Source organism: Pantoea sp. SGAir0183, assembly GCF_043545505.1.
Window position 1 is genome coordinate 115343 of the sequence record NZ_CP028053.1, and the last position, 56659, is coordinate 172001.

58 protein-coding genes (2 of these 58 cut by a window edge) are annotated in these 56659 nt (G+C 50.9%); 26 read left to right on the forward strand and 32 right to left on the reverse strand.

The genetic code is table 11. The annotated features are described in order from the left end of the window. The 7 genes from C1N59_RS00520 to gmk form a co-directional block, all read right to left on the reverse strand. Positions 1–267, reverse strand: the beginning of a protein-coding gene (locus tag C1N59_RS00520; RefSeq protein ID WP_394550160.1) for an AsmA family protein. The gene continues 1413 nt to the left of window position 1, outside the view; the window shows 267 of its 1680 coding nt (coding positions 1–267); it begins with the start codon at positions 265–267; its stop codon lies off the left edge, out of view. Between the two features lie 118 nt (positions 268–385). After that, positions 386–1759, reverse strand: a complete 1374-nt coding sequence (locus tag C1N59_RS00525) for a nucleobase:cation symporter-2 family protein (protein ID WP_394515237.1) — start codon at positions 1757–1759, stop codon at positions 386–388. Positions 1760–1842: 83 nt separating this feature from the next. Continuing rightward, positions 1843–3921, reverse strand: a complete 2079-nt coding sequence (recG, locus tag C1N59_RS00530) for an ATP-dependent DNA helicase RecG (RefSeq protein ID WP_033738042.1) — start codon at positions 3919–3921, stop codon at positions 1843–1845. Next, entirely contained in the window at positions 3918–4619 is a 702-nt protein-coding gene (trmH, locus tag C1N59_RS00535; RefSeq protein ID WP_394550161.1) for a tRNA (guanosine(18)-2'-O)-methyltransferase TrmH, read from the reverse strand. The genes recG and trmH overlap by 4 nt, the downstream gene beginning before the upstream one ends. A 3-nt stretch (positions 4620–4622) precedes the next feature. Continuing rightward, positions 4623–6731: a bifunctional GTP diphosphokinase/guanosine-3',5'-bis pyrophosphate 3'-pyrophosphohydrolase gene (spoT, locus tag C1N59_RS00540; RefSeq protein WP_054632862.1), complete on the reverse strand. Its 2109-nt coding sequence runs from the start codon at positions 6729–6731 to the stop codon at positions 4623–4625. Between the two features lie 20 nt (positions 6732–6751). Further along, positions 6752–7027 (reverse strand): DNA-directed RNA polymerase subunit omega, encoded by a 276-nt coding sequence (gene rpoZ, locus C1N59_RS00545; protein ID WP_003851346.1) that lies wholly within the window; start codon positions 7025–7027, stop codon positions 6752–6754. A gap of 54 nt (positions 7028–7081) precedes the next feature. Continuing rightward, a complete protein-coding gene (gene gmk / locus C1N59_RS00550; protein ID WP_006121348.1) occupies positions 7082–7705 on the reverse strand; it encodes a guanylate kinase in 624 nt (207 codons plus the stop codon). Between the two features lie 241 nt (positions 7706–7946). On the opposite strand from gmk, the gene ligB reads away from it, so the two are divergent. Then, positions 7947–9716, forward strand: coding sequence for an NAD-dependent DNA ligase LigB (gene ligB, locus C1N59_RS00555; protein WP_394550162.1), 1770 nt, complete (start codon positions 7947–7949; stop codon positions 9714–9716). On the opposite strand, the gene C1N59_RS00560 is transcribed toward ligB, so the two are convergent. From C1N59_RS00560 to C1N59_RS00580, 5 genes are all read right to left on the reverse strand, one after another. After that, positions 9630–10247, reverse strand: a complete 618-nt coding sequence (locus C1N59_RS00560; RefSeq protein WP_394550163.1) for a trimeric intracellular cation channel family protein — start codon at positions 10245–10247, stop codon at positions 9630–9632. The genes ligB and C1N59_RS00560 overlap by 87 nt on opposite strands. A 467-nt stretch (positions 10248–10714) precedes the next feature. Beyond that, entirely contained in the window at positions 10715–11356 is a 642-nt protein-coding gene (locus C1N59_RS00565) for an oligosaccharide flippase family protein (protein WP_033738045.1), read from the reverse strand. Positions 11357–12141: 785 nt separating this feature from the next. After that, entirely contained in the window at positions 12142–13065 is a 924-nt protein-coding gene (lpxP, locus tag C1N59_RS00570; RefSeq protein ID WP_033738046.1) for a kdo(2)-lipid IV(A) palmitoleoyltransferase, read from the reverse strand. Positions 13066–13575: 510 nt separating this feature from the next. Continuing rightward, positions 13576–13851 (reverse strand): hypothetical protein, encoded by a 276-nt coding sequence (locus C1N59_RS00575; RefSeq protein WP_394550164.1) that lies wholly within the window; start codon positions 13849–13851, stop codon positions 13576–13578. A 683-nt stretch (positions 13852–14534) separates the two neighbouring features. Continuing rightward, positions 14535–15398, reverse strand: coding sequence for a YicC/YloC family endoribonuclease (locus C1N59_RS00580; RefSeq protein WP_033738048.1), 864 nt, complete (start codon positions 15396–15398; stop codon positions 14535–14537). A 160-nt stretch (positions 15399–15558) separates the two neighbouring features. Here C1N59_RS00580 and C1N59_RS00585 point away from each other — a divergent pair, with 160 nt between their 5' ends. After that, positions 15559–16002: a DUF3574 domain-containing protein gene (locus C1N59_RS00585; protein WP_054632866.1), complete on the forward strand. Its 444-nt coding sequence runs from the start codon at positions 15559–15561 to the stop codon at positions 16000–16002. A gap of 34 nt (positions 16003–16036) precedes the next feature. Here C1N59_RS00585 and C1N59_RS00590 read toward each other — a convergent pair whose 3' ends face one another. Beyond that, positions 16037–17221: a NupC/NupG family nucleoside CNT transporter gene (locus C1N59_RS00590; RefSeq protein WP_394550165.1), complete on the reverse strand. Its 1185-nt coding sequence runs from the start codon at positions 17219–17221 to the stop codon at positions 16037–16039. Positions 17222–17375: 154 nt separating this feature from the next. Between C1N59_RS00590 and rph the strand changes: the two genes are divergently transcribed. After that, positions 17376–18092 (forward strand): ribonuclease PH, encoded by a 717-nt coding sequence (gene rph / locus C1N59_RS00595; protein WP_394550166.1) that lies wholly within the window; start codon positions 17376–17378, stop codon positions 18090–18092. A gap of 49 nt (positions 18093–18141) precedes the next feature. Then, positions 18142–18783 (forward strand): orotate phosphoribosyltransferase, encoded by a 642-nt coding sequence (pyrE, locus tag C1N59_RS00600; protein ID WP_394550167.1) that lies wholly within the window; start codon positions 18142–18144, stop codon positions 18781–18783. 30 nt (positions 18784–18813) lie between these two features. On the opposite strand, the gene slmA is transcribed toward pyrE, so the two are convergent. The 3 genes from slmA to coaBC form a co-directional block, all read right to left on the reverse strand. Then, entirely contained in the window at positions 18814–19410 is a 597-nt protein-coding gene (gene slmA / locus C1N59_RS00605) for a nucleoid occlusion factor SlmA (RefSeq protein ID WP_006121245.1), read from the reverse strand. Between the two features lie 120 nt (positions 19411–19530). Beyond that, on the reverse strand, positions 19531–19989 hold the full coding sequence (gene dut / locus C1N59_RS00610) for a dUTP diphosphatase (RefSeq protein WP_033738053.1): 459 nt from the start codon (positions 19987–19989) through the stop codon (positions 19531–19533). After that, positions 19967–21187 (reverse strand): bifunctional phosphopantothenoylcysteine decarboxylase/phosphopantothenate--cysteine ligase CoaBC, encoded by a 1221-nt coding sequence (gene coaBC / locus C1N59_RS00615; RefSeq protein ID WP_394550757.1) that lies wholly within the window; start codon positions 21185–21187, stop codon positions 19967–19969. The genes dut and coaBC overlap by 23 nt, the downstream gene beginning before the upstream one ends. A 181-nt stretch (positions 21188–21368) precedes the next feature. On the opposite strand from coaBC, the gene radC reads away from it, so the two are divergent. The 4 genes from radC (at position 21369) to mutM (ending at position 23567) form a co-directional block, all read left to right on the forward strand. After that, positions 21369–22025, forward strand: coding sequence for a RadC family protein (gene radC / locus C1N59_RS00620; protein ID WP_394550168.1), 657 nt, complete (start codon positions 21369–21371; stop codon positions 22023–22025). Positions 22026–22263: 238 nt separating this feature from the next. After that, positions 22264–22500 carry a 50S ribosomal protein L28 gene (gene rpmB, locus C1N59_RS00625; RefSeq protein ID WP_006121249.1) on the forward strand — a complete coding sequence of 79 codons (237 nt, stop codon included), beginning with the start codon at positions 22264–22266 and terminating at the stop codon, positions 22498–22500. A 20-nt stretch (positions 22501–22520) separates the two neighbouring features. Then, positions 22521–22688, forward strand: a complete 168-nt coding sequence (rpmG, locus tag C1N59_RS00630; RefSeq protein WP_001051798.1) for a 50S ribosomal protein L33 — start codon at positions 22521–22523, stop codon at positions 22686–22688. Positions 22689–22757: 69 nt separating this feature from the next. Next, positions 22758–23567: a bifunctional DNA-formamidopyrimidine glycosylase/DNA-(apurinic or apyrimidinic site) lyase gene (gene mutM, locus C1N59_RS00635; RefSeq protein ID WP_006121251.1), complete on the forward strand. Its 810-nt coding sequence runs from the start codon at positions 22758–22760 to the stop codon at positions 23565–23567. Here mutM and coaD read toward each other — a convergent pair. The 6 genes from coaD to C1N59_RS00665 form a co-directional block, all read right to left on the reverse strand. After that, a complete protein-coding gene (gene coaD, locus C1N59_RS00640; protein WP_006121252.1) occupies positions 23564–24043 on the reverse strand; it encodes a pantetheine-phosphate adenylyltransferase in 480 nt (159 codons plus the stop codon). The two genes, mutM and coaD, sit on opposite strands and share 4 nt — an antisense overlap. Next, complete coding sequence (locus C1N59_RS00645; RefSeq protein WP_394550170.1) at positions 24040–24819, reverse strand: glycosyltransferase family 2 protein; 780 nt, start codon at positions 24817–24819, stop codon at positions 24040–24042. The genes coaD and C1N59_RS00645 overlap by 4 nt, the downstream gene beginning before the upstream one ends. After that, positions 24819–26093, reverse strand: a complete 1275-nt coding sequence (waaA, locus tag C1N59_RS00650) for a lipid IV(A) 3-deoxy-D-manno-octulosonic acid transferase (RefSeq protein ID WP_039342468.1) — start codon at positions 26091–26093, stop codon at positions 24819–24821. The genes C1N59_RS00645 and waaA overlap by 1 nt, the downstream gene beginning before the upstream one ends. Before the next feature lie 90 nt (positions 26094–26183). Beyond that, positions 26184–27320: a glycosyltransferase family 4 protein gene (locus C1N59_RS00655; RefSeq protein ID WP_394550171.1), complete on the reverse strand. Its 1137-nt coding sequence runs from the start codon at positions 27318–27320 to the stop codon at positions 26184–26186. Beyond that, entirely contained in the window at positions 27313–28389 is a 1077-nt protein-coding gene (rfaQ, locus tag C1N59_RS00660) for a putative lipopolysaccharide heptosyltransferase III (RefSeq protein WP_394550172.1), read from the reverse strand. The genes C1N59_RS00655 and rfaQ overlap by 8 nt, the downstream gene beginning before the upstream one ends. Before the next feature lie 73 nt (positions 28390–28462). Next, complete coding sequence (locus tag C1N59_RS00665; protein WP_394550759.1) at positions 28463–29413, reverse strand: glycosyltransferase; 951 nt, start codon at positions 29411–29413, stop codon at positions 28463–28465. Between the two features lie 209 nt (positions 29414–29622). Here C1N59_RS00665 and C1N59_RS00670 point away from each other — a divergent pair, with 209 nt between their 5' ends. After that, positions 29623–30636, forward strand: coding sequence for a glycosyltransferase family 9 protein (locus tag C1N59_RS00670; RefSeq protein ID WP_394550174.1), 1014 nt, complete (start codon positions 29623–29625; stop codon positions 30634–30636). Positions 30637–30668: 32 nt separating this feature from the next. Here the strand turns inward: C1N59_RS00670 and galE are convergent, their stop codons facing one another. Continuing rightward, entirely contained in the window at positions 30669–31685 is a 1017-nt protein-coding gene (gene galE, locus C1N59_RS00675; RefSeq protein WP_039342475.1) for a UDP-glucose 4-epimerase GalE, read from the reverse strand. Positions 31686–31696: 11 nt separating this feature from the next. Continuing rightward, positions 31697–32818 (reverse strand): glycosyltransferase, encoded by a 1122-nt coding sequence (locus tag C1N59_RS00680; protein ID WP_394550175.1) that lies wholly within the window; start codon positions 32816–32818, stop codon positions 31697–31699. A gap of 163 nt (positions 32819–32981) precedes the next feature. Between C1N59_RS00680 and C1N59_RS00685 the strand changes: the two genes are divergently transcribed. From C1N59_RS00685 to C1N59_RS00700, 4 genes are read left to right on the forward strand one after another with little or no spacing between them, the layout of a single operon-like run. Next, positions 32982–33941 carry a polysaccharide deacetylase family protein gene (locus C1N59_RS00685; RefSeq protein WP_394550761.1) on the forward strand — a complete coding sequence of 320 codons (960 nt, stop codon included), beginning with the start codon at positions 32982–32984 and terminating at the stop codon, positions 33939–33941. After that, positions 33941–35053 carry a glycosyltransferase family 9 protein gene (locus tag C1N59_RS00690; protein ID WP_394550176.1) on the forward strand — a complete coding sequence of 371 codons (1113 nt, stop codon included), beginning with the start codon at positions 33941–33943 and terminating at the stop codon, positions 35051–35053. The genes C1N59_RS00685 and C1N59_RS00690 overlap by 1 nt, the downstream gene beginning before the upstream one ends. Before the next feature lie 38 nt (positions 35054–35091). After that, positions 35092–36261: a glycosyltransferase gene (locus C1N59_RS00695; protein ID WP_394550177.1), complete on the forward strand. Its 1170-nt coding sequence runs from the start codon at positions 35092–35094 to the stop codon at positions 36259–36261. After that, positions 36258–37466 carry an O-antigen ligase family protein gene (locus tag C1N59_RS00700; protein WP_394550178.1) on the forward strand — a complete coding sequence of 403 codons (1209 nt, stop codon included), beginning with the start codon at positions 36258–36260 and terminating at the stop codon, positions 37464–37466. The genes C1N59_RS00695 and C1N59_RS00700 overlap by 4 nt, the downstream gene beginning before the upstream one ends. A 32-nt stretch (positions 37467–37498) precedes the next feature. On the opposite strand, the gene rfaC is transcribed toward C1N59_RS00700, so the two are convergent. The 3 genes from rfaC to rfaD are packed head-to-tail and all read right to left on the reverse strand — an operon-like array spanning position 37499 to position 40462. Next, positions 37499–38467 carry a lipopolysaccharide heptosyltransferase RfaC gene (gene rfaC / locus C1N59_RS00705; RefSeq protein WP_394550179.1) on the reverse strand — a complete coding sequence of 323 codons (969 nt, stop codon included), beginning with the start codon at positions 38465–38467 and terminating at the stop codon, positions 37499–37501. Then, positions 38455–39513, reverse strand: coding sequence for an ADP-heptose--LPS heptosyltransferase RfaF (gene rfaF, locus C1N59_RS00710; RefSeq protein WP_394550180.1), 1059 nt, complete (start codon positions 39511–39513; stop codon positions 38455–38457). Before rfaF ends, rfaC begins: the two co-directional genes overlap by 13 nt. Before the next feature lie 16 nt (positions 39514–39529). Continuing rightward, positions 39530–40462 carry an ADP-glyceromanno-heptose 6-epimerase gene (gene rfaD / locus C1N59_RS00715; protein ID WP_033738074.1) on the reverse strand — a complete coding sequence of 311 codons (933 nt, stop codon included), beginning with the start codon at positions 40460–40462 and terminating at the stop codon, positions 39530–39532. A gap of 227 nt (positions 40463–40689) precedes the next feature. Here rfaD and C1N59_RS00720 point away from each other — a divergent pair, with 227 nt between their 5' ends. Next, entirely contained in the window at positions 40690–41886 is a 1197-nt protein-coding gene (locus C1N59_RS00720; RefSeq protein ID WP_394550181.1) for a glycine C-acetyltransferase, read from the forward strand. A gap of 9 nt (positions 41887–41895) precedes the next feature. Continuing rightward, positions 41896–42924, forward strand: coding sequence for an L-threonine 3-dehydrogenase (tdh, locus tag C1N59_RS00725; RefSeq protein WP_054686814.1), 1029 nt, complete (start codon positions 41896–41898; stop codon positions 42922–42924). A gap of 62 nt (positions 42925–42986) precedes the next feature. On the opposite strand, the gene C1N59_RS00730 is transcribed toward tdh, so the two are convergent. Beyond that, on the reverse strand, positions 42987–43898 hold the full coding sequence (locus C1N59_RS00730) for a divergent polysaccharide deacetylase family protein (RefSeq protein WP_054686816.1): 912 nt from the start codon (positions 43896–43898) through the stop codon (positions 42987–42989). Then, positions 43899–45200, reverse strand: a complete 1302-nt coding sequence (envC, locus tag C1N59_RS00735; protein WP_039342507.1) for a murein hydrolase activator EnvC — start codon at positions 45198–45200, stop codon at positions 43899–43901. Positions 45201–45452: 252 nt separating this feature from the next. Between envC and C1N59_RS00740 the strand changes: the two genes are divergently transcribed. The 5 genes from C1N59_RS00740 to cysE all read left to right on the forward strand — a co-directional run bounded on the left by C1N59_RS00740 (position 45453) and on the right by cysE (position 48563). Then, complete coding sequence (locus C1N59_RS00740; protein ID WP_006121275.1) at positions 45453–45884, forward strand: rhodanese-like domain-containing protein; 432 nt, start codon at positions 45453–45455, stop codon at positions 45882–45884. A 16-nt stretch (positions 45885–45900) separates the two neighbouring features. Continuing rightward, positions 45901–46155, forward strand: a complete 255-nt coding sequence (gene grxC / locus C1N59_RS00745) for a glutaredoxin 3 (RefSeq protein ID WP_033738087.1) — start codon at positions 45901–45903, stop codon at positions 46153–46155. Between the two features lie 38 nt (positions 46156–46193). Then, complete coding sequence (gene secB / locus C1N59_RS00750) at positions 46194–46658, forward strand: protein-export chaperone SecB (protein WP_006121277.1); 465 nt, start codon at positions 46194–46196, stop codon at positions 46656–46658. Continuing rightward, positions 46658–47674: an NAD(P)H-dependent glycerol-3-phosphate dehydrogenase gene (gpsA, locus tag C1N59_RS00755; RefSeq protein WP_199227875.1), complete on the forward strand. Its 1017-nt coding sequence runs from the start codon at positions 46658–46660 to the stop codon at positions 47672–47674. The genes secB and gpsA overlap by 1 nt, the downstream gene beginning before the upstream one ends. A gap of 67 nt (positions 47675–47741) precedes the next feature. Continuing rightward, positions 47742–48563 carry a serine O-acetyltransferase gene (gene cysE / locus C1N59_RS00760; protein ID WP_006121280.1) on the forward strand — a complete coding sequence of 274 codons (822 nt, stop codon included), beginning with the start codon at positions 47742–47744 and terminating at the stop codon, positions 48561–48563. On the opposite strand, the gene trmL is transcribed toward cysE, so the two are convergent. From trmL to cpxR, 3 genes are read right to left on the reverse strand one after another with little or no spacing between them, the layout of a single operon-like run. Continuing rightward, on the reverse strand, positions 48560–49033 hold the full coding sequence (trmL, locus tag C1N59_RS00765) for a tRNA (uridine(34)/cytosine(34)/5-carboxymethylaminomethyluridine(34)-2'-O)-methyltransferase TrmL (protein ID WP_054632878.1): 474 nt from the start codon (positions 49031–49033) through the stop codon (positions 48560–48562). The two genes, cysE and trmL, sit on opposite strands and share 4 nt — an antisense overlap. 35 nt (positions 49034–49068) lie before the next feature. Next, positions 49069–50448, reverse strand: coding sequence for an envelope stress sensor histidine kinase CpxA (cpxA, locus tag C1N59_RS00770; RefSeq protein WP_006121282.1), 1380 nt, complete (start codon positions 50446–50448; stop codon positions 49069–49071). Further along, entirely contained in the window at positions 50445–51143 is a 699-nt protein-coding gene (cpxR, locus tag C1N59_RS00775) for an envelope stress response regulator transcription factor CpxR (protein ID WP_006121283.1), read from the reverse strand. Before cpxR ends, cpxA begins: the two co-directional genes overlap by 4 nt. Positions 51144–51291: 148 nt before the next feature. Here cpxR and cpxP point away from each other — a divergent pair, with 148 nt between their 5' ends. From cpxP to C1N59_RS00805, 6 genes are all read left to right on the forward strand, one after another. Continuing rightward, positions 51292–51801 carry a cell-envelope stress modulator CpxP gene (gene cpxP / locus C1N59_RS00780; RefSeq protein ID WP_054632879.1) on the forward strand — a complete coding sequence of 170 codons (510 nt, stop codon included), beginning with the start codon at positions 51292–51294 and terminating at the stop codon, positions 51799–51801. A 435-nt stretch (positions 51802–52236) separates the two neighbouring features. Continuing rightward, positions 52237–52401 (forward strand): KGG domain-containing protein, encoded by a 165-nt coding sequence (locus C1N59_RS00785; RefSeq protein WP_028723167.1) that lies wholly within the window; start codon positions 52237–52239, stop codon positions 52399–52401. 231 nt (positions 52402–52632) lie between these two features. Further along, positions 52633–53535, forward strand: coding sequence for a CDF family cation-efflux transporter FieF (gene fieF, locus C1N59_RS00790; RefSeq protein ID WP_006121287.1), 903 nt, complete (start codon positions 52633–52635; stop codon positions 53533–53535). Between the two features lie 205 nt (positions 53536–53740). Further along, positions 53741–54703 (forward strand): 6-phosphofructokinase, encoded by a 963-nt coding sequence (gene pfkA, locus C1N59_RS00795; RefSeq protein ID WP_006121288.1) that lies wholly within the window; start codon positions 53741–53743, stop codon positions 54701–54703. Between the two features lie 138 nt (positions 54704–54841). Beyond that, the gene (locus tag C1N59_RS00800) at positions 54842–55831 is read left to right on the forward strand and encodes a sulfate ABC transporter substrate-binding protein (RefSeq protein ID WP_394550182.1); all 990 of its coding nucleotides are present in this window, start codon (positions 54842–54844) and stop codon (positions 55829–55831) included. Positions 55832–55939: 108 nt separating this feature from the next. Next, positions 55940–56659 carry the 5' portion of a CDP-diacylglycerol diphosphatase gene (locus C1N59_RS00805; protein WP_164483240.1) on the forward strand. 54 nt of this gene lie beyond the right edge of the window, so 720 of the gene's 774 nt are visible here — the first part of the coding sequence; its start codon is at positions 55940–55942; the stop codon falls past the right edge of the window.

The following is a 56659-nucleotide window of genomic DNA, read 5'->3' on the forward strand; positions in this document are numbered from 1 at the left end:
CAGGGCGATGCCAAGGTCGACGCGTTTGGCCACCAGTACGGCAGGCTGGCCGTCATGACCAAAGCTGAAGTCATCCAGAATAATGTGCGTAGGTGAAGAAAAATTGTGCTCAATTTTGCTCAGCGACAGATGCCATTCTGTTTTATCACTCACCCAACGGCTAAACCAGCCCGCGCCCCACTGAGTTTGCAGCAGAACATAGACGACGATCAGCGCAAACAGCAGCAGTAACAATAAGGTGAGGAAAAACTTTCCTATAAATTTCATCGTATCCTTCCCGGGTTCAGTCCGCTGAAAGGTTGTTATGCCTGAATTATCGTTATAGCTCAACCGCCTGGATGTAAATCAGCCGAAATAGCAGGCGGGTTGCCGCCTGCCTTGAACGTTACTTTTCGGGTGGGAAGATAAGATTCAGCACAATCGCGGTAATCCCACCCGCAGCGATACCGGAAGAGAGTAACGTTTTCAGCCAGTCGGGTGCAAATTGCAGAATCAGGGGCTGCTGGGAAACACCGAGTCCTGCCGCCAGCGACAGCGCGATAATCATGATAGCCCGGCGATTCAGCGGCTCCCGGGAAACGATACGGACACCGGATGCGGCGATTGTGCCAAACATCACAATCGTAGCGCCGCCCAGCACGGGCTCAGGAATGTGCTGTACCAGTCCGCTCACTGCCGGGAACAGTCCCAGCAGGATCAGCATCAGCGCGACAACAAATCCCACGTAGCGGCTGGCAACGCCTGTCAGCTGAATCACGCCATTATTCTGGCCAAAGCAGGAGTTAGGAAAGGTATTAAACAGGGCAGATACAAAAGAGTTCAGGCCGTTTGCCAGCACACCGCCTTTCAGGCGCTTCATGTATAACGGGCCGCTGACCGGCTGTTCAGAGACATCCGAAGTGGCGGTGATGTCCCCAATGGTTTCCAGCGAGGTCACCATAAAGACCAGCATCAGCGGGATCAACAGATTCCAGTCAAATCCCAGGCCGTAATAGAGCGGAGTGGGGAACGCCACGATCGGCTGTCCGGCAGGCGTGCTGATGGTGGGTAGCATGCCCATTGCCCAGGCCAGCAGGTAGCCCACCGCCATCGCAATCACCAGCGACGCAACGCGCAGATAGGGGTTTTTCTGGCGATTCAGCAGGATAATCACCACCAGCACGGCACCGGCTAACAGCAGATTTTTCGGCGCGCCGAAGCTGTGATCGTTCATCGCAGCAAACCCGCCGCCGATGGAGGTAAGGCCGACCTGAATCAGGGATAAGCCGATAATCATCACTACAATACCTGAGACTAACGGCGTGATGATGCGGCGTGCCAGATGCAGCACGCGCGACAGCACCATTTCCGTACAGGAGGCTACCATCAATGTACCAAACAGCGCCGCCATCATTGTGGGTACGTCCGCGCCACCATTTTTCAGCGCCATTCCCCCCATAATCAGCGGCGTGACAAAGTTAAAGCTGGTGCCCTGAATGGAGAGTAACCCTGAACCGATCGGTCCCCAGGTTTTGATTTGCAGTACCGATGCCACACCGGACGCGAACAGGGACATGCTGATAATGTGCTGTGTATCCTGCGCCGGTAAACCGAGCGCCTGGCAGATGAGCAGCGCGGGCGTGATCACCGCAACAAACATCGCCAGAAGGTGTTGTCCGGCTGCAAACAAGGTTTGCGTTAGCGGCGGACGATCTTCCAGGCGATAGATCAGTTCACTTTTACTGGCGGTGGTGGGGGCTGGTTGCTGTGTGGTCGACATCGTCATGGTTCCCAAAAAAAGTGAGGCGATTGTAATCGTCCCCGGATCAAAAGCAAACGTTTGCTCACGGTTGCAAAAAAAGGTCAGGCGTTGCTGTAGCGGCCGGTTTCGGGCAGCCAACGCTCAATCAGCGCCTGCGCCTGCTCAGGATAATGTTCGTGAATATGACGAGCGACGCGCTGGACTTCAGGGATCATGGCCTGATCGCGCAGCAGATCGGCAACTTTAAACTCCGCATTACCGGTCTGGCGCGTTCCCAGTAGCTCCCCCGGACCGCGAATCTCTAAATCATGCTGAGCAATCACGAAACCGTCATTGCTGTCACGCAACACCTGCAAACGCTTCTGGGCCGTCTTGCTCAGCGGCGCTTTGTACAGCAGAACACAATGAGAGGCGACCGCGCCACGTCCTACGCGGCCACGTAGCTGGTGCAGTTGCGCCAGGCCAAGTCGCTCCGGATTTTCAATAATCATCAGGCTGGCGTTCGGCACGTCCACACCGACTTCAATGACGGTTGTGGCAACTAACAGCTGGATTTCGTTGGCTTTGAAAGCCTGCATGACCGCCAGCTTCTCCGCTGGCTTCATACGGCCATGAACCAGCCCGACCTGCAAATCAGGCAGCGCCACTTTGAGTTCTTCCCATGTGGCTTCCGCAGCCTGAGCTTCCAGCAGGTCTGACTCTTCAATTAACGTACAGACCCAGTAAGCCTGACGGCCCTCGTGACAGGCCTTTTGCACACGCTCAATGATCTCATTACGACGACTGTCAGGGATCGCTACGGTGGTCACTGGTGTTCTGCCTGGCGGCAGCTCATCAATGGTTGAGGTATCAAGATCGGCGTAGGCGGTCATGGCCAGCGTGCGCGGGATCGGCGTCGCTGTCATGATGAGCTGGTGGGGATGAAAACCCTGCTCTTCTCCTTTTTCCCATAATGCCAGTCGCTGATGCACGCCAAAGCGGTGTTGCTCATCAATGATGACCAACGCCAGCCCGTTAAACTTCACCTGCTCCTGGAACAGGGCATGCGTGCCGACCACCATCGCAACCTGCCCGCTGGCAATCGCCTCTTGCTGGGCCTGTCGCGCTTTGCCCTTTTGTTTGCCCGCCAGCCAGCCGACCTCAAGGCCAAGCGGTGCCAGCCACTGGCGAAAATTATTGGCGTGTTGTTCAGCCAGTAACTCTGTAGGTGCCATCAGGGCCACCTGCTTACCGTGGGCGATAACGTTCAGCGCGGCGAGCGCGGCAACCAGGGTTTTACCTGAACCGACGTCTCCCTGTACCAGGCGCAGCATGGGGAAGTCATTCGCTAAGTCTTTTTCGATCTCTGCGACAACGCGTTTTTGGGCTGCCGTGGGGGAAAACGGCAGGGCGGCCAGTAACCGGTCACTCAATGTATGCCGGGCAGGCATCGGCAGGGCGTAATGGCGCTGTGCGCCGGCCCTGACGGCCAGCATACTGAGGTTATGCGCCAGCAGTTCTTCCAGAATCAGCCTGCGCTGTGCGGGATGCTGCCCACTCTCGAGTTCGCTGAGTTTGAGGTCCGGCGGCGGGCGGTGCAGCGTGCGAAGGGCTTCAGGCAGGCTTAACAGCCCGCCGCTTAACGCCTGCGGCAAAAGTTCTGTGATGGCACAGCTATCCAGCAGGGTTAAGGCCTGATCGGTCAGGCTGCGCAGGGTCGCCTGACGAATGCCCTCGGTCGTGGAATAGACGGGCGTCAACGTTTCTTCCAGCGTGACATGGCTGTGCTCGCCCTGTACGCGGTATTCCGGATGGATGATTTCTGCGCCGCGCTGACCGCGTTTGATTTCGCCGTAAGCGGTGACGCGTCGGCCCGGTGCGAGGCTGTTTTTCATGCCGGCATTGAAGTTGAAAAAGCGCAGCGTTAAAACGCCACTGCCATCCCCGATCTGACAGACCATCATGCGCCGACGGCCAAAGGTGATATCGGTATGCAGGACTTCGCCTTCCACTGTCGCCCAAATGCCGGGCAACAGGTCGTTAATGGCATATAACTGCGTACGATCTTCATAACGCAGAGGAAGGTGAAGCAGTAAATCCTGAATGGTGTGCAGGCCGATTTTAGCCAGCTTTGCTGCCTGACTGGCGCCGACGCCGGTCAGGGTACTGAGCGGGATGGCATCCAGCAGACGGCCTTTCATTTCTGACGTCTGCCCGTTGACTGCATGGCGGCCCACCAACTCTCATCGGCTTCAATGTCACCCTGCGCGTTAATATGGGGATAAGGCATCCGCTTATGTTTTGCCACGCGCGCCAGAACGGGATAGCCGCCCTCAAACAGCAGACGCTGTTGCTCTTTCTCTGCCAGGAGGCTGGACTGACGACGGTACATGTCAGCATTCTGCCGCTGGCGCTGGGCTTCATACAGAATCAGGGCAGAGGCAACGGAAACGTTAAGCGACTGTACCATACCCACCATCGGGATAATGATATGGTGGTCGGCCAGCGCCAGGGCTTCATCGGTAATGCCCGTTTTTTCCTGACCCATCAAAATGCAGGTAGGTTTGGTGTAGTCAATCTCACGAAAATCCACAGCATCCGCCGACAGGTTCGTCGCCAGTATCTGCATGTCTTGCGTTTTGAGGTGGCTAATCGCGTCGCTGATTGAGCGGTGCGTTACTACGTTTACCCAACTGTTGCTGCCAGCCGAGGCTGAGGCCTGCGTTCGCATGCGTTGGCCTGGCCATACGGCATGGACTTCATGGATACCGACAGCATCCGCGGTGCGAATGACAGCAGAAACATTGTGCGGCTTATGTACCTGCTCCATGCAGACGGTAAGGTCGTGCTGGCGCAAGGCCAGCATTTCCTGAATTCGGGCAAAACGTTGAGGATTCATGCACTAGTTACGGTTGCGGTGAACTTTAATCACATCCGGCATCACACGGATTTTACGCATGATATTGGCCAGGTGGACGCGATCGCGTGCGGTCAGACGAATAAAAGCACTGTAAACACGGCCATCACGTTCTTCCGTATTCAGGCTCTGAATATTGGAGCCCGCCGTATTGATGGCGGCCGTCAGGTTGGCCAGTGCGCCCTGGTGGTTAAACATATCCACCTTTATCTCTGCGACAAACTCCTGCTCTGTAACTTTATCCCACTCCACAGGCATGAATTTTTCGGGCTCTTTTTGGTAGCCACGAATATTGCGACAGGACTCATGGTGAACGACCAGGCCCTTGCCCGGGCTGACGTGGGCAACGATAGGATCGCCTGGAATGGGGCGGCAGCATTTTGCAAAGGTAATGAGGACGCCGTCTGCCCCTTTAATCGGCAGCTTGCCTTGTTTTTTGTTGTTGTTGAGCGCGCTGGTGTCGGTCTGCAACAGGTTCTTGGCGACGACCACGCTCATGGCATTACCCAGGCCGATTTCGGCTAACAGATCGTCCAGTGAGGTCAGCTTCATCCGATCAAGCTCCTGCTTGATGTTTTCGGCTGGCACCTCCGCCAGTTTACGACTGCCACCCAACGCATGGCTGAGCAGGCGACGCCCCAGATTCACCGAGTCTTCGCGCTTCAGGTTTTTCAGCAACTGACGAATCTTCGCGCGGGCTTTGGAACTGACGACAAAGTTGAGCCAGGCCGCGTTAGGACGCGCACCAGGCGCTGTGATGATCTCGATGGTCTGGCCGCTGGTAAGCGGCTGTGACAGCGGATAAGGCTGGCGATCAACGCGCGCGCCAACGCAGGCATGACCGATATCGGTATGGACCGCGTAGGCAAAATCGACAGGCGTTGCCCCGGTAGGCAGCTCGACGATGCGGCCTTCCGGTGTAAAGACATAGATTTCATCCGGGAAGAGATCGGATTTGACGCTTTCGATGAATTCAAATGAGCTACCGGCACTTTGTTGCAGCTCCAGCAGGCTTTGCAGCCAGCGTTGCGCACGCACCTGCGCGGTTGTGCCGCTTTCACCGGCCTGTTTATAGGCCCAGTGTGCCGCCACCCCCATTTCGGCCATCTGATCCATATCTTCGGTACGGATTTGCACCTCAACCGGCACGCCATGCGGCCCGATCATAGAGGTATGCAGCGATTGATAGCCGTTAGCCTTGGGGATAGCAATGTAATCTTTGACCCGGCCCGGACGCGGCTTATATAAGCTGTGCATCTGGCCCAGTACGCGATAACAGGTATCCAGATCTTTCACGATGACGCGAAAGGCATAGATATCCATGATCGAGTGAAAACGCTGCTCTTTCAGCGTCATTTTGCGGTAAATCGAGTAAAGGTGCTTTTCGCGACCACTTACCCGGCAGGGAATACCGGCTTCCTGCAAACGACCGTCGATTTCAGAGAGGATTTTTTGAATCATCTCTTTACGGTTGCCGCGGGCCGCTTTCACGACCTCTTTAATTACCCGAAAACGGTTCGGATAGAGCGCTTCAAAACCCAGCTCTTCCAGTTCCGTTTTAAGGTGATGAATACCCAGGCGGTGCGCCAGTGGGCTGTATATTTCCAGCGTTTCCAGCGCGATGCGACGACGTTTATCAGGGCGTAAGGACCCGAGCGTACGCATGTTGTGGGTGCGGTCAGCCAGCTTGATGAGAATAACGCGGATGTCCTGCACCATCGCCATAATCATCTTGCGGAAGTTTTCTGCCTGTGCCTCTTTCTTATCACGGAATTTCAGCTTATCCAGCTTCGAAACGCCTTCAACCAGTTCAGCTACGCTTTTGCCAAACAGTTGTTCCATATCCTGATAGGTCGCTGGCGTATCTTCAATGACGTCGTGCAAAAGCGCGGCCATGAGGGTTTCATGGTCGAGCTTCATTTCCGCCAGAATGCACGCCACCGCAACAGGATGGGTAATGTAAGGCTCACCGCTGGAGCGTGTCTGTCCCTCGTGGGCATCACGTGATACGAGATAGGCTTGCTTGAGGCGCTTGATCTGGTCCTCAGGCAAGTATTGTTCAATCAGTTGATTGAGACTTTCAAACAGATACAAGGTTGACCTGCAGTTCGCGGTTAACGACGACCTTCAGCGATAGCGGTAACGGCCTGTAACTCAGCGGCTTCCTGCTCTTGCTGCTCCTGACGATCACGCACATCTAAAATCTGATTGGTGACCAGACCTTCTTCGATTTCGCGCAATGCGATAACGGTCGGTTTATCGTTCTCTTCCGGAACCAGCGGATCTTTGCCGCCTACCTGCATCTGACGTGCACGACGTGCAGCGACCAACACCAGGTCAAAACGATTACCAACTTTTTCTACTGCGTCCTGAACGGTTACGCGTGCCATAGGTGTGCTACTCCACAGATGAAGAAATGACTCGGCATCATACTGAAACTGGGTTCAGACTGCCAACAGTTTGCTGATTAAAGCATCATGGCGCGCTTTCTGGCGGGCCATGCGCAGACGTTCTGCACGAATAATGGTCTTCAGATCGGATAACGCCAGATCAAAATCATCATTCACAATTAAATAATCGTATTCGCCATAGTGGCTCATTTCGGCCACGGCTTGTGCCATACGACGGGCAATCACCTCTTCGCTGTCCTGACCGCGGCCGCGCAGGCGACGATCCAGCTCTTCTTTAGAAGGAGGCAGGACAAATATACTGCGCGCGTCGGGCATTTTAGCGCGAATTTGCTGTGCGCCCTGCCAGTCTATATCAAGGAAAACATCGACGCCGGTTGCCAGCACCTGTTCGATCGCCTTACGCGACGTGCCGTAGTAGTTATCGAAAACTTTAGCGTGTTCAAGGAAAGCATCTTCCGCAATCATTTTTTCAAACTCATGCTTTTGCACAAAGAAGTAATGCTCACCGTGCGCTTCACCGGGGCGCATGCCGCGAGTGGTGTGCGAAACAGACACTTGCGTATCGTACAGCGGCTGCGTTTTTAACAGTGCCTGAATAAGGCTGGATTTTCCTGCGCCGCTAGGAGCAGAAACAATATAGAGCGTACCTTGGGCCATGATGTTCTTGAATTGATTAATTGCGGAGTCGATTTCCTGCAAAGTATACACGGCTTCCCCGCGCCACGCAGCGTTTGCACCGCCCTCATCACGAAAAGTTTATGCGGGGTGCGCCGCAACCACTGTTTCGCAGGCTGTAAATAGGTATTCATTTTCCAGGAGGCGTTCCAGAACCGGGAAGCGGGGCTGGCTGAACCGGCTGTTTTGGCGGTTGAATATCCTAAACATCAGGAGGTCAGGGATGAAAGGATGCTTAGCCGCCGGGCTGCTCATAACAGCCAGCACATTTTCCGCGTTTGGGGCGCTGTGCCCGACCTGGACGCCGGGTCGCGCGGCAAAGGAGATTGACCATTTACAACAACAGCTCCGGCAGTGGGACGCGGCGTATTATCAGCAAGGCCATTCACCCGTGGCCGATGCCGACTACGATAGCCTGCAGACGCGGCTCAATCACTGGCAACGTTGCTTCAGTACGGGTGAGAAAGAGGATGTACCGGTATTGCCCAACGATGGCACGCGCTGGCATCCCGTTGCGCATACTGGTGTTAAAAAGGTTCGTGATAAGCGTGCTTTAGGCTATTGGATGCAGCCACGCCGGGATCTCTGGGTGCAGCCCAAAGTCGATGGCGTGGCCGTTTCGCTGGTCTATCGGCACGGGAAACTGGTGTCATTCATCAGTCGTGGCGACGGTTTACACGGTAAGGAGTGGGTCGAAAAAGCCAGGCTGATCCCTGCTATTCCGCTGGAGATTGACAGCGATGAAGAAAGCGTGGTTTTACAGGGCGAACTCTTTTTGCAGATGACCGGTCATCACCAGGCGCTTGACGGCGGGAAGAATGCCAGGGCTCTGGTCGCAGGCGCAATGTTGCGTAGTGACGCCACACCGCTTTTGACACAACTGGGCATTTTTATCTGGGGATGGCCTGACGGACCAGACGCCATGAAGGAAAGACTGACGCGTTTATCGGATTGGGGGTTTAGCCTTGCGCGTCACTGGAGTCAGCCTGTTCAAAATGAAGAAGACGCGGCTGAATGGCGCGAGCGCTGGTTCCACGCGCCACTGCCTTTTGTAACCGATGGCATTGTTGTGCATCAGACGGCCCGGCCTGCAGGCAAACACTGGCAGCCCGGTGAAGGCGAGTGGGCTGTCGCCTGGAAATACCCGCCTCCCGATGTCAGCACTGAGGTCCGTTCCGTTGATTTTTCGATCGGGCGAACGGGGAAAATCGCGGTCGTACTCAACCTGCAACCCGTTCAACTGGATGACAAAATCGTCCGGCGAGTCAGCATCGGCTCACTAAAACGCTGGCGAGAGCGGGACATCATTGCGGGCGACCAGGTGACGGTCAGCCTTGCCGGACAAGGCATTCCACGTCTGGATCGCGTTATCTGGCGCGTCGCGCAACGTGACTATCCTGAGCCGCCTCAGACGGATCGTTTCACGTCGCTGAGTTGTTATGTTTTGGCACCGCAGTGCCATCGTCAGTTACTGGCGCGCCTCAGTTGGTTGAGTCAAAAATCGGTGCTAAATATTGCGGGTGTGCAACGTAGCACCTGGCAACGGTTACTGGAAACGGGCTTGATTACACATCTTTTTGCGTGGCTGGCCTTAACCCCCGAACAGATCGCGACAGCAGCGAGTATTTCACCCGAAAGAGCGCAGCAAATCTGGCATCAATTCAGTTTGACCCGTCAACAGCCTTTGCGCCGCTGGGTTAGCGCGTTAGGTGTGGCGTTGCCGCAAAAGGCGCTACTGTCATTGGCCGACGGCGACTGGGAGAGTGTTCTTGCCCGTGATAAACAGGCCTGGCAATCTCTGCCGGGCGTTGGTGCACGCCGGGCAGAGCAGATTACGTCGCAGTTTCAGGATGCCGGGCTCAGAGCGTTAATCCACTTTTTGCAGCAGCAGGGCATTCCTTCTTCATCAGTGATCAGGATGAGGGTAATTGAAGATGGGCAGCCCGAGACGGAATCTCAGCGCCAGCAGACGCGCAAAGAAGCCGAAGAGTAAGGTGATAATCACCACTGCTTCATGCGGCAGCGGCGTTTTCAGGAGCAGGATATACATCCAGCCTGCTGCAAAAGCGATGCCGGCGTACAGCTCTTTTTGGAATACCAGTGGGATGCGGTTACAAAACATATCGCGTAAAACGCCGCCAAAGACGCCCGTGATCACGGCGCTGATTGCGGCGATGATCATGGCGTGGCCTGAGTCCAGTGCCACCTGCGCGCCAATAATCGAAAATACCACCAGGCCCAGCGCATCCAATACCAGAAACACCTTGCGCAGGTGCGTCATTAGCGGTGCCAAAAAAGTCGTTACTACAGCAGCAGCGGCCACGATCATGATGTACTCAGGATGTTTAACCCAGCCAAGCGGATAGTGCCCCAGCAATATATCGCGCACGGAGCCTCCGCCTATCGCGGTAACGGAAGCAATGATAATGACACCGAACAGATCCATTTTACGGCGACCTGCGGCAAGCGCACCTGTCATCGTCTCGGCGGTGATCCCAATAATATAAAGAACAGTAAGTAACATAGCAGGCTCCAGGAAGACGGCGGCAAGGCTACGCCACTGACAAAAACGGCGCGACTGAGTTTTTCTGTTGTTAAGAGTTAAAGTATTAGTAAAAATTATGCGGGCAAGAGTAATGCCTCTATTATCAAAAGGCTGTATCGGTTTTTACACGGAGACGAATTAAAAAACGTCGTGATGCGAATTTTTCGCCGATATGACGCCAGCCTGTTTACAACGTTGAACCCTTGCCCGTCGGCGACATTATGTGGTGACAGACAGAGAAAGCAAACCACGCAAAGCAGAGCATGGGGACCTGTCCGTGGGCTAAATGCAGGGGGAGTAAGGTGAGAATAAGGATAAAGAGGACAACAACGCACACTGAAGGTGTGTGAAATGAAAAGTGGTGGGTTTTATTAAGGGAAACGTACCGGTTAACAGCACGTTTTCCTGCTTTCACCGTCGGGCTGCTTCCAGCCAGTAGCGGTTTGTCAGTGCTTCATATGAAGCTGAAAGAACGCTTTCAGGTTGAAGTCATAGTCGGGTCGAAACCATTTACGACCATAAAAGCAATACGTCAGCATTCTCACTGATGCCATTGCCAGATAGCCCCATAAAGCACATAAAACGGAAGGCGCCAGCCATAGGGTCAATAGTGTAATGATCAGGCCGACAAATACAGAGGCGATCTCGCAAAAAGCGATATCAGAGAATTGCTTTTCACGCTGCATCAGGGCGCGATAAGACTGGCCCTGAGGAATAATAATAAAGATGACCGATGCGATTTCAACAACCCTGGCCACCTCGGGTAGCCCAAACATATGTTCAAGCATAAGACCGCAAGTAAAAAGGGCAGAAAAAATGACCAGGCCCATGAATATATTGCCCCAGTAAAGCACGGACAGCGTTTTTACTGGCAGCGGTGCATATCGAATCAACGTATTGGAAAAACCACGATCGGCCAGTGTGTCAATAACCATCAAGCCTGTAATGACGACCGCCAGCAGATTATAGGTATCGGCCTGCAGGACTTTTCCCAATACTGAAAGTTGTAACACACCCATACTCAGCATTTTGACCGATGAAAGAAAAGGCCACTTGACGTTTTCCAGATTTATTTTTCGTGTTGTCATTTTTTTCTCGCCGGGCAGAGTAGTAGGGCGCTGCGCCGATGAGTATTCATCAGGACCGCGCTGGCATTACTATAATTTAATAAAGTAAATTTTTATCTTTATAATGAGCTGTGTGTTAAAGCATACTGCTAATAATAAACGTTCCCCTGGTGATGAATTTCCCCTGTTGTCATTATTATTATCCGTTCATTTTTAATTGCTTAAATTTCCGGCGGAAATAATGTTCGCCGGAAATGTCATGCTGTTATGTTTTCAATAGCTTTGCTGTGTGCAGATGATTTATAGCGCGTTTTATGAAAGTTAACATCATAAGGAAAATCTGATATGTGATTTGACTAAGGAAATAATATTCATCATTTACAGCATTATTTGCACAGGCCTTATCACAGCGTTCTCTTTCTTTCTTTTTTCGTTAAGTCTGGAAACTGAAGCAATACATGAAAAAAATAAAAAAACGTTAAATAAGCCGTACATACACGGGTTCGCCCGTCATTCTCCAGGATTTTTCCCATACAGCATGCTTAAGCAAGGGCAGATAATAACCGAAGGGTAAGCATTCAGCCCCGATATACTGCTAATGCATGTTGACTGCGAAAATATTTGTAATGCGTACGATTTATGGCTCAGTCTGGATCTGAGTTCGGGCTAAGAAGGCGAACAGAGCCCGTGGCAGGGAGGCAGGATTATCGCGGTAATAGTGAAAACAGGCCGTCAGAAGGAAGCCTCCAAATTAACAGAGAGGTCTGTCACACGAAAAAGCAGGCCGAAACCTGCTTTATGTCTGTCTATACGTAAAGAGAGGCTTCGCCAGGTGGACGCGTTTTGAAGCGGCGATGTAGCCAGAGGTATTGCTCAGGCGCTCGCATGATTTGGTTCTCAATCACTTTATTCATATAAGCCGCGGCTGCAGCTTCATCCGCATGCGGGTAATTTTCCAGAATCGGTTCAATAATCAGCTTATAGCCATCATTGCCAGGATTACGAATCAGCATAATTGGAACCATAGCGGGCTTAGCCAACCGGGACAACACATAGGTACCGTTGGTCGTCGCGGCTTTTTCTACAGCAAACAAGGGGGCAAACGTACTGCCTTTGGGACCGTAATCCTGGTCTGGCGCAAACCAGACAGATTCACCTTGTTTCAGCGCCTGCACCATCCCTCTCAGATCGCGACGGTCTATCATCGCTTTATTCGAACGCATACGGCCTCTGGTCTGTACGTACTCCATCGCGTGGTTATTATGGGGACGGTACATTGCCATCATCGGCTGACACAACCCGCTGATGCGACCACCCAGCTCCAGTGACATGAAATGGATGCCGATGAGCATTACGCCACGACGCTCATTCTGGGCTGAGTAGAGGTTTGACAGGCCCGAGACGTTGAACAGACGTTTAACGGCATGGTCTGGCCAGAACCAGGCGATACCCGTTTCCATCAGTGCCATGCCGAGAGAGGCAAAATTTCCCGCAATCATGATTTCTTTATCTTCGTCACTGATATCCGGAAAGCAGAGTTCAATATTACGGCGCGTAATGCGCTCTCTGCGCTGAAGAAAATGGCGGGAAAGCCGGCCGGCACCTGCGCCAAGTCGCATCAGCACAGGATAGGGGAGTTGAACCAACAGCCAAAGAATGCCAAGACCAAACCACGTAAACCAATAGCGGGGATGTAAAAGGGAACGACTAAACTGCCTGGTGTTTTTCATTATGAACCTTAAGGAAGTAATGGATGTAGCGCAAAAAGACCCATTCCTTAAGTTCTCAAGCGGTACAGCTGTACTGACTACGACCCACACTTTATCAAAAAGTGCCTTGAATCACAGAGGACGTCACTTATCGACAGGATTAAAAAAGGGGTTAAATAACGCTAAAAACAGCAAAAAAAGAAATGCGATAAAAATAATATCATTATAATACAATGATTTGTTTTAATTTTGTAAGCGAGGCGGGTTTTTGAAAGAGCCTGAAAATTAGGACGGTTCTGTACTGGCACAGCGCATTCTTTTCGAAAACTTTACATTTCAGGGTGGCAAAAACGTAAAAAATGGCTACGCACATCCCCGCGCGACACGTTATGCGTAGTTAACAACCGAAAAGGTGTACATAAAACATCTCAAAAACTGAGGACATGAGCGACATCTGTCTTCACAGGCTATATACGATCTGTACTCAACGTTACATCATAGCCTGAAATAAAAGAGGGCATAAAAGAAGCGCTAGTTGTAATCAACTGTCATCAGACGAAAATGACTGTATTTTTTTAACTTCACCTTACCCAGGTTAAGCGGTAAGGATTGCTGACTTTCGTTCATACGAAGTAGGGTGGATTCTTTTCTTCCTCCTCTTGTGCAGCTTTGTTTAATTTGAGAATTAACAATAAGGGTATTACATCCGGTTTCTACAATCGCACCCTTAAAAGTGATTTGACCACCTACAGCAAAAGATAAGGGTGATAACAACATTAAAAAAAGGGCATAAGTTAACTTTTTCATGGCTTCAGACTCTTGTTGATTTTCACAAAGAAAAGAACGGCATTAAAAAGAAAAACTTTAGGTGATAAATTTTTTTATTTTATAAAAATTATTTTTTGAACATTTATTGTGAAGGATTTGACGTTTTTCAATGTATGTTAATGCCGGTAACTGGAAATGGCAGGAGGATTATGGTTTACAGTTTTGTTAACAAATTGGCTTTTAACCACAATTGTTTGTTTCTTTAACAAATGTGTTTAAAAATTGCAGTGTAGGTCACAAATAAGGGGGTAAATCAGGTGCCTGTCAAACTGATATCGGATGAGGCGCGAGACACGTATAACTGCGTTGAAAACAGGAATCGTAGCAGGCATGGCTTCACTGCTTGTACATCCGTTTCTTTTTTACTTTTCGTTATCGTCTGGTTTGCTGCGTATTAGATTTTGGTATCCTTCCAGATAATCATCTGTTGATGAGCGTATTTTCTTCGTAAGACTTCCCAAAAAACGAGTCATTAAGAAAGCCGGTTGCTGTTTCACCTGCCTTATCAGGCGTCCGGAATCGATTAATGTTGAATAGATTCCGAAAGGGCATAGCGTACGTTGTGAAAAGAGAAAAGTGCAGGGAGATCTTTAAAAAGTCCGTTTTTACACGGACTTAATAATTAAATGAAGGCGACAAACAGCAGGAAGCTTAATGTGTGGCTATTCGATATTCTGAATCTGCTCTCGCATCTGTTCAATCAACACTTTTAGCTCAATCGCTGAATTCGTAATTTCTGCATTAATGGATTTTGAAGCCAGTGTGTTTGACTCGCGGTTGAACTCCTGCATCATAAAGTCAAGACGACGGCCTACCGCCTCTTTTTTCTTCAGAATGTTATAGGTCTCTTTAACGTGCGCATCCAGACGATCCAGCTCTTCTGCGACATCGACACGTTGTGCCATCATCACCAATTCCTGCTCAAGGCGATTATTTTCAAGCTGCACCTCAGCATCTTCCAGTTTGGCGATCAGGCGCTCCCGCTGCCACTTAATCACATCGGGCAGTTGAGCGCGAACTTTGCTGACCTCATGCGTTACCGCTTCCAGCCGCTGCTCGATCAGTGCCTTCAGAGCGCTGCCTTCGCTTTCACGTGCGGCGATGAAATCATCCAGCGCGCCATCCAGCGCCTGAATTAGTTGAGTATTAATTGCATCCAAATCCTGTTCAGGTGCTGCCATGACGCCCGGCCAGCGCAGAATATCCAGCGGATTGATAACGCCTTCATCGGTCTGCAGTTTGACCCAGTTAGCCGCCTGAACCAGTTGTTTGGCCAGTGACTCATTGAGCATCAGTTCGCCCTGCGCGCCAGGATCGGCCTCGAAGCGCAGATTACATTCGATTTTTCCACGCGTCAGTCGCTGGCGAATGCGCTCCCTGATCATCGGTTCCAGTCCGCGAAACTGTTCAGGCAGACGAATATAGGTTTCAAGATAACGTTGATTGACAGAACGCAACTCCCAGGCGGCGCTGCCCCAGTCGCCCTTAATTTCACGGCGGGCATAGGCGGTCATACTGCGGATCATAAGCGTTACTCTTTTTTTAAATAAGGTTGAGGCCAGTATAACGAGGCAAGGCTGACCAGAACAGGTGTAAGCGTGTACAGGATGCGATAACAAAATGTTTCCGCTTTTCTCAACAGCCACTTATGCTAATTACTGGTTTACTCGTTGAGGCCCTCTTTTTATGTCGCGCGTATCGTCTCTTCCACTCATACTCAGCCTGCTGCTTGTGGGCTGTCAGTCGCCGTCTCCATCATCACCATCATATCCGCCTTCTACCCGACCCGTTCCGGTGTGCGCCGGCGGTGAGGTCATGATGCAAACCACATTGTGGTTTGGTCTCAGTAAGCCGCAGGGCGGCAATGTGAGCGCACTGGACTGGATGAATTTTGTCGATAAAGAGGTAACACCGCGCTTCAGGTCTGGCTTGTCTGTTTATGATGCGCAGGGCCAATGGCTGGGCGAAAACGGTCAGTTAGCACGTGAGAAAAGCAAGGCGTTAGTGCTTATCTATCAGTTCGACAGTGACAGCAACAGTCGTGTTGAAGCGCTGCGTGCCCGCTATAAAAAACAGTTTGGTCAGGAATCGGTTATGCGCGTGGATACGCCAGCCTGCATTAGTTTTTAGGGACAAACGGCGGCCAGTGCCGCCGTTGAGTCCATCAGATAAACAGTCCGGCAAATGCAGCGGAAAGCAGGCTGACCAGGGTGGAACCATAGACCAGTTTCCAGCCAAACCTTGAGACGACATTGCCTTGTTGTTCGTTCAGGCCTTTTATCGCGCCCGCAACAATTCCAATAGAAGCAAAGTTCGCGAAGGAAACCAGGAAAACAGACAGGATGCCCAATCCGCGTGGCGTCATGCCTGCCGCTATCTTTTTCAGTTCAATCATGGCGACGAATTCATTCGCCACCAGCTTCGTGGCCATAATACTGCCAGCCTGTAATGCATCGGTAGCGGGAATGCCAATCAGCCAGGCAAAAGGATAAAAAACATAGCCAAGAAGCTGCTGGAAACTGTACCCAAACAGGGTGGCAAACAGGGCGTTGATAGCCGCGATTAAGGCAATAAAACCAATCAGCATGGCCAGAATAATCATCGCGACTTTGAAACCAGCGAGGATGTATTCCCCCAGCATTTCAAAGAAACTCTGATCTTCGTGTAATTTATCCAGCGGAATAGCCTGCTCATTACTGCCTTTGCCGGGGTTAATAATCGACAGGATGATAAACGTGCTGAACATGTTAAGCAGGAGAGCCGCAACGACATATTTGGCCTCGATCATCGACATATACGCTCCAACAATCGACAGCGAAACGGTAGACATCGCGGTTGCCGCCATGGTGTAAAGTCGGCGTGGTGGGATATCGGCCAAAATACCTTTATAGGCAATGAAGTTCTCTGACTGGCCCAGTACCAGCGTGCTTACCGCATTAAAGGACTCCAGTTTTCCCATGCCGTTAACTTTTGATAACAGCGTGCCAACAACCCGAATCAGTAACGGCAGGATGCGCCAGTGTTGCAAAATACCAATCAGTGCGGAAATAAAAATAATAGGGCAGAGCACGCCAAGGAAGATAAAGGCCAGTCCCTGCTGACTCATGCCACCAAACACAAATTCCGTGCCCTGTGCAGCAAAACGCAGCAGCGTTTCAAAGAAATGCCCCACCGCGCCTACCAGCGCCAGTCCACTGGCTGAGTGAAGAAAGAACCAGCCCAGTGCGGCTTCTACAACAATCAGTTGAATGATAAAGCGCAGGCGAATGCGTTTTCGGTCATGACTGACCAGTAGCGTAAGGGCAAAAATTACCACCAGCGCCAGCAGGAAATGAAGAAGAGCGGTCATAGTTTAGTCAGTTAGCGGATATGCAGGAAAAGGTAAGGCATTTAGCCATACTCCGGCATGAATTTCATCCCAGGCTGCACTGACCACTGCAAGAGACAGCAGGCCAGGAAGTCCGTATAATACGCAGCCAATCATTAGCAAGCCGGAGATAACCATGCGTCCAGCAGGCCGTAGCGCACATCAGGTGCGTCCAGTCACATTGACCCGCAATTACACTAAACACGCAGAGGGCTCCGTTCTGGTGGAATTCGGTGAAACCAAAGTGCTCTGCACTGCAACGGTGGATGAAGGAGTTCCGCGCTTTCTCAAAGGGCAGGGCCAGGGCTGGGTCACTGCCGAATATGGCATGTTGCCGCGTTCCACTCACAGTCGTATGGCGCGTGAAGCCGCGAAAGGCAAACAGGGTGGTCGCACGCTTGAAATTCAGCGTCTGATCGCCCGTTCACTGCGTGCTGCGGTCGATCTCACCATGCTTGGTGAATACACGATTACGCTCGATTGTGACGTCATTCAGGCCGATGGCGGTACACGTACGGCTTCCATTACTGGCGCCTGTGTAGCCCTGGCAGATGCGCTTAATTCCCTGGTCGCGAGTGGTAAGCTGAAAGCGAATCCGATGAAAGGCATGGTTGCCGCCGTGTCAGTGGGGATTGTCAATGGTGAAGCGTTGTGTGACCTTGAATACATTGAGGACTCTGCCGCTGAAACGGATATGAATGTCGTCATGATGGAAGATGGCCGCATGATTGAGGTGCAGGGCACCGCTGAAGGTGAACCCTTTAGCCACGAAGAACTGCTGGCATTACTGGCGTTAGCGCGTGGCGGTATTGAAGAATTGATTCAGGCGCAGAAAGCGGCGCTGGAAAATTAAGGTAACAGGCGACCACAGAGTCGCCTTTTTTTTATCTGAGGAGTAAGACATGAAAGCCTGGCAGCGGCAGTTTATTGAATTTGCACTGAATAAGCAGGTGCTCAAATTTGGTGAGTTCACATTAAAGTCGGGTCGTAAAAGCCCCTATTTTTTTAATGCCGGTTTATTTAACACGGGCCGGGATTTAGCGCTGCTGGGACGGTTTTATGCGCAGGCGTTAGTCGACAGCGGAATCGATTTTGATTTGTTATTTGGTCCGGCCTACAAAGGCATCCCTATCGCCACCACCACAGCCGTTGCGTTAGCCGATCATCACGATCGTGACGTACCTTACTGCTTCAATCGTAAAGAAGCGAAAGATCATGGTGAGGGCGGTTTGCTGGTGGGAAGCCCGCTGCAGGGTAAAGTGATGCTGGTCGATGATGTCATCACGGCCGGCACGGCGATTCGCGAATCCATGGATATTATCAATGCACATGATGCCAGCCTGGCGGGCGTGCTGATTTCACTGGACCGTCAGGAACGCGGCCGGGGTGAACTCTCCGCTATTCAGGAAGTGGAACGGGATTATTCCTGCAAAGTTACCGCGATAATTACGCTTAACGACCTGGTTGATTACCTGGCTGAAAAAACGCACATGGCCGATCATTTAGCGCAGGTTCGGGCGTACCAAAAGGCGTACGGCGTCTGATAACTGGCGGGCATTGCGCCCGCCTTTGTATTACACCAGTTGTGCCGCAATCAGCGGCCAGCGGGTGTCAAAGTCGGCCGTTGGGCTAAACCGGAACTCGGAACGGACGTACCGCGATAACAGCCCTTCACACAGGGCCAGCAGCTGGCTGGCCAGTAAGGTTTCATCCGTTTGAAAGCCTTCACCTTCGCGCATTTTGCGTTCGCGCATCACCTGGCGTAGCTGCACTTCAATGCGCTCAAACAGCTGATTAATGCGCCCCTGCAGACGGTCCTGTTCAAACATTAACGCGTGACCTGTCAAAATCCGCGTCAGCCCCGGATTACGCTCACCAAATCCCAGAATCAGTTGCACAATAAGACGCAGGCGCGCCATTGTTTCTTTTTCATCTTTCAGGATCAGATTGATGCGGGTAATCAGACTGTCTTCAATAAATTCGATCAGGCTGTCAAACATCCGCGTTTTACTGGGAAAGTGACGATAAAGCGCCGCCTCCGATACACCGACGTTAGCCGCCAGTTTTGCAGTAGTAATGCGTTGGCTGCCATCACTTGACTCAAGCATCTGCGCCAGCGCCTGCAAAATCTCCTCGCGGCGATTCCGCTTTACGACTTTTTTCTCTGCCATGCCCTTAAAAACCCCTGAATTTCACCATATACAGGCAACACCTACGCATCTGCCACAAGAGAAAGCCATGGGGCGATGAGAAATAATAAGATTGGCGTAAGTGAAAATCGGTCGTGCTGGTTACTGACGGCCTGAGTGACCGAAGCCACCTTCACCGCGCAAGCTGGCGTCAAACTCGTCTACCAGATTGAATTCGGCCTGGACGACAGGGACAAAAACCAGCTGGGCCATGCGGTCGCCCGGCTGAAGCGTAAAGCTTTCCTGCCCGCGATTCCATACCGATACCATAAGTTGTCCCTGATAGTCGGCATCAATCAGACCAACCAGATTGCCCAGGACAATACCATGTTTGTGGCCCAGGCCAGAGCGCGGGAGAATCACGGCGGCAAGGTTCGGATCGGCGATGTGAATAGCCAGACCGGTAGGAATTAATGTGGTTGTGCCGGGTGCGATTTCCATCACATCATCAATACAGGCACGAAGGTCTAACCCAGCGGAACCCGGTGTCGCATAGGTCGGCAAGGGAAACGCTTTGCCGACGCGCGCATCAAGAATTTTAACGTCTATTTTTTTCATCATAACGGCTGACAATCTCGTCTATTAAAAGTTGACCAAGGAGCGACTTATCGCTGAGCGGTAAGGTTTTTTCTCCTTCCTGCCAAAAAAGGTGAAGAGCATTGGTGTCGCTATTGAACCCGTGGCCTGCTTTTGACACATCGTTAGCACAAATCAGGTCCAGGTTTTTACGCGCGCGTTTTTTTCGGGCGTATTCTTCCACATTCTGGGTTTCAGCCGCAAATCCAACCACAAATGGCCGGCTCTGCGTTAAGGCCGCCACCCCCGCGACAATATCGGGATTTTTAATGAGCTGCAGGCTGACTTTCTCATCGTCATCCTGTTTCTTTATTTTTTCATCCGCGATCTCAATTGCCCGGTAGTCTGCCACGGCTGCGCTTGCAATGAAAATATGTTGTGCGTTTATCTCCCCCATTACCGCCGCCTGCATTTCCAGGGCCGAGGTCACATCCACTCGTTTAACGCCGGCGGGCGTTGGCAGGGCAACCGGACCGCTTACCAGCGTAACGCGGGCGCCGCGCTTTGCCGCCGCCGCCGCAATCGCAAACCCCATTTTTCCCGAACTGTGGTTGCTGATATAACGCACGGGGTCGATCGCTTCCCGGGTGGGGCCCGCGGTAATCATAATATTGAGATGTTGCAGGTCGTTGACGGGCGCGGCCCACTGAACGGCCTGGTCAACGATAGCTAAAGGGTCAAGCATGCGACCGGGGCCAATATCCCCGCAGGCCTGGCTGCCGCTGTCTGGCCCCCAAATTAACAGGCCGCGCGCCTGAAGCCTGACCAGGTTTTCCTGCGTTACGGCAGCGCGATACATCTGCTGATTCATCGCCGGCACAATCGCGACAGGCGCTGCTGTTGCCAGCACGGCAGTGGTGACTAAATCATTGGCCATCCCTGCCGTAATGCGTGCAATAAGGTCGGCCGTGGCCGGGGCCAGCACGATCAGGTCAGCCCATTTGGCCAGCTCAATGTGTCCCATTGCGGCTTCAGCTGCCGGGTCAAGCAGATCATCAAAAACAGGATAACCGGAGACGGCCTGCAGGCTGAGTTGTGTGATAAAAGCCTTTGCGCCGTCGGTCATCATCACGCGGACATCGGCACCGCGATCGCGCAGACGACGGACCAGCTCGGGGGTTTTATAGGCAGCAATTCCACCACTGACGCCCAGAAGAACTTTTTTACCGGCTAATCCCATCATGCTGTTGACCTCATTTTCGATTGCCGTCGCAGGGACGGTGTAATGGCCGAATTTTATCACAAAACGTGGCATGCACCTTTTCAATGGCTGCGTTTGCGAGACATGCCGGAGAATCACAATCACGCGCTGGTGGCGGATAGGTTCGCACGCGATGATACAGGGGGCGACAGGGAGAGCAGCAATGAAAAATTTGCCACCACGAGAAAAACTTCAGCAATGGGGTGCGGATGCGTTAAGTGACGTAGAGCTGTTAGCGATTTTCTTACGAACAGGTTCAAAAGGCGTTCCTGTCATGATGCTGGCGCAGCAGATGCTGCAGGAGCTGGGGTCGCTTTATAATATCGTTAATGCGACGGCTGCAGACTTTAAGGGCATTAAAGGCGCTGGCGAAATCAAGTTGATTCAGATGCGCGCAGTGGCAGAACTAGCCAAACGGTTTTTCGCCAGCCAGCTGGCGCGTGAGAGCACAATTGACAGTCCCGCAGCGACGCGTCAGTACCTGCAGACATTATTGGCCAGGCAGGAGCGTGAGGTGTTTGTCGTGCTGTTTTTGGATAATCAACATCGGGTATTAATGGCCAGAGAAATGTTTTCCGGATCGATCAACAGCGTCGAAGTCCATCCTCGTGAAATTGTGCGTGAGGCCCTAAAAATCAACGCGGCTGCGCTCATCGTGGCGCATAACCATCCGTCAGGAATTGCTGAACCCAGCCAGGCTGACCGCAACATTACACTAAAAATCTGCGAAGCTTGTCGCTTATTGAATATCCGGTTGCTTGATCATCTGGTGATTGGACACGGTCAATCTGTCTCATTTGTCGAACGCGGATGGCTCTGAGCCTGGAAATCTGATCCAGGTGGCGGCTTTTTACACGATCATTCGGGATCTTTATTTGTTCGGGACTTGAGCACTTGGGCCGAGCGGCGTATACTACGCCACCTTTGAGAATCTCGGGTTTGGCGGTTAGGCCAGCTTAGCGGGTTCCATGGAACTCGCCTGGCGGGCTGCAAGCCTGACGAGGCGGCCAAAACCTAATTTTTAAAGCTCGAGCTGATTTGATTTTTGGAGAATAGACATGTCACGAGTCTGCCAGGTAACTGGAAAGCGTCCGGTGACCGGTAACAACCGTTCCCACGCAATGAACGCGACGAAACGCCGTTTCCTTCCGAACCTGCACTCACACCGTTTTTGGGTTGAGAGCGAGAAGCGCTTCGTTACTCTGCGTGTATCTGTAAAAGGTATGCGTATTATTGATAAAAAGGGCATTGATACGGTGTTAGCCGACATGCGTGCCCGTGGTGAGAAGTACTAAGAGTACTAAGGAACTGAATCATGGCTAAAGGTATTCGTGAGAAGATCAAGCTGGTTTCCTCTGCTGGTACAGGTCACTTCTATACCACCACGAAGAACAAACGTACTAAACCAGAAAAACTTGAACTGAAAAAGTTCGATCCGGTTGTACGTCAGCATGTGATCTACAAAGAAGCCAAAATTAAATAATTTTGGTGTTCTACTAAAAACCCGGCTCCGGCCGGGTTTTTTGTTTGTGTAATGCGCAGGGGAGAGGTTATGCCAGAGTTGCCAGAGGTAGAAACCAGCCGACGCGGCATTGAGCCACATCTGGTTGGTCAAACAATTCTTCACGCCGTCGTTCGCAACGCACGTTTGCGTTGGCCGGTATCCAATGAAATCCTCGCATTAAGCGATCAGCCAGTACTGAGTGTTCAGCGGCGCGCTAAATACCTTTTGCTTGAGCTGCCACACGGCTGGATCATTATTCATCTTGGTATGTCTGGAAGTCTGCGCGTTCTGCCCGAAGAATTGCCTGCCGCCAAACACGATCATGTTGACCTGGTGATGAGCAACGGGAAGGTCCTGCGCTACACCGATCCCCGACGTTTTGGTGCCTGGTTGTGGAGCAGCGATCTGGATGGAAGCAGCGTGCTGGCCCATTTAGGTCCAGAACCACTGAGTGAAATGTTCAGTGGCGACTATCTGTTTGAAAAATCCCGCGGTAAGCGAACGGTGATCAAGCAGTGGTTAATGGACAATAAAGTCGTGGTGGGCGTGGGCAATATCTATGCGAGCGAGTCACTGTTTACAGCAGGGATCCTGCCTGATCGAGCAGCGATGAGCCTGTCCCACGATGAAGCGGCGTTTTTGGCTAACACCATTAAAGCGGTACTGCTCCGCTCTATCGAGCAGGGCGGAACGACATTGCGCGACTTTTTACAAAGTGATGGCAAGCCAGGCTATTTTGCTCAGGAGTTGCAGGTTTACGGACGGGCTGGCGAACCCTGCAGGGCGTGCGGCACGCCGATTGTAAGTGGGAAGCACGGGCAGCGCAGTACCTACTGGTGCCCCAACTGCCAGCATTAAGGCAGCTTTGCGAGTAAGGCCTGATGGACAGGTGCGGACAGGAAGGCAGAGACATCGCCACCATGCCGCGCCACTTCTTTGACCAGTGACGATGAGATAAAAGAAAAGCCTTCTGAAGGCATTAAAAATACGCTTTCCAGCGTTGGCAACAGGTGTCGGTTCATACGCGCGAGCTGCATTTCATATTCAAAATCGGACACGGCACGTAATCCACGAACCAGCACATTTGCCTGCTGCGCCCGGGCGAAGTTTGCCATCAGATCGCTAAAACCGACCACGTCGACATTGGGTAGATGTGCAGTGGCCTGTTGCGCCAGCGCCACTCTTTCGTCCAGCGTAAACAGCGGTTTTTTACTCGGGCTGGCGGCAATCGCCACAACAAGCCGATCAAACATCTGTGCTGCACGAGTGACGATATCAATATGGCCCAGGGTAATGGGATCGAAGGTGCCAGGATAAATCGCTTTTGTCGTCATGTGCGCCCTTCCGCCGAAGTCTTATTTAGCGCCCAAAGCGCTGCATATTTATTGAATGTGTACTGGGCATTAACGACTGCCAGTAGCCAGCCCTGTTTGCCATCAAGGAATCCGGCACGCAGCAGCAGCGTTTTTACAAAGGCACCCGCTGTATGACTGAAGACAGAAAACAGGCTGCACGTTTTTCCACGCTGGAATCTTTCCTGCGCCCAGGCTTCAGCATAAGCCAGTTGTTTTCGCTGGAAAACCATCAGGTCACGGCAGGTCAGATGCTGTAAATCGCCTTTCAGTACCTTAACGGGCGCACCTTCGGTTTTGAGTGACTCATGGACCTGATTATCGTTATAACCCAGTGTACGCGGATACAGACGCATCACTCTGTCAGGATACCAGCCGCTGTGACGCATAAAACGGCCCAGGAACAGGTTGCTACGACTGAGGCTGTAAACGGTTGGCCCCGGCGGCGCTTCCAGAACCTGTTCAATCGCCTGACGCAATTCTGGCGTCACGCGCTCGTCGGCATCGATCATCAAAATCATATCGCCACTGGCAAAACTTTGCGCCCGCTGGCGTTGTTTTCCATAACCCTGCCATTCCGTTTCCTGAAAAACCAGTGCGCCGGCCTGTTGAGCCAGCGAGAGGGTGTCATCGGTACTTCCGGAATCCAGCACGATAATTTCATCGGCCCAGCTGACTGACGCAAGACAGTCAGGCAGCAAGGCGGCTTCATTTTTGGCAATCATCACCACTGAAAGGCGTTGGCGCGTAGCGGTCATCAATGAGCCCGTGGCGGTAAATGAGGTTCAAGTAACTGTAGCAGGCGCTGCAGCGCACCCTGATTTTGGTGCAGCACCTCGACGGCGTGGCGACCGTAATAACGACGATAGTCGTCATCCTGTAGCAAATTCGTCACTTCTTTTTCCAGCGACGCCGCGTCAGTCACAGTGATTAACCCCTGTGCCTCCTGCAGTTTGCTGCAAATATCTTTGAAGTTCCAGGTATGCGGGCCCATCAGTACCGGGATAGCATGGGCTGCCGGTTCCAGCGGATTATGACCGCCACGCTCAACCAGGCTGCCTCCTACGAAAGCCAGGTCGGCTATACCGTAGAGCAGCATCAGTTCGCCCATTGAGTCACCAATGACAACCTGTGTTGAACTGGATGGAATCTCTCCGCTACTGCGTAAGGTAAAGCTGAAGTGACGTTTTTGAGTGAGTTCGCGCGCATCGTTGAAGCGCTCAGGATGACGTGGTACCAAAATCAGCAGCAGATCGGGAAAGGTCTCCAGTAAACGGCGGTGCGTATCCAACAGAATCGCTTCTTCACCTTCATGTGTACTGGTCGCGATCCAGACCGGACGGCGCGGAGCCCATTGGCGACGCAGCGTGACGGCGCGTGCCGCCAGCTCGGGAGTAACTGAAATATCGAATTTCAGGCTGCCGGTGATCGACAGGTGAGAGCGTTTCAGCCCAAGCTGGATAAAACGCTCACCATCCTCGGCATTTTGCGCAGCGATCAGCGTGATGCTCTGCAGGAGATTGCGCATAAACTTGCCCAGCTTGCGATAGCCTTTGGCTGAGCGTTCTGACAGGCGAGCATTGGCGATCACCAGCGGAATATGGCGCTGATGCAGAATACGGATGATATTAGGCCACAGCTCCGTTTCCATAATGATGACCAAACGTGGATTCACCGTATCAAGAAAACGATTAATGGCGCCGGGTAAGTCGTAAGGCAAATAGACATGGTGTACATCTTTGCCAAAAGCAGACTGCGCGCGCTCCGAACCGGTTGGCGTCATGGTGGTCACGGTAATGGGCAGGGTAGGATAGCGATGACGCAACGCGCGTACCAACGGCACCGCCGCCAGCGTTTCCCCCACAGAAACCGAATGCAGGACAATGCCGTCCGGCTTCACTTTTCCTGCGCAGTAGCCATAACGCTCTGCCCAGCGTTTGCGATAGGCCGGGGCTTTACGACCGCGCAGCCACAGGCGCAGCCAGATGAGTGGCTGAATGAAATAGAGCAATGCGGTGTAAATGGTCGTCATAGTTACCGTTATGACACGTTGGCGTCAAAAAAGCAGTTTAAAGTCAGATTACTGCATATTATCAGAAACAGCATAATCACTCATCTCACATCATGATTGGGTACGTAGCACCTGCTCATAGAGGGAGGTAAGGGAATGTGCCAGGTGCTGTGGGCTGTATGGCTCAACCCTGCGCCGCGCCGCTTCTCCCATTCGCGCGTCGACGGTCAGACTGGACAGGGCGTGTATCGCCTGGTTCAGGCCTTTAATATCCAGCGCATCGCGAACAAATCCTTCCTGGCCTTCTCGAATAAATTCAGCGCCGCCACAGCCGGTGCTGGTAATGACCGGTAAACCACAGGCCATCGCCTCCAGTACGACGTTGGGGAAGGGATCATATAAGGTCGGCAGCAGCAAACCATCGGCAGCATGATAGAAAGGCTGTACGTCCTGCTGCACGCCGACAAAACGCAAGCGGTCAAGGCAGTTCAGTTGATTAGCCAGCTGCTGATAACGTTTTACCTGTTTGTCCTGGCCTACCACAATCAGATAACGATGACTGTTGGCCAGCGCTTCAATGGCCGCTTTCAGGCCTTTGCGTTCAAAACCCGATCCCACGTAAATCAGCACTGTCGCGTTGGTGGGCAGATTCAGTTGGGTCCGCATGGCATGGCGCGTGGCCTCGGTCGCAGGCTGAAAGCGCGTGGCATCAATCGCATTGTAGATAACGTGTATTTTGTCTGCCTGCAGCGTAAAACAGCGCAAAATGTCTTGTTTTACCATCTCAGAATTGCAGATCACCGCTTTCAGTGAGGGAGACTGGAACATTTCCGCTTCCGCCCGCAAAACGTAACGATGGTAAGGACTCAGGCTGGCACTCAGGCGCTGTAGTGGTGACACAATGCGGGCACGTTGCTCAAGCCAGATACGATGAACGCCATCGCCAGCCCGAAAAATATCACAGCCTGCGATGCGCTCATGGCTTTGTACGATATCAAACTTCTCCCGCTCCCAGCAGGCCCGCGCAGCCTGTGCAAATCCTCGCTCGCGTGAAACCCGCCCCAGTTTGCCTGGATTACAGATGTGCAGATGCCAGTCTGGGTTGGGTTTGCCCTGCCAGCTGCGGGTAATGATATTGAGATCCAGCTGCTCACTTCCCAGCGCTTCCAGCGCGCGTGAGATAAACCGTTCTGCGCCGCCATCAGGACGATATTTTTGCCGGACAATGGCCAGACGTAACTTACGCATTCAGATAGCTCCTTGCGGCATTCACGACATCCTCAACCGGGATGGCCGATAAATAACGCTGATCGGTCCGGGTATCAATAGAATCCGGATGGGGCAGAGATCCATAGTCGCCCGCCCAGATCACCCGATTGTTATCTCCCCACGGACGCCAGTGCTGTAGCTTGGTCGGTCCGAAAAGGGCGATGCAGGGTGTATCCAGCGCCGCCGCCATATGCATGGGCGCGGAGTCGACACCGATAAAGAGTTGCGCGCCCGCGATAAGCGCCGCCAACTGAGGTAAAGAGAGTTGACCCGCAAGCGAGATAACGTGAGGGGAATGGCATTGTGCCAGAATACGGTCGACCATCTCCCGTTCATTTGCATCGGGGCCTGCCGTCAATATCACTTTGCGATCGGCTTGGGCTAACTGATCGATGGTGGCTGCGACCTTGTCCTCTTCCCAGCATTTAAACTGCCAGCGTGAAGTGGGCTGTAAAACAATATAGCCCCCGGCAACCTGCTGCTGAAGGAGCTTGTCCTGCACTTTTTGCGCATCGTCGGGGCTGAAATGCATTGAGGCACCGATGCCTTCCGCTGGAATAGTCAATGGAGAAAGTGCGGACAGATTTTGTTCCACTGTATGTAATTGCTCATGATTTTCAGTGGTAACCAAATGCGTGTGGCACCAGCGCCAGATGGCCTTGTCACGTTTTGTGAAGGCAAAGCCAATACGTACTGGTGCACCAGATAAACCGGTGATAATGGCGCTGCGCCATTGATCGGCAAGGTTAATTACCAGCTCATACTGACAGTTGCGGACGGCAGCGACCAGCGCCATTTCATGGCGGAATTTTCGCCAGCCACCTTCCTTTTTCCAGCCGCGGTCAATGACATGCAGATGGCGGATGACAGGATGTGCTTCCAGCATAGGACGGGTTTCTTTATAGAGCAGAACATCAATCACGGCCTGTGGGTAATGCCGATGCAAAGCATTGATGACAGGCGTGGTCAGCAGCATGTCGCCATGATGACGCAGTTTGATTATCAGTATTTTTTTCGGTGCAAACTGGACTGGAATCGGGCTTGTCATACTCAAATGCTCTCAAAATTCAGTGAGCTGATTGTAGGGCAAACCCTTTAGGGGTTAAAGCAAGTGACGGCGCTTATTTTCTGCGCCAGTAATAAATCCGTCCCAGCCACAGCAGCAGGTGATACCACTGCTTAATACCACGTGCATTGCGCAACATACGTTTGTGCGTCCCGGTGGCAAACACATCTGCAATCATTGCCTGACGCGCAGCCTCATCGGGCTCACGTCGAATACTGTGACAAACGCTCAGGGCTTCGTGCGTTACCTGATAATGGAACGTCGGGTATATGTTAACTTTATCGCGGTAGCGCGTATTAATCTCTTCCAGCATTCTGGCAATTTTCAGGTAATGGCGCTGATACTCGACATTGGCCTGTCCGGTGCGCTTGCGGTTACTGATTGAAGCGTCATGAACGTAATAGCGGTAAAGAGGTTTGTCCGTATAGCGGACGCGCTTCACGTTCAGCATAAATTCTGTGGTCCATGGAATGTCCTGATGATGCAGGCCTGGTTCGAATAAGAGTTTTGCCTGTTCAATGAGCGCCCGACGGTAGATACCCATCCATACAACATGCTTATAGCGCCGGGTTTTCAGCGCCATATTAAGCCATTCAGGCCCATTCAGCACGGGGGTACTGGTAAGACGATTTTCCGGTATCAAAGATTTAGTACAACCATCTGCTTTAGAAAACCATTCGGCATTGCATTGTGCAGCATCAAGATTATCCGCTTCTGCCATGTTTACCAGCGTCAGGTACATATCGGGTTTCATCGTATCATCGGCGTCCGGAAAGGTGACATATTTACCGCGAGCAATAGCCAGACCAGCATTGCGCGCGCGCGAAACGCCGCCATTCGATTGATGAATCACAGTGATACAGGGATGCTTTTTTGCCCAGTCATCTGCCCGCTCGCCAGAACCGTCTGTGGAGCCGTCATCAACGATGATGATTTCAATAGACGTCAGCGTCTGTGCCAGCAGTGACTGGATAAAGGTTTCAAACATTGCGCCAGCGTTAAACATTGGCGTGATAACAGAGAGTAGGGGCGGATTTATCGACACGGCATCAAGTAGTTAGGTTCAGGTTAAGTATAAAGAATGGATTATTACGTATACATTCAGAACTTTTTTTACATTAAAGGTCAAAGTATCGCGTAGCGTAAATTTATTTTTTTACAAGTGCATTCCAAAAAAATACTAATTTTGTTAATTATTTCTAAACCAGGTAAAACATGAAGAATATTCTCGTTATCAGACGCGATAATATTGGCGACATGGTGTGTACTACTCCGTTGCTGCAAGGCATCAAAACCGCTTTCCCTGACGTAAAACTTACCCTTTTAGTTAACAATGTTGCCAGAGATGTCGTAATCAACAATCCCCATGTTGACGCGCTCCATGTTTATAAAAAATCTAAGCATCGCCTCAGGCATGAAAGTGCAATGAGCGTTTACTGGCAGCGGCTTAAAATTTTTATAACGCTACGCCGAACGCACTTCGATGCCGTTGTTCTGGCTAATCCGATGCCTTGTAGGTATAGCTTACGTCTGGCGAGACTGGCGGGCGCAAAAAACATTATTGGTGTAGAAACCCTGGCGCGTGATGATGTTAAAAATGCGTTGATCTCTCGCGGCGATCATCAGGTGGAACACACCTTCAGTTACCTTTCAGCGCTGACCTCGGTTCATTTGCCCGTTCCGGATGTCCAGGTTTATCTGACCGAAAATGAGAAAGCGATAGCCACTCAACGCGTCTCTGCGCTCTTTCCTGATAGTTCATGTCTTTGTGGTATACACATCAGTAGTCGAAGCCCTAAGCGCCGCTGGCCAATCGAAAGTTACGCGCGCTTTATTAGTAAACTGTTACTCAGAAAAGAGGCTCAGGTACTTCTTTTCTGGTCACCGCAGGGAACACTGGGTCCCGATGATCCAGGTGACGATGCTCGTGTGACTGCTCTCTTATCTCAATTTTCCGCCGATCGCGTTGCTGCTTATCCTACTGCATCGATACGCGAACTTATGGCCGGCTTTCATTGCTGTAAACAGATCATGTGTAGTGATGGTGGGCAGATGCATATTGCGGCAGCTTTACATAAAAAACAGGTCGTGTTTTTTGGTGATACCAACGCGACGCATTGGCACCCCTGGTCGGGTGAATATGAAATTTTACAGACGACTTCGGGCGAGTGCATGGATATCAGCGTTGACCAGGCCTGGCTGGCCTGGCAGCGGCTTGAGTCCAGATAACTAAACAGTGCTGGAAAGCGGTTCTAAGGACATTAAGATTTAAACCCTTCGGGGTTACTTAATTGCCAACGCCATGCATCGCGTACCATATCGTCAAGGTTGCGCTTCGCCTGCCAGCCAAGCTGTTGTTTCGCCAGCGAGGGATCTGACCAGCATTCACCAATATCACCGTCGCGTCGTGGTACTATCTCGTGTGGTACAGGTCGACCAATAACATTTTCAAAGGCGTGCAGCATATCCTTAACGGAATAGCCGACACCAGTGCCGAGATTGTATATTCTGACGCCACGATGACGGTTAATCGCTTCAAGCGCTTTGAGATGGCCCTCAGCAACATCCATGACGTGAATGTAGTCCCGGATACCCGTACCGTCTTTAGTGGGATAGTCACTGCCGTAGATCAACAATTTTTCCAGCTTACCAACGGCGACCTGAGTAAGATAAGGCACGAGATTCGCCGGAACACCATTGGGATTCTCGCCAATCATCCCGGATGGATGTGCCCCCACAGGATTGAAATAACGCAGAATGATGACAGAAAAATCGGGACAGGCTCGCGAATAATCCTGCAATATCTGTTCAATCATTAACTTAGTGGTGCCATAGGGATTAGTTGTCCCACCGATCCGAGCATCTTCACGCAGAGGCGTACATTCTGGCTGCCCATAGACGGTTGCAGAGGAGCTAAAGAGTAATTTATCGACGCCCGCCCGACGCATTTCCGCCAGCAAGACCATCGTACTTTTCAAATTATTGTCATAGTATTCTAATGGCTTGCACACTGATTCGCCGACAGATTTTAACGCAGCAAAATGAATGACCGAAGAGATAGCATGACGGGAAAAAATAGCCCTCACCTGCTCACCATCTCGAACATCGGCCTGATAAAAAGCGACTGATTTACCACTCAACATTTCTACGCGTTTGATCGCTTCTGAAGACGCATTACAAAGATTGTCTATGACGACAACTTCGTGACCTTCCTCCAAAAGAGTTAGCACAGTATGTGAACCGATATAACCGGCGCCGCCGGTAACCAGGATAGCCATATCGTTCCTTGTTATTTCGAGCCGCTATCTTTTTCGGCCATCAGGCTGAGATAACGTTCTATGATGAGATTGATGTCGAATTTAGCATACATTGCAGGTGTAATGTCAGGCGGTGACTGCCAGCCATGGCGAATCTTCGTGGCCAGTGAAGGCGCATCCAGTGTTGACTGATAGTCTGCCAGTTCGTCCACCATAATTTCTTTCACACCACCAGGACAGGCGGTGCTGACTATCGGTGTGCCACAAACCAGTGATTCGATTAATACTGTAGGTAAGCCCTCACTGTCAGAGCTCAGCACAAACAAACGCGCATCCTTTAACACTGGCAAGGGATTGCCGATAAAACCACCCATTATCACCTTATCCTGAAGGTTAAGTCTGACGATAAGTGCATTAAGTTGTTCAGTAACCGTTTTTTCTCCCTGACCAAGGATAATGAGTTTGGAGGGAATGTCAGCCATGGCAAATGCTTCAAGAAGACGATCCTGGCGCTTAACCTGATGAAGACGGCCTATGTGCAGGATATAGTTTTCATCGGCAAAGGGATTATGTTCATTTGAACGCTGCCTGATTTTATCAAAATCAAAAGGATTATAAATGGTCAACTTTTTGGCAGGCTGAACGCCCACATTATCGACAATGTCTTCGCCGACCGCGTCGGAAACCGTGACAATATTGCGCTGGTAATAAGTCTGTTGAATTTTGTATTTTTTCAGACGGCGTGAAAACCCATTTTTATTGCCAAGGTATGAGCGGGAAAAAATACCGTGTATACAGTGCCAGACATTACATTCTTTTAAAAGGCGCGACCTAACTACGATACGATCGGTCTTATGCAAGCTCGAAATTACTAAAGCCGGTAACCCTTTTTCAGCAAAGATCGGCTGAAGTTTTTCGTCGAGTTGGCGTGCCCGGCGTGAGAGTTCCGTCAATTTGCGAAACGGACCTGTGCCAGTGTCCTGACAAACCTGGTAATCCACATTGTCAGGAATGGTGTAGTCCAGCCTCTTACTAAGCGACATCAGTGTGACTTGATAACCGCGATGTGCTATGCCCTCTGCCAGGGTCAAGGTAACGTTTTCAGCGCCACCACCCGGTAAGCCATCAATGATAAAAAGGATATGCCTGGTCATGATAATGCCTGCCCGAGTCGTAAAAATGTCGTTAAAATTTTAATCCAGTAGCTATATCATTGCTATCATTGATTTTTTTATAAATCACGATGACTAAATGAATTTGCGCAGATGAGGTCTGGTGCGTAACATAGTTATTCATTTTTTTGGGATTAGAGCCATTATGTCAAGACCTGCATTTCTCATCACTATCGATACGGAAGGCGATAATCTCTGGGAGAATCATGACAGCATTACTACAAGAAACGTGGTTTTCCTGCCGCGATTTCAATCGTTGTGCGAGAAATATGGCTTTAAACCCACCTGGTTGACGAATTATGAAATGGCAGTTGATCCGGCCTACGTGGAATTTGCAAAGGACGTGATTGCGCGTTGCCAGGGTGAAGTTGGGATGCATCTCCATGCGTGGAACAGTCCCCCTTTGTATGATCTCACGGGCGATGACTGGCGACATAAACCTTACCTTATTGAATACCCTCACACGGTCATCAGACAGAAAATTGAATACATGACTCAACTTCTGGAGGACACCTTTCAGACAAAGATGCTCAGTCATCGCGCAGGTCGGTGGGCATTTAATGAATATTATGCCAGTTTATTAATTGAACACGGTTATAAGATTGATTGCTCAGTGACGCCTCGCGTGGACTGGCGGCGGTCAATGGGAAACCCTGCAGGCAAAGGCGGCAGTAACTATACAGATTTTCCCCGTCGCGCTTATTTTATCGACACTGATGACATTGCAAAGCGTGGCCAATCTACGCTGCTCGAAGTACCTATGAGCATCCAGTATAAATACTCGCCTTTAATTAATCATATCAAACTTGGCGTGAAACGGCTTCGCGGTAAGCATCCAACCCCCTCTGTTAACTGGTTAAGGCCAGTTGGAGGCAATCTGGAACAGATGAAAAAAGTCGTCAATCAGTCTGTTGCCGAAGGTGCAGATTATGTGGAGTTCATGCTTCACTCTTCAGAGTTTATGCCCGGTGGTAGCCCAACATTTAAAAATGAAAAAGATATCGAACAACTTTACGCAGATTTAGAACAATTATTTAGCTGGTTACAGCCTCTGACGACAGGTATGACGTTGGCGAATTATTATGCAAAGTTTAAAGGTGAATAATGCGTAAGCGCTGGAAGTTTGAATTAATAAATCTTTATTTACGTATAGTTACTCGACGTAACGGTATGGTCGACTCCAGAGCTGAATTTTTATCTGATAATCAGCAAAACGACTTCAAACATATTGTCATTTATTCTACAACAGCGCTGGGGGATTTCATGCTGAATACACCAGCGATCCATGCCTTACGCCAGCGGTTTCCTGATGCCTGGATAACACTTGTTGCACATCCAAAATTTGCTGACTTTTTGGCGGAAGGAGACGACTGGAATGATGTGGTCTTCTGGAACAGCAAAGTTAAACAGTTGCCAACTCTTGTAAAAGCGCTTCAGAAAAAGGGGCGTCCAGAACTTGCTGTCATTCTACATTCACATGCGCCATATGATTATACGAGCGCTATTTTAGCCGGTGCAAAATATATCTTTCGTGATAATTACCTGGACGGTGCTTCTCTTATCGATCGCTGGTTGACGAATTACACGGTTGGTTATAAAGGCCATCTCATACAGCGGAAGCTGGAGCTTATCGCACCGCTTGGATGTGATACCTCCGCCGTTGAAATGAGATTGCCTCATCCGCCGCAGGAACGTACAACCAGGCCTGACAGAAAAAAACTGGGTTTCCAGCTAGGCGCTTCTTCTCCTGAACGCTGCTGGCCTATTGACTATTTTTCTGCAGTAGCTGAACACGCTCTCACCAGTAATGAAGCACTGGATATTGTGTTAATAGGCGGGCCGGGGGAGATCATATTGGGCCAGCAGTTTCTGGCGCAGCTCAATACACAATTTCACCATCGCGTTATTAATACCATTGGTAAAACATCTCTGCCACAGCTTGTTGAAACTATTAATCAGTTTGATGCTTTACTTACCGGAGATACAGGGCCTTTTCACGTCGCAATCGCACTCAAAGTGCCCACGCTCAGTTTATTTGCAACAGCGCAACCTGTATTTAGTGGACCTTATCAAGACCTGAGCATTCATCGTGCCATCCTTGGCGTCAGATCTGCCTTAAAAGCCGAGACATTAGGTAACGGTGCAATGAAAGCGATTTCTGTAGAGCAGGTTATAAATACCTTCGAAAAGCATTTCGATATTTTTAAGCCTTTATGACACAGCATTGGCCGCAGTAAACCGTAGGGAATAATGTTATGAAGGTGATTCATCTTATTAATCTGGATAAAATGGGCGGCGCGGAAAAGGTTTTTTTGCAATTTATTAGCGAAAGCAGCTGTCAAAATAAAATATTTTGCATAAGCCGTCACGTCGATCCCAGCATCAAGGCTGCGTTGGGTGGTCATCAGATTCATTATGTAAACCAGATAGTGCGGTTTGCAAAGACAAAACTTCCTCCTTTCCTCAGGCCAGTTTTCCTGAAAAGGCGTATTGAAAGGGAGGGCGCGGATGTCGTGGTTGTCTGGGATCTGGTGCCTCGCTTACCGGGGAAGCCGCGTAATGTTAAGATGGTTTATTATGATCATGGTTCGTCATGGGTATTTAGTCATAATCAGCGTACACGTGCGTTTATCAATCTAATTGATGCAGCTATCGCGCCCAGCGAAGCATCGAAATCGATGATGCAAAAGCGGCTGGCAATAAATGTACCTGTAAAAACTATTCCTAACACTTTACCTGCCGTAAAAATTGATTTGGGCGTCAAAGCAGCACCGTCAAAGGATGCGTTAGTTTTGGGGACTGCATCCAGACTGGCCGGTGTAAAAGGGATAGCTATATCAATACTGACGACAGCAGAGTTAGTTAATCGTGGTATTAAGGTCCATCTTTTTATTGCTGGAAAAGGGCCAGAAGAAATGCATTTAAAGGCCTTGGTTAAAGAGAAAGGCCTTGAAAAACAAGTATCTTTTCTTGGCTATCAGGAAAATCTAAGCGAGTTTTATAATTCCATTCACTTTTATATGAGTCTGTCTGTTGCAGAAAGCTTTGGCTTGTCCTGTCTTGATGCGCAGTTACATAATGTCCCCTGTATCTATTCTGTTGTTGATGGACAACCAGAAGTAAATATACATGGCGTTACAGGAATAGGGATTTATCCGACGCTCAGTATCGAAGACTATATTGTTCAGACAGGCTATCCTGCCGAAGTGGAACGACAGTATGTATATAATCCGGTAACGAAGGAAATTACTGCACCGAGGGTTGTCTCGTACCTTGAATGTGCAGATGAAATTGAAAGAATCCTGCAGGATGGAAGCTACCAACGGTTTATCCAGGGAATCAGGAAAAAAAATGCGAACCTGCCTGCGAAAAACGCTATGATTAAAAATGTCGATGATTTTTTAACCCAGGTAAAAACGAAATGACAATAAAGTTTAGAGTGCCTGCCATTGTTCTCGCACTAAGTTGTGTCTCATTTTCGACTGCATTAAATGCATCAACACTCTGTCGGAATGCGCTTTTTCTGGCATTTATATTGTCATTGATTGATCTTTTTAGAAAAAGACAGGGTCTTAAAAGAGATAAGTTCTTTATTTTTTCACTGTCAAGTATTCTTCTTGCATCAGGCATGGTTTTTCATGCTAAATTTTTTCCTTCAACTACCAATTTTTCGGTTGATGAAAACTATTATTTTGTCGCATTGCGTATATTAATGGCGAGTTTCATCGTTTATTATCTTACGCAACTGAAACAAAGTATGACGAAAAATGAGATAAATTTTTCTAAGCTACTGGTTTTGATTGGTTTTTTATATGTTTCCGTGCAGGCTGTGCTTATCCATCACCAACATCCTGATGCGCGACTTGAGATCAAAACGGTTGCAACAACTGTAGCCTATGTTTACGCTGTTCAGGTATTTGCTGCTCTCTATATTGCTTCGACTTATAGAAATAGATTTTCCTTTATTTTGACTGCGTTGATAACCCTTTCTGGTTTCTATGTTTTACTGCTTACTGAAACACGTTCAGTAATCTTAACCTATCCAATAATTATTTTCTTATACCTTATTCAGGCAAAATTAATAAATTTAAAAACAATATTTTTTATGTTTGTGACAGTGGCAGCGGTAGCAATTGTTAATTATAAACCTTTTTATAATGCCTTTGAGCGCATCGTTTCGACATCTGGGGAAATAAAAGACTATAAAAATAATAATGGGAACACCTCATTGGGTGCAAGGTTCAGCCTTTGGAAAGCAGGCATATATGCTTTTAAATTAAATCCGCTAGGTCAAAGTGCAGATCAGCGTTATATTGAAATTAAAAGTTATATTGATGAGTATGAATATAAAAACCCTGAAGCATTACGTGCGATAGACTTCCATATGCATAATGATTTTATAGATAGTCTCAGCTTGAGAGGCATATGGGGAGCACTGCTTTTAGCTTTTTTCTTCTCGTCATTAGCCTTTATCTTTCTTAAGAATAATGAGAGCCATGCTGGCGTTATTTTGCTTTTAATGCCTAACGCTATCTATGGCCTGACTGATACTCTATTTATCGATTTACGTTGCGCAACCGTGCTTATGCTGGGCGTGCCTGTCTATTTGCTAATAAAAAGACAGGCTTAGGAGTTAAAATGAGCAGATTGATTCTGCTCATTTTATTTTTTGATTAACGGAGTAAGCGCGTCTGACACCATCTGTGCGGTAATATTGTCAAGGTTATTATCCGTAGATTTAAGTACAAATTGGTTTTTGCCATACCCACCAATGAGTCCCGGATCCGTCGGACCATAAAGAGTGATGTTAGGGCGATTCAGCGCTGCAGTAAGATGGCTTAAACCAGTGTCGACTGAGATTACCGCTCTTGCGCCTGCCAGCTCATAAGCGACATTTTCCAGCGTTAGTTTAGGCAATACCTCTACATGCTCTAAACCTTCAGCCAGCCGGATCGCACGCTGATGCTCATGCTCAGCGCCCCAGGGCAGTTTTACGCGCAAACCTGTCGGCTGGAGCCGTTCAATTAACTCGCGCCAGTGGGATTCTGGCCAGTGCTTGTTATCACGAGTCGTGGCATGCAGGAAGACCAGATAAGCGTTTTCACCCTGTAATGCCACATTGGGGAAATGGCCAGCAATAGCATAGTCTCCCTGCGTTTGCGGCTTCTCATAACCCAGGCTTTTCGCGAACAGTTCCCGGGTCCTCTCCACTGCGTGTTGCTTCTTACTGACCTCGTGCTTTTTGTCGTACCACCAACTGGCAAAGGGTTCACGCGCACTGCGGCTGTCCAGACCGTGCTTGACACCTTTAGCCAGACGCGTCACGAGTGCGGCACTCTTAATCAGCCCCTGAGCATCAATCACCACATCATAGTGGCGAGACTGTAAATCGCGTTTAAATCGAACACGTTCTTCACGCTGTTCGCTGCCGAACCAGTGCTTACGCCAGCGACGGATTGCAACGGGCAGAACCTTATCAACGGCGGGATGCCATGCAGGAATCTGGGCAAAATTTTCTTCTACCACCCAATCAAAACGAATACCGGGAAGAGCATGCATAGCATCAGTCAGGGCAGGTAACGTATGGAGCACATCCCCCATTGACGAGGTTTTAACAATCAGGACGTGCATGAACTCTCCTGGGCTTCACGCAACAAACTGCGTAATGTTTCATGGACTTGTGAAGGCTGGATGTCAATCAGGCTTTGATGGTAGCCCTGCTCAGCATCCCCTTTACGGACGCGATGGTAACCGCTGATTAAACGGATGATACGCGCCTGATCCGACAGCGGCGGGGTGAAGTCCGGGCTACTGGGACCATATAAAGCCACCAGTGGGCGGTTCAACGCGGCGGCAATATGCATAAGACCAGAGTCATTGCTCACTACCGCCCGGCACTGGGCCAGCAGAATGACAGCCTGTTCCAGCTGGGTTTGACCTGCCAGATTGCGGCAATGCTCACGACCTGTCTCGGGCAGCGACGCGATGATTTCTTCGCCAGTGGGGCCATCTTTTACTGAACCGAACAGCAGGATCTGAAACCCTTCGCGAATTAACTGTTCTGCCAGTGCGGCGTAGTGAAAATGCGGCCAGCGTTTTGCCGGACCAAATTCGGCCCCGGGGCAAAAGCCAATAGCCGGGCGCTCAGAGGAAAGTTGAAACTGCGCAGCCATTACGCTTTTTTCCGCTTCGCTGACCTGTAACTGCGGTTTCAGCAAGGGTTGTGGCAGTTGACGGGCTGAACGGAAAGGCGTGTCATAGGCCAGCGCAACATAACGCTCTACCATTAAAGGAAACGCGGCCTTATCCAGTACCCGCACATCATTCAACAGACCATAGCGCATTTCTCCGCGCCAGCCGACGCGGCGAGGAATACCCGCAAAAAAGGGCACCAATGCCGATTTGAATGAGTTGGGCAATACGTAAGCGCGATCATAACCCTGATCGCGCAGTGATTTACCCAAACGGCGGCGCTCGCCTATCGCCAGCGCACCATGGCCGAGTGGCATGGCCAGCGCCTGATTCACTTCAGGCATTCGGGAAAGTAAAGGACGGCACCATTCAGGTGCCATCACATCAATCACCGCATCAGGATGTTCGGCCTTGAGCGTACGATAGAGACTTTGCGACATCATCATATCGCCGACCCACGACGGGCCGATCACCAGAATTTTCATTACCGGTATCCGTTCCTTAGACGTTGCGGTTTAACCAGGCCATATATTCAGACACGCCCTGTGCCACTGTTTTAAAAGGCTTGTCGTAGCCTGCCTCACGCAGTTTCGTCAGATCAGCCTGGGTATAAGCCTGATAACGGCCTTTCAGTTTTTCCGGGAAAGGAATGTATTCAATTTCACCTTTCTGATGGAAATTAAGCACGGCGTCCGCAACTTCCTGGAACGATTCGGCGCGGCCTGTGCCGCAGTTATAAATCCCGGAAATGCCGTTCTCCCAGCACCACAGATTGACTGACACAACATCATCAACATGAATAAAATCGCGTTTAAAGCTGTCGCTGCCCTCGAACAGTTTTGGATTTTCGTCATTACTGATCTGCGTATTCAGATGGAAGGCAACGCTCGCCATACTGCCTTTATGGCCTTCGCGCGGTCCGTAAACGTTGAAGTAACGGAAACCACAGACTGGCGACGTTGCTTCTGGCAGAATCTGGCGTACATAGTGGTCAAACAGCATTTTTGAGTAGCCGTAAACGTTTAGCGGCTGCTCGTACTGACGCTCTTCGATGAAATTCTCATTGCGTCCACCATAGGTGGCTGCCGAAGAGGCATACAGAAAGGGGATTTCACGCTCAAGGCAAAAGTGCAGCAGGTCTTTTGAGTACTGATAGTTATTATCCATCATGTACTTACCATCCCACTCCGTTGTGGCTGAGCAGGCACCTTCATGGAACACCGCTTCAATCGGACCCAGATCTTCACCCGACATGATGTAGGTTAAGAACTCTTCTTTATCCATGTAATCTGTGATGTCCAGATCGGCAAGATTCACGAACTTGGTGCCATCTTTCAGATTATCTACGACCAGAATATCTGTATGGCCACGATCGTTCAGCGTCTTAACGATATTGCTGCCGATCATACCTGCGCCACCGGTTACGATAATCATATTGCTACCTTTAACGTTTTGTGGTGAAACGGGACGTCTCACGCGTAATGTCACCATCATAACATTTCATCCCGCCACAGACAGCCAGATGACTCCGTAAGGTCAGGGCCCAAAATGCCTGTGACGTGAACTGTGCTACATAATTCACATTATTTTGGTCGATTAGGCGTTAAAAGGCGATATGTTCAGTCGTATTTGCCTCTTCCTACCTTTTCAGGAGTGTAATAATGTCAGCGCATTTTTATCAGCATATTCGTCAGCAACTGGCTATCGCCCAGCAAGAAGGGCTGTTCAAAAAAGAACGTATTATCACTTCCGCGCAGCAGGCTGAAATCGACGTTGGGCATCATCACGCTGTCATTAATTTCTGTGCAAATAATTACCTTGGGCTGGCTAACCATCCTGCTTTGATTCAGGCCGCGAAAGAGGGAATGGATTCGCACGGTTTTGGGATGGCATCGGTGCGCTTTATCTGTGGCACGCAGGATAAGCACAAACAACTGGAAAGAAAACTGGCTGATTTTCTGGGTATGGAAGACGCCATACTTTACTCCTCCTGCTTCGATGCGAATGGCGGATTATTTGAAACACTGCTGGGGGCTGAGGATGCCATCATTTCTGACGCACTTAATCACGCGTCGATTATTGATGGTGTGCGTCTGTGTAAAGCACAACGCTACCGTTACGCCAATAATGACATGACCGAGTTACGTGCCCGCCTGCAGGAAGCCAAAGATAACGGCGCAGAGACCATCATGATTGCAACCGATGGCGTCTTCTCTATGGATGGCGTAATTGCCAATCTGAAAGGCATTTGCGATTTGGCAGACGAATACTCAGCCCTGGTCATGGTCGATGATTCCCATGCGGTGGGTTTTCTGGGAAAGGCAGGGCGGGGAACGCATGAGTATTGTGATGTCATGGGGCGGGTAGACATCATTACCGGCACCCTAGGTAAGGCGCTGGGGGGGGCCTCCGGTGGCTATACGGCAGCCAAAGCCGAGGTTATAGAATGGCTACGTCAGCGTTCAAGACCTTATCTGTTCTCTAATTCACTGGCACCCGCAATCGTGGCTGCCTCATTGCGCGTTCTGGATCTGTTAAGCGAAGGCGACGGACTGCGTCAGCGCCTCTGGGAAAACGCACGCCTGTTCCGCGAAAAAATGACGGCAGCGGGCTTTACGCTGGCGGGGGCCGATCACGCCATCATTCCGGTCATGCTGGGCGAAGCCAGCGTAGCGCAGGCGTTTGCACATCTGCTTCAGCAGGAGGGGATTTATGTGACCGGATTTTTCTATCCGGTAGTGCCAAAAGGTCAGGCACGTATTCGCACACAAATTTCAGCCGCGCACAGCCAGCAGCAGCTCGATACCGCTGTGGCCGCTTTCACGCGGATTGGTAAGCAACTTGGCGTGATCGCCTGAGGACAGACCATGAAAGCACTTGCGAAACTGAAAAAAGAGCAGGGTATCTGGATGGTTAACGATGCGCCCATTCCGGAGCCTGGCCACAACGATTTGCTGATCAAAATCCGCAAAACCGCGATCTGCGGCACCGATGTACATATTTACAACTGGGACGACTGGTCCCGTAAAACGATCCCCGTGCCCATGATTGTTGGCCATGAATATGTAGGCGAAGTGGTGGCTGTGGGGCAGGAAGTGAAAGGGTTTCAGATTGGCGATCGCGTTTCGGGTGAAGGTCACATTACCTGCGGGCACTGCCGTAACTGCCGGGCAGGGCGGACACATTTATGCCGCAATACGCAAGGTGTAGGTGTCAACCGGCAGGGATGCTTTGCTGAATATCTGGTGATCCCTGCCTTTAATGCCTTCAAAATTCCCGACAATATTTCAGACGAACTGGCGTCGATTTTTGACCCGTTTGGCAACGCAGTTCATACCGCTTTGTCCTTCGATCTGGTGGGAGAAGACGTTCTGATCTCTGGGGCAGGGCCGATTGGAATCATGGCGGCGGCGGTATGTCGTCATGTGGGTGCACGAAATGTCGTCATCACAGACATTAATGATTATCGCCTTGAACTGGCCCGTAAAATGGGCGTGACCTGTGCGGTCAACGTGGCGAAACAGGACTTGCGTGAGGTCATGCATACGCTCGATATGCGAGAGGGCTTTGACGTGGGCTTAGAAATGTCGGGCGCACCGCCTGCTTTTCGGACCCTGCTTGACGTCATGAATCACGGCGGTCGTATTGCCTTACTGGGCATTCCGCCCGGTGAAATGGCCATCGACTGGAATCAGGTGATTTTTAAAGGGCTGTTTATTAAGGGCATTTACGGGCGGGAGATGTTTGAAACCTGGTACAAGATGGCCGCACTGATACAGTCAGGTCTGGATCTCTCCCCGATCATTACACATCGCTACGATATAGATGACTTTCAGCGAGGTTTTGATGATATGCGGTCGGGGCAATCAGGAAAGGTGATTCTGAGCTGGACGTAATGTTGCCCTTTGTTTTTTAACGTTGACGCTCAGCATCGGGTTTAAGGCCGATGCTGAGTATGTCAAAAAAGCGCATTAATACGGCGATACAGCGGGCTCTCAGCGATGCTCTCACCAATCACGCCCAGTGCACGCGTAGCAGGCACAGGTGACAGTGGTTGCTTCACTTTACATTCGCCTGGCGCCTGGAAGCCTTGCGCAGGTTTATTGCGCGGCAGGGTTTTTGCCGGCGAAGCACTGCCGTTACGCAGCGGCTCATTTAATAACTGACCCGGTGTCACCAGCGTAATATCCGCAGGCAAAGTGGGCAGCATTTGTTGCAACACGCGCACAGTGTTCGGGTGCGGGTGACCAATCGCAATCGCATAGCCATCCCGCTCGGCCAGTTTCACTGCCCGACTAAATTGCTGACGGATGGTGTTGATGTCCTGGCTGTCGTCCAGAAAGACCCTGCGCTTTAGCACTCTGACATGCGTGCCTTGGGCGGCGGGTACAGACTGGCTGTTGCCAATCGTCATGCTGTCAAGGAAGTACAGATTGTACTGGTTAAGAGCCTGCATGACTTTTTGCATACCCGGCAGACTGGACGTCATTTTGCTGCCCATATGGTTATTCAGCCCCACCGCATAAGGCACGTTATTTACTGCACTCCGGATGATGCGGTCAATCTCGGCGCTGCTCATCTCGGGCGTTAACGTGTTTTTTTCAAGGGGTTGCTTACTGAGAGGGGCCATGGGCAGATGGATCAGGACTTCGTGTCCGCCCTGATGCGCTTTGATTGCCATTTGACGTGCATAGGGCGCATCGGGGAGGACGGCAACCGATATCGCCTGCGGCATCTGCAACACTTTATTCTCTTCTGTAGGCCGGTAGCCGACATCATCAATAACAATGGCGAGTTTACCGGCCTGGGCTGCGAAGCTGAGCAGCAATCCACTCAGCAGCGCAACCAGGGTCTTTCGCTGACGTAACACTTATTTTCCTAACCACGGAAGTGGATTAACCGCTTTACCCTGACGCCGGATTTCAAAGTAGAGCGAAGGTGTACCACGGCCACCGCTGGTGCCGACCAGGGCAATAGGCTGACCTGCTTTTACCTGAGCGCCGACGCTGACCAGTGCGCTTTGGTTGTAACCATAGAGGCTCATATCCCCTTTGCCATGTTCAATCACGACGACGAGGCCATAACCCTGTAACCAGTCAGCCATTAACACGCGACCATCGGCAATGGCTTTAACTTCTGTGCCCTCAGGCGCGTTAATGACCAGCCCTTTCCAGCGTAATTCGCCCTGAAGCTCCTCACCGAAGCGATGCTCAATCCGTCCTCTTACTGGCCAGATGTCCTGACCATTTGGCCGCCCAAGCCCGCCTGTGCGCGCCATCAGTTCGCGTTCACTCTGGGTTGGCTGATAGCTGGAGCCTTTCGCTTTTGCCTGCACCTGACGCTGGCGGACTTTTTCAGCCTCACGCGCTTCCCGTGCGGCGCGTTCACGTGCTTCTCGCTCGGCACGGGCAATTTTGTCTTGCAGGCGGCTTTCGTTCTGCCGCATCTCGACCAAATCAGCCTGATCTTTCTGCAGCGCACTTTCCAGAGAGGTTAGCGTTTTTTTGCGGGCGGCACTGGCTTGCTGAAGTTTGTCCTGCTGTGCTTGCTGCTGAGTTAACAACGATTTTTGCTGCTGCTGTTTTTGTTCCAGCGATGCGCGCTGTTGAGCCAGTTCCTTGCGGGTAGTTTGCAGGGCGGTGATATTTTCCTGACGTGCCGTGTTCAGGTAACCAAAGTAGGCCAGGATGCGCTCGCTGCGCTGACTTTCTTCGCCACCTAACAGCAGTTGCAGGCCCTTGTGCTGGCCCTGACGAAAAGCGGCATCCAGTTGCTCTGCCAGCAGTTTTTCCTGCTGAGCCTGTTGTTTCTCAAGGTGGGCAACGGAGGCGGTGACCTGCGCGATGTCATTGTTTAAGGCGGACAGACTATTGCGCGTTTCACGCAACTGCCGGCTGGCCTGCGCAATGATTTTTTCCTGACTTTGCAGCTGATTAAGCAACTGGCTGCGCTGGGCTTTTTGCGCCTTAACGCTTTTTTCTTTTTCAGCAATTTCCTGCTGAATGGATTTCAGTTGCGCTTTGTTATCATCAGCGGCCAGCCCGGGTAAGGGCAATGACAACAGGCCCGCATAAAGCAGGCTAAAAGACAGAACGGACAAGCGTGTAAACAGCGGCACGGTAACGCCGTTGTGACGGGTCCATGTTGGCAGAGCAGTTGTCTTTCCCTTCATAGGTCGATGATTATTCCACGATGAACAGTTGCTTACCAGCATTGCCGACCGGCTTTTGCTTCCCTAAATGTGACCATTTTCAACAGTACAAGGCATAAGCGTCACGACATTTTTGCCATTCGGTGAATTTTTTTGGAAAATGACGCACAAATTATCACTCTGCCCGCTTAGCGTCTGTACATGCGAAGTGGCGCAGGTATACTCAGAAGCCTTGTTTTAGCTTATTAGCCCGGTCTGGAGTCGTTACCCCTCATGCAAGAAATTATGCAGTTTGCAAGCAATCACCCCATCCTGAGTCTGGCATGGGTCGTTTTACTTATACTGGTGATTGTGACCACCGTTAAAGGGATGTTCTCTAAAGTAAAAACGATCAGTCGAGGCGAAGCAACCCGACTTATTAACAAAGAGGATGCGGTGGTGGTAGACGTGCGTTCGCGCGACGATTACCGCAAGGGGCATATTTCGGGCGCGGTCAACGTCGCTGCAGCTGATATCAAGAAAGGCAGTTTTGGCGAGCTGGAAAAGCATAAAACACAGCCCATAATTGTGGTATGCGCTACCGGGCAGAGCGCGGCCGATCCTGCTGCACATCTGAGCGCGGCAGGTTTCAATCAAGTGAGCGTGCTCAAAGACGGTATTAGCGGTTGGAGCGGCGAAAATCTGCCGTTAGTTCGCGGTAAATAACCATCCTGAGGTCCCTATGGCAAACGTTGAGATTTATACCAAACCAACCTGTCCGTATTGTCATCGCGCAAAAGCGCTGCTGAATGAGAAAGGCGCGGCGTTCCAGGAGATCCCCATTGATGGGGACATGGCAAAACGTGAAGAGATGATTAAGCGCAGCGGCCGCACGACAGTGCCTCAGATCTTTATTGATGGCCAGCATATTGGTGGCTGCGACGATTTGATGGCACTTAACGATCGTCAGGGTTTAGATCCGTTACTTCAGGCGTAGTTTTACGCCAGACATTTTAACTTACAGGACTTAGTCACATGTCAGAACATAACACTAACGAAATGCAATTCCAGATTCAGCGCGTTTACACGAAGGATATTTCTTTTGAAGCGCCCAATGCGCCGCAGGTGTTTCAGAAAGAGTGGGAGCCAGACGTTAAGCTGGATCTGGATACTGCCTCTTCGCAGCTGGCTGATGAAGTGTATGAAGTGGTGCTGCGTGTGACCGTTACGGCAACCGTTGGCGAAGATACCGCTTTCCTGTGTGAAGTTCAGCAGGCAGGTATTTTCACCATCGGTGGCATTGAAGGTACCCAGATGGCGCATTGCCTTGGCGCTTACTGCCCAAATATCCTGTTCCCTTATGCCCGCGAATGCATCACCAGCCTGGTTTCACGTGGTACCTTCCCGCAGCTTAACCTTGCGCCAGTGAACTTTGATGCGCTGTTTATGAATTATCTGCAGCAGCAGCAAGGCGAAGAAGCGCAACATCAGGATGCCTGATGACCACTCACGCTTCGATTAGCGTCATCGGTGCCGGTTCATACGGCACCGCTTTGGCGATTACGCTGGCCCGCAATGGCCACCCGGTGCTGCTGTGGGGGCACAATCCTGCCCATATGGCACAACTTCAGTCCGACCGCTGCAACCGTGCTTTCCTGCCAGATGTAACGTTTCCCGATAATCTGACTGTTGAACCTGACCTGAATACCGTTATAGCCGCCAGCCGCGATTTGTTGGTTGTTGTACCGAGTCATGTTTTCGGCGATGTGCTGACGCAGATAAAGCCCGGTTTACGTGATGACTCACGCATCGTCTGGGCAACGAAAGGACTGGAGAAGGAAACGGGTCGTCTGCTGCAGGATGTTGCCCGCGACATTTTGGGCGAAACGATTCCACTGGCCGTCATCTCCGGCCCCACTTTTGCAAAAGAACTGGCAGCGGGTTTACCGACAGCGATTGCGCTGGCGGCTACTGACGCGCAGTTCGCAGAGGATTTACAACAGCGACTGCACTGCGGCAAAAGCTTTCGTGTCTATAACAATCCCGATTTTATTGGGGTTCAACTGGGCGGCGCGGTGAAAAACGTCATTGCTATCGGTGCTGGCATGTCTGATGGCATCGGCTTTGGCGCGAATGCACGCACAGCGTTAATTACGCGCGGGCTGGCCGAGATGAGTCGTCTGGGTGCGGCATTAGGCGCAGATGCCACAACATTTATGGGCATGGCCGGTTTGGGCGATCTGGTGCTGACCTGTACTGATAACCAATCGCGCAATCGCCGTTTTGGCATGATGCTCGGGCAGGGTGAAGATGTCGATAGCGCACAACGCATTATCGGACAAGTTGTAGAAGGCTACAGAAATACCAAAGAAGTCAAAGCGCTGGCTGCACGCACAGGGGTTGAAATGCCTATCACCGAACAGATTTATCAGGTGCTCTATTGCGGAAAACCGGCACGAGATGCAGCATTAAGCCTGCTGGGGCGTTCACGGAAGGACGAAAACAGCACAAACTAAAGCAGGAAGCCAAGCGTCATCACCTGTAGCGCCGGTCAAGGCGCTTTTTTTATCGGGAGAAAACAGCATGTCGTCTGATGAGTTAGAACTGGTCTGGAACAACATTAAGGCAGAAGCACGCGCGCTGGCAGACTGCGAGCCAATGCTGGCCAGCTTTTATCATGCGACATTGCTTAAGCATGAGAATCTGGGCAGCGCCCTGAGCTATATGCTGGCCAATAAGCTGGCGAATCCAATCATGCCTGCTATTGCGATTCGTGAAGTTGTCGAAGAGGCCTACCGAAAAGATCCCTCAATGATTGCTTCCGCTGCCTGCGATATTCAGGCCGTACGCCAGCGCGATCCTGCGGTTGATAAATATTCGACGCCGCTGCTGTATCTGAAAGGTTTTCATGCGCTTCAGGCCCATCGTATCGGGCACTGGCTTTGGAATGAAGGCCGACGCGCCTTAGCCGTTTACCTGCAAAATGAAGTGTCCGTTTCCTTTGCTGTGGACATTCATCCGGCCGCAAAAATTGGACACGGGATCATGCTGGATCACGCTACGGGTATTGTGATCGGTGAAACGGCCGTCGTGGAAAACGATGTCTCCATCCTGCAGTCGGTGACGCTCGGCGGGACCGGTAAAACCAGCGGCGACCGTCATCCGAAAATTCGCGAAGGCGTCATGATTGGCGCAGGTGCAAAAATTCTGGGCAATATTGAAGTTGGTCGCGGTGCCAAGATTGGTGCTGGCTCTGTTGTGCTGCAACCCATTCCACCTCACACCACCGCCGCTGGCGTGCCTGCGCGCATCGTTGGCAAGCCCGGCAGTGAAAAGCCGTCCATGGATATGGACCAGCATTTCAGCGGCAATGGCGCAGGCTTTCAGTTTGGTGACGGAATTTAGGACTTAATCAACGCGCCAGCGTAGTCGAGTTGGCGCCAGGCTTCGTATACCACCACGGATACCGCATTTGATAAATTCATACTGCGGCTTTCCGCCCGCATGGGAATCCGTATTTTTTGCTCTGCAGGCAGCGTCTGTAGCACCTCTGCGGGCAAGCCCCGACTCTCTGGACCAAACAGCAGATAATCTCCCTGCTGCCAGGCGACGGCACTGTGCGCGGGCGTCCCCTTCGTTGTCAACGCAAACAGCCGCGCAGGTTGCTCGGTCATCATGAACGCCTGAAAATCAGCATGGAACTTAATGGCGGTGAACTCGTGGTAATCCAGTCCCGCGCGACGAAGGCGCTTGTCGTCCCAGGCAAAACCCAGCGGTTCGATAAGGTGAAGCTGGAAGCCGGTATTGGCGCACAGGCGAATAATATTACCTGTATTGGGTGGAATTTCTGGTTCAAAGAGTACGATGTTAAGCATAAGGCCCCCGGTAACGAGGGCCGAAGCATAGCAAATTATTGTCTGCCAGAGGAGTAAAGTGGCAGCCAGATTGTCAGACGCAGACCACCCAGTGGGCTGTCATCTGCTTTTACCCAGCCACGATGCTGCTGAATGGCCGTTTCCACAATGGCCAGCCCCAGGCCGGTGCCGCCGGACTCTCGGTCGCGCGCCTCGTCAGTGCGGTAAAACGGTCGGAATATCTGCTCACGATCTTCCGGGCTCACGCCGGGACCATCGTCGTCAACGTGAACGGTAATGCCTGAAATATCAACGGAAAAACTGACGCTGATATGGGTATGAGAGTAGCGCAACGCATTCCGCACGATATTCTCCAGCGCACTTTCAAGCGCATGGGGGTTACCATACAAAGGCCATGGCCCCGGAGGATAAGGGATCTCCAGTGTCTTACCCATTTGTTCCGCTTCAAATCGGGCGTCTTCCAGCACGCCGTTCCACAGCTGATTTGCCTTCATGGCCTCGCTGACCAGCGCGTTCTTATGCTGGGTCCTCGACAGCACCAGTAGGTCATTAATCATGCCATCGAGGCGTTGTGCTTCCGTCTCTATACGTTCCAGCTCTTTGCCTTCACCATGACGGCGGCGCAGCAGGGCGGTCGCCAGCTGTAATCGCGTTAGCGGCGTGCGTAATTCGTGGCTGATATCAGACAGTAAGCGCTGCTGACCGTTCATCATCCGTTCCAGCGCACTGACCATCTGGTTAAAGCTGGAACCTGCCGCCAGAAATTCCTGTGGGCCTGATTCCAGTTCAGGATGCTGGCGCAGATTACCGCTGGCAACTTCGTCCGCGGCATATTTAAGTTTCCGTGCAGGACGCGCCAGGCTCCATGCCAGCCACAACAGAAGCGGTGAGCTAATCAGCATGGTAACAATGAGCAGCAGCAAAGGGCGATCAAACAACAGATTAATAAAATCCAGCTGAGAGCTGCTGGCGGGGCGGATCAGATACAGCTGATAGTTATCCTCTCCATCCCGGACGGCGAAAGGACCTACCATCTCTACCCGGCCATATTTCTTCTTCTGTGGGTGATCGGCGTTATCTGACTGACCGATGAAGTTACGAATGACCTGCATTTCATTATGCTGTGCGCCGATGACCCGGCCTTCGCTGGTGACCAGGAGTAAACGTTGGCCGGGTGGAGCCCACTTCTCAATAGCGCGAAATAAGCGCCGCCACCACATCAAATCATTAGGCGGATCGCGTGACAGCTCGGCTTCAACGTGCTGCTCGATCATCGTGCCCTGGCGCTGCTCGCTTTCCAGCAGCGCCGTCATCTGGCGTGAATCAAGCTTAGGTACCATGAGCACCAGCATCAATACCAGTGCCAGCGTCAGCCAGAAAATAGCAAAGATGCGGGTAGTCAAACTGCCTATCATGATGCCGAAACCATCAAATAACCGCGGCCACGTAAGGTCTTGAACCACGGATGCCCATCGCGACGTTCAGGGAGTTTACGGCGCAGGTTCGAGATGTGCATATCGATGGCACGGTCAAAAGGCGTCAGGCGTTTGCCCAGCACCTCCTGGCTAAGATGCTCGCGCGAGACAACCTGACCTAAATGCTGAGCCAAAAGGTACAACAGGGTGAATTCTGTACCGGTGAGATCCAGCGTTTCGTTATCGAAACTGGCTTCCTGACGGCCCGGGTTCAGGCGCAGGCAGTCCACTTCCAGCGTAGGTGAGCTGTTATCGTGCTGCTGCTGTTGTTCGCTCCAGTTCGAACGGCGCAGGATAGCGCGTATGCGCGCAACCAGCTCCCGATCGTTAAAGGGCTTAGGCAGATAGTCATCGGCGCCCAGCTCAAGGCCCAGCACACGATCAAGCTCGCTTCCGCGGGCGGTAAGCATAATCACAGGTGTTTGATACTGCTGGCGTAATTCTTTCAGAGTGTCGATACCGTTTTTCTTGGGCATCATGACATCCAGTAAAAGCAAATCAATTGAGTTATCGAGCAGATTCAGTGCTTGCTCACCATCGCTGGCAACCACCACTTCAAACCCTTCCATTTCTAATAGTTCTTTTAAAAGCGAAGTCAATTCGCGGTCATCATCTACCAACAGGATTTTATTCATTTTTGTAGCCCTCCGCAGGCAAAATAGCGTGTTCCTATGATACCAATCCATCGCTTTACGTACTTTTACACCCCCTGACGGATGTTTGCAGCTATCGCCGTACACTGGCTACCGTTGAATCGCAAAACAGAACGAACTGGAGTAAACGATGCGCAAATTAACCGCCGTCGTTCTTGCCTCAGCGATGGTTCTCAGTCACGCCAGCGCAGGAGCAGCAGAGTCGATGGTGCTTGACGAGGTGCATCACGGCGGATTTACGACAGGCAGTATGACGCAAAATTCGCAAAGTCACATGTTCGACGGCATTGAGTTGACGGAACATCAACGACAACAAATGCGTGACCTTATGCAGCAAGCCCGACATGACCGTCCGGCAACGAATATTGATGATATCGCAGCCATGCACGATTTGGTGACGGCAGATAAATTTAACGAAGCGGCCATACGTGATAAGGCAGAGGCCCTCGCCAAAGTTCAGGTTGAACAGCAAGTTGAGATGGCGAGAGTGCGTAATCAGATGTACCACCTGTTAACGCCTGAGCAGCAGGCCGCGTTACAGAAGAATTATGAGCAGCGCCTGAATGCCATGCGTAAGCTCTCAAGTTTGCAGCCAGCTTCGACGCTGCAACCCGTAAGTCGTACCAGTAGTAACCAGTAGTAAATAGTATCCCTGTTTTCCTTGCCATAGACACATCCCTGTCTTCCCCCTCATGATGAGGGGGTTTTTTTTATCTGTTTTTCGCCATTATTTACTGTAGTTTTACAGTGCGCGAAAAAATGATCTGGACGATTGAATGGCAACGTTTTTTTATTTTTCTTACGCACGCTTTCCTGTCTGTTATTATTGTCTTGCCGATCTGTTTTACAGGTCGTGAGTTATTTCCAATCGATTGATAAATATAAAGATTACATTAATTTATTTATGCATTTTCCTTGCTTTTCAAGGGGCTGTAAATATCCCGCTCCGCTTGCACCTTATCCGGCCTCGCCTACACTTATATTGTCTCAGCAAGGAAGCCGATGCACTTCTGAAATTAACGGAGAGCAGCAACCACATCATGTAGTCCGAATTAATCTATTAATGGAGTAAATTATGGCAGAGCATCGTGGTGGTTCAGGTAATTTCGCAGACAACCCGCAAAAAGCCTCTGAAGCCGGTAAAAAAGGCGGAAAGAGCAGCGGCAACGGCGGCGGCGGTAATTTCAAAAATAACCCCGAAAAAGCCTCCGAAGCGGGCAAGAAAGGCGGCAAAAAATAATTTTGCTGAGCACTGAACCAAATCTGCACGTTGATTTGGCGCTTACTTAGGTAAGCAATCCTTCGCCCCATCGTTACCCGATGGGGCGAAGTCGTATTATCTCTTCCCATCTTATCCCTCATCACTCTGTCCGAACGGTATCAGTCGGGCGCATCGCCTGCGTCAGTGTTAAACTTAGCCCTTCTCTGCTGTTATTTTATCTCTTCAGTCATGATGTTCATGGAGTGTGGCATGCAGGCTTCGTATGGAAAGTGGGTTAAATCTGCGGCGATTGCGGCGACGCTGCTGGCGACAACCTTGTTAATTATCAAGATTTTTGCCTGGTGGTATACCGGATCGGTTAGCCTGCTGGCTGCCATGGTTGATTCGCTGGTGGACATTGCCGCTTCCCTGACAAACCTGCTGGTGGTGCGCTATTCCCTTCAGCCCGCTGACGCCGATCACACCTTTGGCCACGGTAAAGCGGAATCGCTGGCCGCCCTGGCGCAAAGCATGTTCATTTCAGGTTCGGCACTTTTCCTCTTTCTGACGGGTATTCAGCATCTCGCTTCCCCGAATGAACTACGATCGCCCGGTATGGGCATTATCGTGACGGTGCTGGCTCTCATTTCGACATTACTGCTGGTGGCTTTCCAGCGCTGGGTCGTACGAAAAACACGCAGTCAGGCGATTCGCGCCGATATGCTGCATTATCAATCCGATGTTTTCATGAACGGGGCAATTTTGGTCGCGCTGGTGTTAACCAGCTACGGATTCGCTCGCGCCGATGCACTGTTTGCGCTGGGCATTGGCGTGTATATTCTCGTCAGCGCACTTCGGATGGGCTATGAAGCCGTTCAGTCCCTGTTGGACAGAGCCTTACCCGATGAAGAACGACAACATATTATTGCGATTTCATCAAACTGGCCCGGTGTGCAAGGCGTTCATGATGTGCGGACGCGTCAGTCTGGCCCGACGAAATTTATTCAGCTTCACGTAGAGCTGGAAGATCAATTACCGTTAGTGCAGGCACACCGAATCGCCGATCAGGTTGAAAAAGCATTACGCGAAGCCTTTCCCGGGTCGGACGTCATTATTCATCAGGATCCCTGTTCTGTGGTACCGTCAGAGAAACAGGATGCATTCAATTTCTGACGCACAGGAAAGACGTTAGAAAGATGAAAATGACATGCAGCTAACATTGCTAAAAAAATTAGTGAAAAGTTGTCTGACCTGAATCAATTCAGCATCAGGCCTTTGATATACTATCTGCCATCATATGTCGCGCTTACCACATCAGTGTTCATCAGCGTTGCACAGGCCGGATTAACCCTTAGTTTTGAACAATCCAGAGGTTGTCATGATCAAAAAAATTGGTGTACTGACCAGCGGCGGTGACGCCCCAGGCATGAACGCAGCCATTCGCGGTGTAGTTCGCTCCGCATTAAGCGAAGGGCTGGAAGTTTTTGGTATCTATGACGGCTATCAGGGTTTATATGAAGATCGCATGATCAACCTCGACCGCTACAGTGTGTCAGATATGATCAATCGCGGCGGCACGTTCCTGGGTTCTGCACGTTTTCCTGAGTTTCGTAATGATGATGTCCGCCAGGTAGCAATCGAGAACCTGAAAAAGCGGGGCATTGATGCCTTAGTGGTGATCGGTGGCGACGGTTCGTATATGGGGGCCAAGCGGCTCACCGAAATGGGCTTTCCGTGTATCGGTCTGCCAGGCACGATTGACAACGACGTGGCCGGGACAGATTACACCATCGGCTACTTTACGGCGCTGGAAACGGTCGTCGAAGCCATTGACCGCCTGCGTGATACGTCGTCATCGCATCAGCGCATCTCGATTGTTGAAGTCATGGGCCGTTACTGTGGCGACCTGACGCTGGCTGCGGCTATTGCCGGGGGATGTGAATTTATCGTGTTACCTGAGATTCCTTACACTCGTGAGGAACTGGTGGCAGAGATTAAAGCCGGTATTGCGAAAGGTAAAAAGCACGCGATCGTAGCTATTACGGAGCACATCTGTGATATCGACGACCTGGCGCGTTTCATCGAAACAGAAACCAAACGCGAAACGCGCGCCACGGTACTTGGTCATATCCAGCGCGGCGGCGCGCCCTGCGCTTATGACCGCATTCTTGCGTCGCGCATGGGTGCCTATTCGATTGAGTTGCTGATGCAGGGCTACGGTGGCCGGTGTGTAGGTATCCAGAATGACAAGATGGTCCATCACGATATCATTGATGCCATTGAAAATATGAAACGTCCATTTAAGCGTGACTGGATGGATACGGCTAAGCAGCTGTACTAAGTATTACCGGGCATGCTTAACGGCATGCCCTTATGCCTTCCTCATATTCCCCAAAGTTATAACCGCTTATTTTTAATTCTTTTAGCTATAATCACGTTTATGTCACGCTTGTCTCATCATGAATGGGGAGAGTGCGCAATGAATAAATGGGCCGTGGGTTTAGGGTTGTTACTGGCATCTGGCAGTGTTCTGGCGAAGGATATTCAGCTGCTAAACGTTTCTTATGATCCTACCCGGGAACTCTACGAGCAGTACAACAAGGCCTTTAGCGCGCACTACAAACAGGAAACGGGCGACAACGTGCTCATCCGCCAGTCGCACGGCGGTTCAGGTAAACAGGCGACTTCTGTCATCAACGGTATTCGTGCTGATGTGGTGACGCTGGCGCTGCAGTCGGACGTTGATGCAATTGCTGATCGCGGTCGTATTGATAAAGACTGGATTAAACGTCTGCCCGACAACTCCGCGCCTTATACCTCCACGATTGTCTTTTTGGTGCGTAAAGGCAATCCTAAAGGCATCCATGACTGGAGCGATCTTATCAAGCCCGGCGTTTCGGTGATTACCCCAAATCCTAAAACGTCAGGCGGCGCTCGCTGGAATTATCTGGCTGCCTGGGGCTGGGCACTGGATCATAACAACGGCGATCAGGCAAAAGCACAGCGTTACGTGAAAGATCTGTTTAAGCATGTTGAAGTGCAGGATTCCGGTGCGCGCGGCGCAACCAATACCTTTGTAGAGCGCGGTATTGGTGATGTCCTGATCGCCTGGGAAAACGAAGCCTACCTGGCGGTCAATAAACTGGGTAAAGACAAATTTGAAATTGTGACGCCAAGTGAATCGATTCTCGCGGAGCCAACTGTGTCCGTCGTGGATAAGGTGGTCGATGAGAAGGGAACGCGTCAGGTGGCGGAAGCCTATCTGAAATATCTCTACTCGACGGAAGGGCAGACGATTGCGGCTGAAAACTATTATCGTCCGCGCAATGAAGAGGTCGCGAAGAAGTTCGCCAGTACGTTTGCGCCGGTAAAACTGTTTACCATCGACGATAAGTTTGGCGGCTGGGCGAAGGCGCAAAAAACGCACTTCGCTGATGGCGGCACCTATGATCAGATCATGAAGCCGTAATCCTTACCGGTTATTCTTGAAGCCAGCGGAAACGCTGGTTTTTTTATGCGTGACATTTACGCGCTGTCAGGTGAGGATGCGAATGAAAACAGTCAGGGGAAGATAACAATGCAGGCAAATCGTCGGGCCTTCATCATCATTGCGCTTCTGCTGGTATTGATTGGCGCAGGGATCCTGGTTGCGGCTACGCATGTTAAAACGAATGCGGATGCGCTTTGGCAAATCGTCAGTGAAAAGTGTCTGCCCGATCAGCTCACGCATGGTCAACCCGCGCCGTGTCAGCACGTTGATCTGCAGCACCGCTACGCGCTGTTGAAAGACCGAAACGGCCCCCTTCAGTATCTGCTCATCCCCATTGATAAAATCACCGGAATCGAAAGCCCACAGTTGCTCCGTTCAGACACGCCGAATTATTTTGACCTGGCCTGGCAGGACAGAGGCGTCGTGGCGCAAAAATATGGCAAGCCTATCAACGACAGTGTGCTGTCACTGGCCATCAATTCCCAGTACGGCCGTACCCAGAATCAGCTTCATATTCATCTTTCATGCCTTCGGCCTGATGTGAGAAAGCAACTGGATGCGCTGACACCCACGTTCACACCGGAATGGAAAGCCGTCACCTTTCTCAGTCATCCTTATCACGTGCGTACGCTGAGTGAAGCCGAGCTGGCAGAGCAAAGCGTATTTATCCGTCTGGCCGCTGAGATACCGCATGCACGCGATGAGATGGGCCGCTACGGCCTCGCGTTAGCGCGCTTGTCTGATGGGCGGTTGATACTGATGGCAGTGGAGCGCAACTGGCTGTTGTTAAATAAAGGTTCCGCTGAG

Coding starts and splice junctions, on each gene's coding strand:
- C1N59_RS00525 (WP_394515237.1), bottom strand. CDS start 1,759: ATGTCGACCACACAGCAACCAGCCCCCACCACCGCCAGTAAAAGTGAA.
- recG (WP_033738042.1), bottom strand. CDS start 3,921: ATGAAAGGCCGTCTGCTGGATGCCATCCCGCTCAGTACCCTGACCGGC.
- trmH (WP_394550161.1), bottom strand. CDS start 4,619: ATGAATCCTCAACGTTTTGCCCGAATTCAGGAAATGCTGGCCTTGCGC.
- rpoZ (WP_003851346.1), bottom strand. CDS start 7,027: ATGGCACGCGTAACCGTTCAGGACGCAGTAGAAAAAGTTGGTAATCGT.
- gmk (WP_006121348.1), bottom strand. CDS start 7,705: ATGGCCCAAGGTACGCTCTATATTGTTTCTGCTCCTAGCGGCGCAGGA.
- ligB (WP_394550162.1), top strand. CDS start 7,947: ATGAAAGGATGCTTAGCCGCCGGGCTGCTCATAACAGCCAGCACATTT.
- C1N59_RS00560 (WP_394550163.1), bottom strand. CDS start 10,247: ATGTTACTTACTGTTCTTTATATTATTGGGATCACCGCCGAGACGATG.
- C1N59_RS00565 (WP_033738045.1), bottom strand. CDS start 11,356: ATGACAACACGAAAAATAAATCTGGAAAACGTCAAGTGGCCTTTTCTT.
- lpxP (WP_033738046.1), bottom strand. CDS start 13,065: ATGAAAAACACCAGGCAGTTTAGTCGTTCCCTTTTACATCCCCGCTAT.
- C1N59_RS00575 (WP_394550164.1), bottom strand. CDS start 13,851: ATGAAAAAGTTAACTTATGCCCTTTTTTTAATGTTGTTATCACCCTTA.
- C1N59_RS00580 (WP_033738048.1), bottom strand. CDS start 15,398: ATGATCCGCAGTATGACCGCCTATGCCCGCCGTGAAATTAAGGGCGAC.
- C1N59_RS00585 (WP_054632866.1), top strand. CDS start 15,559: ATGTCGCGCGTATCGTCTCTTCCACTCATACTCAGCCTGCTGCTTGTG.
- C1N59_RS00590 (WP_394550165.1), bottom strand. CDS start 17,221: ATGACCGCTCTTCTTCATTTCCTGCTGGCGCTGGTGGTAATTTTTGCC.
- rph (WP_394550166.1), top strand. CDS start 17,376: ATGCGTCCAGCAGGCCGTAGCGCACATCAGGTGCGTCCAGTCACATTG.
- pyrE (WP_394550167.1), top strand. CDS start 18,142: ATGAAAGCCTGGCAGCGGCAGTTTATTGAATTTGCACTGAATAAGCAG.
- slmA (WP_006121245.1), bottom strand. CDS start 19,410: ATGGCAGAGAAAAAAGTCGTAAAGCGGAATCGCCGCGAGGAGATTTTG.
- dut (WP_033738053.1), bottom strand. CDS start 19,989: ATGATGAAAAAAATAGACGTTAAAATTCTTGATGCGCGCGTCGGCAAA.
- coaBC (WP_394550757.1), bottom strand. CDS start 21,187: ATGATGGGATTAGCCGGTAAAAAAGTTCTTCTGGGCGTCAGTGGTGGA.
- radC (WP_394550168.1), top strand. CDS start 21,369: ATGAAAAATTTGCCACCACGAGAAAAACTTCAGCAATGGGGTGCGGAT.
- rpmB (WP_006121249.1), top strand. CDS start 22,264: ATGTCACGAGTCTGCCAGGTAACTGGAAAGCGTCCGGTGACCGGTAAC.
- rpmG (WP_001051798.1), top strand. CDS start 22,521: ATGGCTAAAGGTATTCGTGAGAAGATCAAGCTGGTTTCCTCTGCTGGT.
- mutM (WP_006121251.1), top strand. CDS start 22,758: ATGCCAGAGTTGCCAGAGGTAGAAACCAGCCGACGCGGCATTGAGCCA.
- coaD (WP_006121252.1), bottom strand. CDS start 24,043: ATGACGACAAAAGCGATTTATCCTGGCACCTTCGATCCCATTACCCTG.
- C1N59_RS00645 (WP_394550170.1), bottom strand. CDS start 24,819: ATGACCGCTACGCGCCAACGCCTTTCAGTGGTGATGATTGCCAAAAAT.
- waaA (WP_039342468.1), bottom strand. CDS start 26,093: ATGACGACCATTTACACCGCATTGCTCTATTTCATTCAGCCACTCATC.
- C1N59_RS00655 (WP_394550171.1), bottom strand. CDS start 27,320: ATGCGTAAGTTACGTCTGGCCATTGTCCGGCAAAAATATCGTCCTGAT.
- rfaQ (WP_394550172.1), bottom strand. CDS start 28,389: ATGACAAGCCCGATTCCAGTCCAGTTTGCACCGAAAAAAATACTGATA.
- C1N59_RS00665 (WP_394550759.1), bottom strand. CDS start 29,413: ATGTTTAACGCTGGCGCAATGTTTGAAACCTTTATCCAGTCACTGCTG.
- C1N59_RS00670 (WP_394550174.1), top strand. CDS start 29,623: ATGAAGAATATTCTCGTTATCAGACGCGATAATATTGGCGACATGGTG.
- galE (WP_039342475.1), bottom strand. CDS start 31,685: ATGGCTATCCTGGTTACCGGCGGCGCCGGTTATATCGGTTCACATACT.
- C1N59_RS00680 (WP_394550175.1), bottom strand. CDS start 32,818: ATGACCAGGCATATCCTTTTTATCATTGATGGCTTACCGGGTGGTGGC.
- C1N59_RS00685 (WP_394550761.1), top strand. CDS start 32,982: ATGTCAAGACCTGCATTTCTCATCACTATCGATACGGAAGGCGATAAT.
- C1N59_RS00690 (WP_394550176.1), top strand. CDS start 33,941: ATGCGTAAGCGCTGGAAGTTTGAATTAATAAATCTTTATTTACGTATA.
- C1N59_RS00695 (WP_394550177.1), top strand. CDS start 35,092: ATGAAGGTGATTCATCTTATTAATCTGGATAAAATGGGCGGCGCGGAA.
- C1N59_RS00700 (WP_394550178.1), top strand. CDS start 36,258: ATGACAATAAAGTTTAGAGTGCCTGCCATTGTTCTCGCACTAAGTTGT.
- rfaC (WP_394550179.1), bottom strand. CDS start 38,467: ATGCACGTCCTGATTGTTAAAACCTCGTCAATGGGGGATGTGCTCCAT.
- rfaF (WP_394550180.1), bottom strand. CDS start 39,513: ATGAAAATTCTGGTGATCGGCCCGTCGTGGGTCGGCGATATGATGATG.
- rfaD (WP_033738074.1), bottom strand. CDS start 40,462: ATGATTATCGTAACCGGTGGCGCAGGTATGATCGGCAGCAATATCGTT.
- C1N59_RS00720 (WP_394550181.1), top strand. CDS start 40,690: ATGTCAGCGCATTTTTATCAGCATATTCGTCAGCAACTGGCTATCGCC.
- tdh (WP_054686814.1), top strand. CDS start 41,896: ATGAAAGCACTTGCGAAACTGAAAAAAGAGCAGGGTATCTGGATGGTT.
- envC (WP_039342507.1), bottom strand. CDS start 45,200: ATGAAGGGAAAGACAACTGCTCTGCCAACATGGACCCGTCACAACGGC.
- C1N59_RS00740 (WP_006121275.1), top strand. CDS start 45,453: ATGCAAGAAATTATGCAGTTTGCAAGCAATCACCCCATCCTGAGTCTG.
- grxC (WP_033738087.1), top strand. CDS start 45,901: ATGGCAAACGTTGAGATTTATACCAAACCAACCTGTCCGTATTGTCAT.
- secB (WP_006121277.1), top strand. CDS start 46,194: ATGTCAGAACATAACACTAACGAAATGCAATTCCAGATTCAGCGCGTT.
- gpsA (WP_199227875.1), top strand. CDS start 46,658: ATGACCACTCACGCTTCGATTAGCGTCATCGGTGCCGGTTCATACGGC.
- cysE (WP_006121280.1), top strand. CDS start 47,742: ATGTCGTCTGATGAGTTAGAACTGGTCTGGAACAACATTAAGGCAGAA.
- trmL (WP_054632878.1), bottom strand. CDS start 49,033: ATGCTTAACATCGTACTCTTTGAACCAGAAATTCCACCCAATACAGGT.
- cpxA (WP_006121282.1), bottom strand. CDS start 50,448: ATGATAGGCAGTTTGACTACCCGCATCTTTGCTATTTTCTGGCTGACG.
- cpxR (WP_006121283.1), bottom strand. CDS start 51,143: ATGAATAAAATCCTGTTGGTAGATGATGACCGCGAATTGACTTCGCTT.
- cpxP (WP_054632879.1), top strand. CDS start 51,292: ATGCGCAAATTAACCGCCGTCGTTCTTGCCTCAGCGATGGTTCTCAGT.
- C1N59_RS00785 (WP_028723167.1), top strand. CDS start 52,237: ATGGCAGAGCATCGTGGTGGTTCAGGTAATTTCGCAGACAACCCGCAA.
- fieF (WP_006121287.1), top strand. CDS start 52,633: ATGCAGGCTTCGTATGGAAAGTGGGTTAAATCTGCGGCGATTGCGGCG.
- pfkA (WP_006121288.1), top strand. CDS start 53,741: ATGATCAAAAAAATTGGTGTACTGACCAGCGGCGGTGACGCCCCAGGC.
- C1N59_RS00800 (WP_394550182.1), top strand. CDS start 54,842: ATGAATAAATGGGCCGTGGGTTTAGGGTTGTTACTGGCATCTGGCAGT.